Raw genomic sequence first — 44,445 nt, forward strand, 5'->3', positions numbered from 1 at the left:
AAGTAAAGTTCCACAGCAACTGTATGCTTACAATATTTATGTTCCTCCCAATATGGACATTGGCAGTAATCTATCTCTTTTGCTGTCCCATCCAAATCAACCATATACAATTCACTGCCCAAGACTTCTGCATGCCACACGTTTTCTTCTTGGTCAGGGACAACCGATAACACTCGGCCTTCTTGCAAGTATTGACGCCCACGTGCAATGACTTTTTCCGGAATACTCCATTTCATAGTTACCAATCTCCCTTTTTATCCAAGTTGATAGCGTATTTTGCTTTGTCCGCTACCTTCTGTATCAATTCTTATTTGCTGTAATACTCGTTCTTTCAATTCTCTTACATGGCTAATGATCCCGATCATTCTTCCTTCACTTTCAATCGTTTCTAAAGCTTCCATCGCCATTTCCAAAGCTTCTTCATCTAATGACCCAAAACCTTCATCAATAAACAATGCATCGATTGCTACCCCACCAGCTTGTGTCTGAATCACATCCGCAAGGGCTAATGCTAAAGAAAGTGCTGCAATAAAACTTTCACCGCCAGACAGCGTATGCGCGCTTCGAGACATGCCTGCCTGATCATCATAGATATTGATTTCTAATCCGGTTTTCCCTCGATAACTGCCGATCGTATCCGCTAGTTCAAACTGATAACGATTTTTCGTTAAACGTTGGAGATGATCATTTGCTACTTGTAACACTTCTTGTAGATAAACTTGAAGCACATACCGTTCTAAACTAGTCTTCTTAGGATTTTCTCCGTTGAATGTTTGCGAAAGCTGCTGTAATTGCGTAAGTTCATCTAATTGCGTCTGGCTTGTGTGATAAATCGAAAGACATTCATCGTAGATTTTCTGGTTATTGATTTTTTGTTCTTGTAAACTGTATATCTTTTCTTGCTTTGTTTCGATCATCTCTCTTATCTCTTCCAATTGCTGGCTGATCTCTTCTGTATCTGGAACTATCTCCGTCAGCTGGATATTTTCTAATTGACGTAGTCGGTCAGCTGTCACTAATTGTGCTTCATGATAAGTAGTGATTATGCGCTGGTTCTCTTCGTATTGTGCTTGCTGTTGTGCGAATGCACAGACTTCCTCAGTTGTTGAAAAATACGATTGGCTTTCCAGCTTTTCAGCTATTCTTTGCTGTTCTTTTTCTATTTTTTCATCTATTTTTTCTATTTGTTCCTGTTGAAGATCAAGTTGTGTCCGAAGCATATGCAGATCTTGCAACAAATGCATTCCTGCTTTCTGCTCAGCAGCGAGTTGGTTTGAGTCTTCTTCTAACTGTTTTTCAAGTTGTCGTATCTCTTCTTCTAAACAGTTGCTATCCGTATCTTGTAATTGTTTTTCTAAACTTTTGATTTCGCCTTGCAGTTGTTGAAGCTGATTATTTTTTGCTGTCTGTTGCTGCTTGTAGTCAGCTAATTGCTGCTCAAGCTTTTCTACTTGTTGGCTTATTTCTTCCAGCTCTGCTCTTGCATTGGCTATCTTGCTTTTTCGTTTATCTAAAGATTGTTCGATTACTGTAAGAGCAATTGTTGTTTTTTGTTCTGTTATCGCAGGAAATGCCTGTTGCAAAGCCTGTTGTAAGTGTTTTTCTTGTCCAGCTAGTTGTATATTCGTTTCCATGATTTTTTGTTCTAAATCAGATAATTGCTGTTGAAGATTATTTTCATATGCTTCATTTTTGGCAATGATTTGCTGGGTTCTTTCTACAGCTGACTCAGCTTCTGCCAGTTGTTGCTCTACTTTCAAGATATCTTCTTTATTTGGCTGTTCATGTTTTGATTGTTGTACGGGATGTTCTGTCGACCCACAAACCAGACATGGTTCCCCCGGACGCAAAAAAAGCTGAAGACGAGCAATTTGCTGCTTTGCCCATTGGCTTTTCAGCTGTTCTGCTTGTTCTATCTGTTGTTTCAATCGCTGATTATTTTTTGTTGTTTCTTCGGCTGCTTTTTTGAGCTCTTCTCTTATCTGTTCGAGTGATTCGATGCTTTTTGTTTTTTGTTGTTCTATTTCCTGCTGTTTTTCATCTAGATGTTTTAACTGTCCAAAAGCAAGACGATCTTCCTGCAGTTTTTCCTGATCCAATAAGATTTCTTGAAGAATTCGAGTTCTTTCCTGATAAATAGCCTGTTTTTGATGTAGCTTTTCGGCGTTCGTTTCTTCTTTATCTAATGAATGTTTTAATTGTTCTGCTTCTTGTTTTTTACTACGCAAGGCTTCGACAATCGGTACCATCATCTGTTTGTTTTGCAATTGTTGAGCAGCTTCTTTGATTTTTTTTTGCCGATGTATGCGGTCTGTTTCATTTTTTTGCCACTCTTCATAATGCTGCGTAGTCATCGCTAGTTTCTTTGTTTGTTCACTGCTTTTTTGTGACAGTTCTATTTTTTCAGCTTTTATTTCTTTCAGGTGCTGGATTGGTTCAATTAAGCGTTGTGTAAATTCATAATACCCAATCCATCGTTTCTTTTCCTCTATTTCGTCTTTTTGAGCGGCTAATTTCTTTTGCTTATTTAGTAATGTCGCTTTTTCTTCATAGCTTTTTTTCAAGGTTTCAAAACGATAGTAGGAATTTTCTAATTGTTTCTGTTTCTCCTGATAGTCTGCTAAAACTTCTTTTTCTTCAGTGATTTGTTTTTCTAGTATGGCCTGATGGTTTGTCCATTGGGAAAGAACGGCTTCAAACCCTGCTGCTGCTTCCTCTTCTTTGACTAAAACAAATCTTTTTTGCAAAAGATGAAGTTCTTGCTCTAAATGATCTAGTTTTTGTTGCTGTTGCTTTGCTTTTTCCTTTAATCGCTCATTAAACTGTTGGAAAAGCTGAGTACCGAACAAATGACGTAAAACAGTCTCTTTCTCACTGCTTGATGAAACCAAAAAATTACGGAATTCTCCTTGGGGCAGTAAAACGATTTGGGAAAACTGTTTCGCATCGAGATTCATCAGTTCTCTGATCAACTGGTCTGCTTCTGTACGTTTTGTGATTTGTTTTATTTCTTTTCCTTTCCCATCAAAAATGGTCAACGTTACTTTAGCTGCCTGTTTTTTTGTTCCGTTTCCTTTTCGTTTCGCTAAAACTTGTTCTGGTTTTCGTTCGATTTCATAGTTCATCTGCTGATGTTCAAAAGAAAAAGTCACGCTTGTTTCTTCTTCTGGTGTAGCAAACAAGGAACGCATCTCTTTTCCAGAACGAAGTCTTCCGGAAGTTTCACCAAAAAGTGCGAAAGTGATCCCATCAAAAATCGTCGTTTTTCCTGCTCCAGTCTTCCCGCTGATCAAAAAAAGCGGTGCTTCTGTCAATCGTGAAAAATCAACGGTCTCATTGATAAAAGGACCAAAATTTTTAAGTTTTAATTTTTTCGGTTTCATTCTTGATCATTCCATTTCCATGATTTCTTGCAACGTTTCTCCGAGCCATTTTTCTTGGTTTGCCGTTAGCTGTTCTTCCGTCATTTCACTAAAAAATGCTTCTGCTAATTTTTGAGGATCTTTCATTTCTAGTACTTTTCGTTTGCGCTTTGTTTGTTCTGCTCGGCCGTTTGCCCGTTCAATCCCCAAAATACGAGGATATATTTGCCGAAGCTGGTTCATCATATTCGGGATAATCGTTCTGTCCGTGAGATAGATATGGATATAATTTTCCCGATTGACGGACTGATAGAAGGCAGGATCCAACAATTCTTTAAAACTTGCTGTTATTTCTTCAATATCATGCAGTGGTTCGATCTCCCTAAAATTCAACTCTAGGTCTGTTGCCAGATCAACGATCCATACACCTTTTTTCTGGTTGATCTCAGATAGAGAAAATTTCAACGGCGAGCCACTGTAGCGAGCATTATCTTGCCTTAAAGCAGCTTGATTATGCAAATGTCCTAGTGCTACATAATCAAACGGTGCAAGCAGTTCGCCTGGGATCGAATCCAGACCCCCTACTTCGATTTTCGTTTCCGAATCAGATTTTACACTTCCCATTACAAAAAAATGGCTAATCAATACGTGTTTTTTCCCTGAATCGAACAGCTCTTCCATTTTATCTATCACTTTTGCTACCGCTTGCTGGATCGTGCGGATACTGTCATCTTCAAAATATAATCTGGCTGCAATTGGTTCAAAGTAAGGAAGAAAGAAAAATTGTATGTTGTTAAACTCGACTGGTTCGAAAGCTTCTGCTAGCTGCGTTCGCAAAAAATAGTTTGAATAACTGAACCATGGCGTACCAGCTGAAAGTCGCGTACTGCTATCGTGATTTCCTGATATAGCAAAAATTGGGATTCTTTCCTTTAAGTTCCAATCAACCATCAATTCATTGTATAATGCTACGGCATCGACAGCCGGCACACTCCTATCATATAAGTCTCCTGCAATCACGATTGCCTCTACTTTTTCTTCTTTCGCGATATTCAGTATAGAAGATAATACATGACGTTGGTCTTCAATCAAGTCATAACCTTGTAGTTTTTTTCCGATATGCCAATCGGCTGTATGTAAAAAACGCATCCAATCACCCCAAAAAATGTCCTTCTAATCATTATAACACTTTGATCCATTACATGACACCCGTCTTCTATTTTGCACGTTGGAAAGCAAAAAGAGGGCAGACTTGACGTCTCTCCCTCGTTTTTCATCGAAAAGTCTGAACAGAACAGGAGATTCAAAAAGACCGCCCACTCCTAAACTTATCACTTTATTTTTTTTTGATTTCATATTTGAAATCTGGGTTCACTTCTTTGTCCAATTTATCAAAAGCCGCTTGTGTTCGTCGTTCGATCTCCGCCATTCCTTCTTTATCCGTTTTCTTGATATCTGATAGGTCGATTGGTTCACCGAAACGCACTGTCACTCTCTTACGCTTGAACAAATCCCCAAGTGTCAGTGGACCTTGGTATACGGCTGGCACGATTTTCGCTTTAGACATTCTGGAAATCAACGCCATCCCGCCTTTAAGTTCTGTAGCATGCCTTGTCCCACTGGGGAACATGATTAAACTCAAATTTGTCGATTTTAAAATCTTTACAGGTGTTTTAATGACACTTGGTCCTGGATTCTCTCTTTTAACTGGAAAAGCATTGGATCGAGTTAATATAAATCGCAGAACCGGATTTTTGAACAGTTCTTCTTTTGCCATAAAGCTGAATTCCTTCGGTGCTGCAGCTACCGCTAGATATAATGGGTCCCACCAAGTACGATGGGGGGCAACTAGTATGTAATTCTCATCTTGCGGTAATACTTCTTTATTCTCATAACGGGCATTTCCATTGACTAAAGCTAATAGTACTCGAACTACCCCTCGCATAAATCGATAAAACATAGTCTCTTCCTTTCCCTTCTTATGGTCATAGTATGCATAAAAAACAGAGGTTTGACAAGCCACCTTGGTTCTTTTTAATAAAAATAGTATAATACAAACGACTATTTTTTTCATTTTGGAGGGAATCCATGCTTCACGAAGATGAACGAATCGACCAATTATACGCAGAAGATATCAAAATTATCCAAAGTTCCCAAGTATTTTCTTTTTCTTTAGATGCTGTGCTACTTGCTCACTTCTCTCGTGTGCCTAAAAAAGGACAGATTGTTGACCTTTGCGCAGGTAATGGTGCAGTTGGCCTGTTTTTAAGCAAACGAACTCAAGCAGCTATTGATGCTATCGAACTTCAGCCTCGCCTAGCAGACATGGCAAGACGCAGCATCGCGCTGAACCATCTAGATGAACAGATGACAGTCCACACCATCGATCTGAAAGACAGCTTATCCGTCGTTCGGCATAATTCTTGTGACTTAGTCGTCTGCAATCCACCTTATTTCAAAGGGCTGCCAACAAATAAAACGAACCCTAATAAACACCTAGCAATCGCCCGTCATGAAATCCATACAACATTAGAAGAAGTGATCGACAATTCAAGTAAGTTACTAAAAACAAATGGGCGTTTCGCTATGGTCCATCGACCTGAACGATTCTTAGAGATCATCCAAATTATGCAAAATCATCGGATTGCACCTAAACGGATCCAATTTGTTTACCCAAAAGCTGGAAAAGAGGCAAATATTTTGTTAGTTGAAGGAATCAAAGATGGTAAATTAGATGGATTCAAAGTCGCTCCGCCATTGATCACTTACGATGCAGACGGGGAATACACAGCAGAGATTCGTGAGATGCTCTATGGCAAATAAACATTATTTTTACGTATTATTCTGTAAAGATCAGACATTTTACGGTGGGTACACAACAGACCTTTCTAGGAGACTAGGGGAACATAACAATGGTACTGGCGCTAAATATACACGTCTTCAAAAAAGAAGACCTGTTAAGATGATCCATGCAGAAGTATTTTCTTCAAGAAGCGAAGCAACAAAAGCAGAAGCTGCATTCAAAAAACTCAACCGAAAACAAAAAGAACATTATTTGAAGACACACTCAACCGTTTTGCTTCCTGAAAATAGATGACTGTTAAAAACACGATAAAAAAACTTCAGGCAAAAACAACTGTTTTTGCCTGAAGTTTTTTGTAGCTATTATTCTGATACGTTTGTCTCGCTGCTGTTCGTACTTGAACTTCCTCCTAGCAAGGCTTCGCTGACTAAGTGAATGTAATGTGTCATCCCTTCAGGATTTGGATGGACTTGATCATCATAAAACCAGTCACTGTGGTCATTACTGTAGCTATACCAATCAATCAGCGTCATATTGTCGTATTTTTTCGTCATCTGTTCAAGCATCGCATTCACGTCATTTTGCCAACGTTTCGTCGGTACTCGGACATTGACCCAGTATACTTTTCGATCACCGATTGCATCCATCACGCTATCAAACTGAGCTTCAGAGAATGAGCCGTTCGTTCCTAATCCAATTAGAACAGTGTCTTTCAATAAATCTTGTTCCTTTAATTTTTCAATATACGGTACACTGGCGTATAATTGTCGCCCCACATCGCCATCTACCACTACTTTTGGATAAAGCTCTTGTAGATCAGTTGCAGCATCTAGCATAACTGAATCACCAAATGCCGTTAGCTCTAATTTTTGTGCCTTGTTTCCTTGGGCCTTAGACAACTCGTACTTATCAAGAATCGCTTGGTCAACTGAACTAGTGGTATTTTCTGAATTGTTTCTGGTTTCTTCTGCTAATTTTTTACTTTCAGCGATCTTTGCCTGCAATTGTTTTTGATCGGCCGTTACAGCATTTTTCGGTGCCGTAACGAAACCAACGAATGCAATTGCTACAAGTAATGTGCCTGGAACGACCCATGGTTTGCTCTTACTGATGATTGGTTTGCTGAACCATCCTTTCATCACTTGGAATGTACGACCATAGTCAAAACGTGCTAGCGGACGTTCCACATATCGATAAGAAAGTTCACTGATGATTAAAATCAATGTGATTTCCACTAAAGTATGGAACAGAACATGATCAGCAATATCAGTCACTTTTGCTTCATAAAAAATCATAACTGGAAACTGATACAGATAAATCCCGTAGCTTCGTTTGCCAATCCAAGTAAATACTGGATTTGTCAGCCAACGATTCAAGCTTGCTCCAGGATGTGCTGTCACTGCAACTAGTACTACGCATAACAGACTCACTAGAAGCATCCCTCCATAATAGATGAAATTGTAATGATCATCTAAAAAGAAGAAGCAAAGAATCAGTGCCAGCAGTGAGATTCCTCCAGCGATATTCAGGATACTTTTTGCTTGTTTCGGGATGTTTTTCTTCAAACGAGTACTTGGCCAAACAAAAGCGAGCGCACTTCCCAACCATATAGAAAACAGCCGGGTGTCCGTTCCATAATAAACACGGGTTGGATCGCCCCCTGGTGTATACAAAATCATCATCAAGATTGCAGAGAGGAAAGATGTACCTAACACGGTATAAAAGATCCATTTTCTTTTACGAACAAATACCATCAACAATACAAACAAGATTGGCCAAACCAAATAGTTTTGACCTTCTACCGCTAAAGACCAGATATGTGTAAACGGTGATTCATTAGCAAATCGGTCGAAATAAGATAAACCGTTATTGATTTGCCACCAATTGTTGACATACAGTAAGCTGCTGACGACAACTCCTCGAAGATTATTCAACAATCCTCGCTGGAACAAGGTGATATAAGCCGAAGCTGTAACAAGCATAAAAACGAGTGCCGGATAGAGTCTCTTCATTCTTCTGACATAAAATTGCCAAATATTGATTTTTCCATTTTGTTCCCATTCCTGCCTTAGCAGATCCGTGATCAGATAACCAGATACGACGAAAAAAATCGGAACGCCCAAATAGCCGCCTTTCATACTAGTTGGCAGAAGGTGATAGAAGATAACACCAACCACAGCTAATGAACGGAGCCCATCAAACCCAGTGATGTAGCGGCTGTTTTTTAACCTTTTTTGTTTTTCCATTCAATATTCCAACTTTTCATAAACTTTTTTCATTCGTAATATACGGGTATTAAGTGAAAATAGCAAGTAGAATCGTGTCCTTTCTCTACTATTTTTTTCTATCATCCCATAAATTTTAAAAAATAAACATGCTTTTTTTCAACTTTAAGAAAATTTCAAATAAAAAAGTAGTTTCTATTTGCTGATCCGTCCTTTGGTAGAAAAAAACTGCAGACAAACGAATGTCTGTCTACAGTAGTATTTCATGAATTTTTGTCAAACTCGATCTAAATGCCATCCTCGTAGAAACGCCCAAGTATCTGGACATTTTCCGCGATACTTACAAAAGCTTGCGGATCAGAAGCTTTCATCGCTTCTCTGAGTAGAGGCAGTTCGTAACGTGTAACGATCGTCATCAATACTGTCTGCTTATCATGTTTATAAGCACCTTCTGCTTCATTGATGATCGTGATTCCTCTACGCATACAGTTTTGGATTTCATTCACTACTTTTTCTGGATGTTTCGTTACGATCATTACCTGCATTTTCTTTTGTTTAGTATAAACGACATCAGTTACTTTTCCACTGACGAAAATAGACAACGTACTGTAAAACATATATTGCCAGCCAAATAGAATCCCAGCAACAAAAACGATCAATGCATTGAAGTAGATCGAGATAGAACCAATCGACTTTCCTGTTTTTTTACGAATCGTGATACTCACGATATCTAGACCACCCGATGATAGGCCATTTCTCAACGCTAGCCCAATCCCTAGTCCCATCACAGCCCCACCAAACAACGCACAAATGATTGGATCGGTAGATAAGACTGTTTCCGGTAAAATATGGATACAAAGAGAGGTCAAAGTGACTGTGATAAAAGTGAAAATTGTAAACTTCTTCCCGATTTTGAACCACGCCAAGACGAACAAAGGTATATTCAGTAAATACAAAGTGGTTGATACCGGCACCTCGAACCCTATGAGTGATTTTGACAAAGTCGTCAAAATCTGAGCCAGGCCAGTAATACCACTTGAATAAATATGTCCTGGTTGATAAAAGAAATTCAATGCGACAGATGCGATCAACGCATAAACGATTGATACCGAAAGTTTGGTCGTGTAATCATGGTAAGCCCAATTTTCGAATGTTTTTTTCATGGAAAAGCCCCGCTTTATATGTTATGGCTTCATTATAAAGTGTTTTTCAATTAAATCAAGGTTGCCAAAAGAAGCAGATTCGACAAATCCTTTTTGCCTTTTTATCGGCTATTCTTCTATATTGGTTACATCAATATTCAATTCGAACAATTGTAAAGGTGAAACCATACTTGGTGCATCACTCATCACATCGGCTGCTTTTCCGTTTTTAGGAAAGGCAATGACTTCACGAATATTGTCTTCCCCTGCTAATAACATTGCAAAACGATCCAATCCTAATGCAATGCCGCCATGTGGAGGGAATCCGTAATCTAAAGCTGTTAGCAAGAAACCAAATTGTTCTTCCATTTGTTCTTTTGTAAAGCCTAAAGTTTTCAACACTTTTTCTTGAAGTTCCCGAGTATGGATCCGGATAGAACCTCCACCTAGTTCATAACCGTTCAAGACGATATCATAAGCTTCTGCATAGACTTTTGCAGGGTCTTCAGCTAGTAATGGGATATCTTCTGCTTTTGGCATCGTGAATGGATGGTGAGCAGAGACATATCGACCTTCTTCTTCTGAAAATTCAAATTGAGGCCAATCAGTTACCCATAAAAAATTGAATTTGGATTCATCGATTAGTTCTAATTCTTTTCCTAAACGTGTTCGGATAGCCCCTAATGCAGCAGCGACGATTTCACTTTTATCTGCGCCAAACATCAGCAAGTCACCTGGTTCTGCATCTGTTGCTTTGATGATTGCTTCTGTTGCTTCTCCCATGAATTTAGCAATCGGGCCTTTCAGACCGTCTTCTTCCACTTTCAGCCATGCAAGTCCCTTAGCTCCGAATTGCCCTACATATTGTCCTAACTGATCCATATCTTTTCGTGAGTAGCGATCTGCAGCGCCCTTCGCATTCAATGCTTTCACGACTCCGCCGTTTTCAAGAGCCATTTGGAAGACTTTGAATTCTACTTCTTTGACTGTTTCGCTTAGATCGATCAATTCCATTTCAAAACGTGTATCCGGTTTGTCGCTGCCGTAGCGAGCCATTGCTTCATCATAGGTCATACGGGGAAATGGCAATGCGACTTCGATGCCGCGAACTTCTTTCATTACCTTCGCAATCAATCCCTCTGTGTAGGTTTGGATTTCTTCTGCTGTTAGGAACGTTGTTTCAATATCTACTTGCGTAAATTCAGGCTGACGATCTCCACGTAAATCTTCGTCACGGAAACAACGAACGATTTGATAATAACGGTCGAACCCAGCATTCATCAGCAATTGTTTGAACAGTTGAGGAGATTGCGGCAACGCATAGAAATGTCCAGCATGGACACGTGAAGGAACTAAGTAGTCTCTTGCGCCTTCTGGTGTAGATTTTCCTAGGTAAGGTGTTTCAATATCTAGAAAGTCATTATCGTCTAAATAATGACGAATCGCTTTTGTTGTCGCATTTCTCAATTTGATGTTTTTAGTCATTTTGGGACGTCGCAGATCCAAATAACGATATTTCAAACGTATTTCGTCACTGATTGCTTGATCATCTTCAATTTGAAATGGCGGTGTTTTTGCTTGATTCAAAATCACGATTTCACTTGCAATCACTTCAAATTCACCAGTGGCCATTTTAGGATTTACTGCATTTTCACCGCGTCTTCTGACTACCCCAGTTACTTCGATCACGTATTCACTGCGGCATTTATCTGCGATTTCCCATGCTTCTTTGTTGATTTCAGGATTGAAGACGATTTGAACGATTCCTTCGCGATCACGTAGATCGATAAAGATTACTCCCCCAAGGTCTCGTCTTTTTTGTACCCATCCTTTTAATGTAACTGTTTGTTCTAATTGTTGTTCGGAAACTAATCCGCAATAAATCGTTCTTTGTGCCATTTCTTTTTTCCTCCTACTCGAATAAAGTCATTTCATCATAGACTTCATCAAAATGCTCATATATTTCTTCTAATGGAAAACTTTTTTCTTTTCGGCTTGCCATTGCTTTGACATTGATCGTTTGGCTAGCAAGCTCATCTTCACCGATCACCAATACTAATTTGGCATTCGCTTTATCTGCTGTCTTAAATTGTGCTTTTGCTTTACGGTTCATGAAGTCGCGGTCAGCTGAAAAACCGAAGTTTCGAATCGCTTGGACCACTTTCAATGCTTCGATATTTGTTTCGTCTCCGAGTGCGACCACATAAGCATCTAACTCATTAAATGCAGGGATAACTACTTCCTCTGCCTCCATAGTCAAGAGTAATCGCTCGATACCCATTGCAAATCCAAAGCCAGGTGTTGAAGGACCACCCAGTTCTTCCACTAGATTGTCATAACGTCCGCCTGCGCAAATCGTTGCTTGTGCCCCCATTTTCGGTGCGTCACTCATGATTTCAAAAATCGTATGCGTATAGTAATCTAATCCGCGAACCATGTTACTGTCGATTTCATAAGGAACAGCCAATGCATCCAGCATGGAAACAACGGTATCAAAATGTTTTTGAGCAGGTTCGCTTAAATAATCTAAGATAGATGGCGCATCTGCTACAAATTTTTGATCTCGTTTGTCCTTACTATCCAACACACGCAATGGATTTTCGTGAAGACGGCGTTTAGAGTCTTCACTCAACTCTGCTTCAAAAGGTAAAAGATAATCGATTAATGCTTGACGATAGGCTTGACGTGTGTCTTTATCACCCAATGAATTGATGACTAGACGGATTTGCGTGATTCCCAACTGTTTGAAGAAATCGAGTGCCATCACCATGCTCTCCACATCTGTTGCAGGATTCTCTGATCCAAATGCTTCTACTCCGATCTGATGGAATTGACGTAACCGTCCTTTTTGCGGACGTTCGTAGCGAAACATTGGTCCCATATAAAAAGTTTTGAACGGTTTTGCATACTCTGGACCGAATAATTTATGCTCAACAAAAGAACGAACGATTGGCGCTGTACCTTCTGGTCGAAGCGTCACATGACGTTCCCCTTTGTCATAAAAATCATACATCTCTTTTGAAACGATATCCGTCGTATCACCTACACTGCGGGATATCACTTCATAATGTTCAAAAATCGGTGTACGCATTTCATTATACTGATAATCTCTGAACAATAAACGTGCTGTTTCTTCGACAAACTGCCATTTTTCTGATTCGCCTGGCAAAATATCATTTGTTCCTTTTGGTCTTTGGAAACTCATAGTTTTCTCTCCCTTTCTTAGCTATGTAAATAAAAAAATCACCCTTGTTCATCATGAACAAGGGTGAATGAAATTCATACACGGTACCACCTAATTTTGAAAGATTTCTCTTTCCTCTTACGAATAACGCTCGTACGCGGGACGGCTTTTCACTCGTCCATCTCCAGAGTGTCTTTGGGCTAATGAAACTTTGGATCATTTTCAGCCTCGATGATCCTCTCTTGTAAAGTTTCAAAAACTTACTCGCTCTTTCATTGACATTTCGATATTACTTATAACCTACTAAAAACCAATCTCAAAGTCAAGAGTTATCTGACTATTTTCCCTCACAAAAACGTTTTAGTTCAGCTTTTTGTTCTTTTGTTTTAGACTAGAAAAAAAGGAGGAATCAGCTATGGCAGAAATAAGAATCGGACATTCACAAGTCTACGCAGAACAGCTTGGACTAGGAGCAAATGCCGTTGGGGGACACAATCTTTTTGACGGTTTGGAAGACGAAACAGGAAAACAAGTGGTTCGTACAGCTTTGAATAGCGGAATCAATTTGATCGATACCGCCTATGCTTATGGAAACGGCCGTTCTGAAGAACTGATCGGTGAGGTATTGAAGGAAAAAGAATATGATCGTTCACGTATCGTCATTGCTACAAAAGCTGCTCATGTGCCAAATAAAGGACGAACATTTGACAATTCACCCGAGTTTCTCAAACAATCGGTGGAAGACGCACTGAAACGTCTGCAAACTGATTACATCGACATTTTTTATATCCACTTTCCGGATAAAAGCACCCCAAAAAATGAAGCAGTTGCTGCATTGCATGAATTGAAAGAAGCAGGAAAAATCCGAGCAGTTGGTGTATCGAACTTCACGTTAGAACAATTGAAAGAAGCGAATACAGATGGATATGTCGATGTAGTAGAAGATAAATACAGTTTGATCCATCGGCAGGCTGAAAAAGAATTATTTCCTTATCTTGAAAAAAACAAAATCAGCTTTGTCCCCTATTTTCCTCTTGCTTCCGGTTTACTGACAGGAAAATATGAACGTGGTCAGGAAAAACAATTCAGCGAAGGAGATCCTCGAAAAAGCAATCCGGATTTTCAAGGAGAACGTTTCAAAGAAATTTTAGCCGCTGTCGACATACTTCGCCCCATTGCTAAAAGATACCAAGCTACCCCTGCGCAACTTGTTCTAGCCTGGTATATGAAGAATCCGAGAGTGTCTGTAGTCATACCCGGAGCTAAACGTCCAGAGCAAGTCTCTGACAATGTCCAAGCTTTAGATTTGCATTTATCCAGTGAGGATTATCAAACCATTGATGAAGCATTTCACGGATTTTGAGCAATTGACCTTATCCACTTATAGTAGTATGAAAAAAGGAAGATCAAACAGTGCTGATCTTCCTTTTTTCGATAAGTTTATACTAATCTAATTCTTATAAAGTAGCGCTCGGCTGTTTGGATAAGTCGGAAACTGATTGAATGGGATCGTCCAGTCTTGTTCAGGTACAGAGAATTCAAACTTGTTTACTAACTGATCGGAAAACACACGTAGGCTGTGGAGAGTGATCCATTCTCCTGCGCAGCGATGCATTTGTCGAAAATCTCCTCCACCTTGTGCAATCATCTCATATTCTTCTTTATATGAAATATCTTTTGCTTTTCCTAAATATCGTTTGATCATAAAGGAATCTGGTGCTTCAATCGTTCGTTCATCATGATCTGTTCCATACAAATCTAGAATGACCCAACTATCTTCTGGTATACGATAACCATCGACTTCTACTTCTTTCAGAGAAATCGCAGGTAACATCGGAAAGAACGGATAATAGCGTCTCATTTCTTGAATGAACGGATCTTGCAACGTAGAAAAGTCGTTTTTCAATTGTTGGTACAAATCAGGTCTGCTGAAAAGCGCGTGTCCCATCAACGCCGCCCATACAGTCAAAGCAACTGTCGGACGGATGATATTCAATAATTCAACAGCTGCTACTTCCAGAGGCAAAAGCTGTCCGTCTAGATCTGTGGCATTGGCAAATGCATACAATGCCACATTTTCTTTTCCAGCCACAGGATTTTTCCGAGCTTCCTCAATCAAACTTTGCGCCCATTTCTCTGATTTCTTGCGATTTTCGACACCTTTTATGTGATCAATCGGAGAAGTAAACGTTCCGCTGATCATGGAGATTTGATATTCTGCTAATTTTTCGACTTCATCCTTAGAAAGCAAAGATAAATTGATACCTGCCCACTCACAAATCGATGTAAAGAAAACCATCTTGCTTAAATCAAATAATTCAAATTGACCATGCTGTGTTTCAAGTGCTTGCGTCAGGTTCTTATCTAAGATACGATGATAATCTTCCATTCTTTCGGGTGTCATCAGATCCATAAAAATATTTTTCCGATGATGATGGGCAGCTCCATCCAAAGTCTGTACTCCACCTTGACCAAAAAGTGTCTTCAACACTAATTTTGGCATAGCACCTTTTCGTTTGAAATTTCTTGGGTCATAAAATATTTTTGCCGCTGACGATCCGTAGATCACAATAGCTTCTTTATTGAAAATCTTTGCTTTGACAACGGGAGCGTCTGCTTCATGACGTAACTCCTCCAACATGTTGTATCCCTTTTGATACAATCTTTTTAGATCCGTGATTTTGACATCTACTACTGGTACTTCTTTCATCTTCAGCAACCTCCTAAAAATAACTTGTATAATTTAAGCTTAACTTTTTTTCTGACTGCTGACAAAAGAAGCGCTTTTTGTAGACGAGAAAAAAGTCGCTTAAGTTAGAGTTTTTCAGTCTAACTTAAACGACTTGATTTATATTTCTTATTGATGAAAACCCACTGACTTTATTTGTTTTTAGAATCAATAATAATCGTTACAGGTCCATCATTGACGAGAGAAATCGACATATCTGCTCCGAATTGTCCGGTAGCGACTGTGATGCCGCGACTTCTGATTCCTTCATTGAACGATTCGTATAAAGGAATAGCTATTTCTGGTCGTGCGGCTTCCACAAAACTTGGTCGATTTCCTTTTTTCGTATCCGCAAATAGTGTGAATTGAGAGACACTTAAAATTTGTCCTCCTACGTCTTCTACACTAATATTCATTTTTCCTTGATCATCTTCAAAAATACGCATTTGTGCGATTTTTTTTACTAGATATTCCACATCTTTTGGCGTATCTGTTTCATGGATACCTAATAAAACGAGTAGGCCACAGCCAATTTTTCCAATCTCTTGCTGATCAACTGACACTGCCGCTTGACTCACCCGTTGAATGACTGCTCTCATATCTGGCCCTCCTATCCATTCGTCCGGCGTACACTGTAGACATCAGGTACTGCTTTGATTTTATCCACGATACTTTTTAGGTGGGACAAATTCTGGATACCAACCGTCAAATGGATTGTCGCCATTTTATCTTTATTCGTCCGAGCTTCGACGCTGTTGAGATTTTTCGTCAGCGCATTGACTGTTTGAAGTACATCATTCAATAAGCCTGAACGGTTATAGCCGTAGATTTCCAAGTCTGCATCATACTCTTTTCGTGTATTCGATGTATCTTCCCATTCGACTTCAATCAAACGTTCTGCTACATTTGGTTTATCAGGCTGAACATTCGGACAATCTCGACGATGGATGGATATCCCTCTGCCTTTAGTGATGTAGCCAACGATATCATCACCAGGAATCGGATTACAGCATCGGCTGATACGAATCAGTAAGTTTTCTACCCCTTGAATGACAACGCCACCTTCATGACGTACTTTCATTTTCTCAGGTTCTTTTTTCGGCTGATTCATGATTTCTTCTGCTTCTTGCTTTTGCTGCTCGATTTTTTGTTCTTTCCGTTCTTTTTCTGTCAGACGATTGGCCATCGTCAAAGGACTGACTTCCCCGTATCCTACAGCTGCATATAAATCATCTTCTGATTGATAGTTAAAACGATCAAGTGCTTCTTGAAGTTTGTTTTTTGTCAAAATATCTTTAGGTGTAAACCCTAAATCTGTAATACACTTGACCACAGACTCGTGACCTTTGATCACATTTTCTTCCCGATCTTGTGCTTTGAAGAAACGCTTGATCTTATTTCTTGCTTTGCTAGTTGCCACCAATTTCAACCAGTCACGACTTGGACCAAATGAATTTGGAGAAGTCATGATTTCTATGATATCCCCGTTTTTTAATTTGTAATCAAGTTGCACCATTTTGCCATTTACTTTTGCACCAGTGGTTTTATTACCGATATCTGTATGGATACTGTATGCAAAGTCCAGTGGTCCAGATCCTTTTGGCAGCTCAGTAACGTCTCCTTTGGGCGTGAAGACATAGACTTTATCACTAAAGATATCTCCTTTTACACCTTCCATAAATTCAGAGGCATCATAGCTTTCATCTTGGAGTTCAAGTATCTCATGGAACCAGCTTAATTGTTTCGTCATACCATCTGGTTCTACTTTTTCATTTTTTCCTTCTTTATACGCCCAGTGCGCAGCCACCCCAAATTCAGCAATTTCATGCATTTCCTGTGTACGGATTTGGATTTCTACTGGATTTCCTGCCGGACCAATCACTGTAGTATGCAAAGATTGGTACATATTAGCTTTTGGCATGGCAATATAGTCCTTGAATCTACCAGGCATTGGTTTCCATTTTGTGTGGATCGCACCTAATACAGCATAACAATCCTTGATTGAGTCTACGATTACTCGAATAGCTAGCAAGTCATAGATTTCGTTGAACTGCTTTTTCTGGTCTTTCATTTTACGATAGATCGAATAAATATGTTTTGGCCGTCCATAGATCTCTGCAAAAATCCCCAGCTCTTCTGTTGCTACTCGAATATCCTCAACAGTACCATTCACGTATTTTTCACGTTCTTCTCGCTTCGTCTGCATCAAATGAACGATACGGTAATACTGTTTTGGATTAAGATAACGAAGTGCTGTATCTTCTAATTCCCATTTGATTCGGCTGATACCTAAACGATGTGCAAGAGGTGCATAGATTTCTAAAGTTTCTTGAGCAATCCTTCTTTGCTTATCTTCTCGCAGATGTTTCAACGTACGCATGTTATGTAGTCTATCAGCTAATTTGACCATGATAACGCGTAAATCTTGAGCCATTGCCAGCAGCATCTTTCGATGGTTTTCTGCTAGCTGCTCTTCGTGGGATTTGTATTTTATTTTCCCTAATTTGGTTACTCCGTCTACTAACATAGCGACATCATCGCCAAATTCTTCTCTCAGATCTTCTAAGGTGACTTCTGTATCTTCAACAACATCATGCAAGAAGCCAGTAGCCACTGTATGGGGGTCCATTTTTAAATCTGCTAATATACCTGCGACTTGGATAGGATGGATAATGTAGGGTTCTCCTGATTTTCTAAACTGTCCGTCATGTGCAGCAGTCGCATATTCGCATGCTTTCTCAACAAATGCTACATGTTCGGGCCCCATATATTGACTAACGAGCTTTATGACACCGGGACCCGTTAAAATTTCTTCTTTTGGCACAGGAATCGATCCCCCTTTCTTTTTCGGTAAAACAGGAATCGGGACAAATATCTGTTTGATAGTTGCCCCAAAATCCGTGAAGTTATACATTTTTTTACGGAAATGTTCGCTTTTAAAAAGCTTTTTCAAACAATTTTTCGTATTCATTGTACAAATAATTGTTTCTATTATACAAATTGTTCCCTATTTTTTCAATTCTTTCCGTCGATACTCTTTTATTCTTGAAAAACGTTAGCTATGAGAGGGATCCATTAACTCCCATTGATAGCTAGCAGCACTTAATAAATAAAGAGGCGCTGTTTCTGTACGAAGGATTCTTGGTCCTAATCCACATAGTATCCCTTTGTGTTCTACGAAATAATCGATTTCCTCGTGGGATAAGCCGCCTTCTGGTCCAAAGACAGCTAAGATTCGACTGCCCGGTTTTGTTTCACTAAGAATTTTGGCTACATTTGATTTTTCGCCTTGCTTTGCTGATTCCTCATAAGCAACCAAGACCACGTCATAATCATCTAGCCGTTCAAATAAGTCACGTTTCGTTTCCAGTAACTCTACTGAGGGCACGATTTGCCGATGGGATTGTTCTGCTGCCTCTTGGGCAATCTTTTCAAGCCTTTGTTGTCGCTTCATGCGTTTCTTTGCATCCCATTTAACCACAGAGGCTGATGCCGGAAACCCAAGAAAAGCTTGTGCGCCTAATTCAGTGGATTTCTGAATAATCCAATCCAACTTTTCTCCTTTAGGATAGCCGCTCGCTATGGTTATCGAACTTGGCAATTCCTTTTGGTTTTCTTCTTTTTTAATTTCTTTCAGATAAACAGCATCTTCGGTGATTTTTGTGATTTCTGCAACAACGGCTATCTGATCATTGAATGCCAAAAAAACTTCATCTTTCGGTTCCATTCTCATAACCCGTACAATGTGATGATAGGTTTCCCCTTTTAAAATAAAATGGTCTTTTGGTTCATACGATTCTTTCAAAAAATATCGCTGCATCTATTCCACCTCTGGTTTTTTCAAAATAATTGCATACCAGTCTTTTTGTTGGAAAATTTGATCCACGATGAATCCTTGTTCTATCATAGCATCTAGAACCATTTGCTTCTTCTCTTCAATGATTCCTGAAACGATCAATGTCCCTGTTTGTTTTAGTAAACGCCAAGCATCCGGGATCATCAATAAGATGATATCTGCTAAAATGTTCGCAACGATTACATCACTTTCAATCTCGATTCCTTTCAAAAGATCATTAGCTGATACGTGGACATCTTTGGCTACTTCATTCATATCCATATTTTCTTTCGCTGAACGAACGGCTACTTCGTCTAAATCAAAGGCATAGACATCTTTCGCACCAAGATATTTTGCTGCAATACTTAGTACACCCGAACCAGTTCCAACATCTAGCAATGTTTCGCCACCACGCAATACTGTTTCTAGTGCTGTCAATGTCAAAGAAGTCGTCGGATGGGTGCCTGTTCCAAACGCCATACCTGGATCTAATGTGATGATTTTTTCTAGAGGATCTTCTGTCTGATAGTTTTCCCAGCTTGGCGCAACCGTCAGCATTCGCGTAATACGCACCGGATGATAATATTTCTTCCATGCTGTTGCCCAATTGCTTTCCTCTACTTCGCTAACAGTTACTTTGTTTTTTCCAATCGCTAGACCAAACTCAGGCAATTGCGTGATACGATCTTTGATAAAAGGCAAGATTTCCGGTAAAAAAGTCGTTTCTGGAAAATAAGCCATGACTAGCGCGCCTTCTTTCAACGATGTAAAATCATTTTTATCTAAAATTTCACCATATTGATCCGATTTAAAATGTTCAACATCTAAAGAGTCTTCAATCGCAACACCACTCGCTCCTGCCTCCATCAAAATATTAGCGACCGCTTCGACTGCTTCACTTTCGGTTTCTACTTTTACTTCATTCCATTTCATGTCTGTCACTCCTTAATAACTTGGGTACGGTAAATAAGTCTCTGTTTCATTTTGCTGTTTTGCTTCTACTAACTCTGCTAGTTTCTGATTATCCCAATGGAGTTCGAATACAGCTTCGTCATCATCTTCATCTAAAAAATCAAGCAAATCACTTTGCCCTTGTGCTAATACTTCATTCAAATATTCCACTAAAGAATCAGCTACTGATTTTGCCAACCCTTTTTTTCCTTCATAGGGGATTGCTGCTAGATAATTTTGTTCATCAAAAACAGATTTCTGAGGATTAAAAAGGAGTACGCCATCTTCAAATTCGATAATTGGTTCTTGCGAAACAATCCCTTCTGCATCATCAATCTCAAATTGTGCTTTATTTTCCGCAAACAAACGAACAACGATTTCGATCGTATGATTTTTTGTATCCCAATCTAAAGCCACATCATAGTCCGTCACTTGTTTTTCGATTATTTCATCTAAGTATGTTAATAGATCCTTCTTTTTCATTTTCTTTCCTCCAACCCCAATCTTCCTCGATTTGGTTTTTTCTTTGTAAAGAGATATATGGATTGCCAGACACAACAAAACGCAACGGCTTTTCTGTCCATTCCCCTTTGTTCGGGATACCGATCCTAGGCAAAGCATCGATTTTTTTTGGTATCTTCTTTTTCTCAAAAACTAAACGTAATGAACTATCTGCTATAGACTGACCGTAGAGTTCTTGAGGAATTGCTAATGCTTCCACTAATTTTCCAGGACCGTTGCTGATATCTGGACCAGTTTTTCCACCACGATTTTTACTCATTTGTTCAATCATTGCAGCTGGTTCGATTGCACGTATCATTACTCCTTGAGGAATCCCTTCTGGCTGAGTGATGATGTTCAAAATCCGATGAGTATGCATCGTGTAAAGGTAGATCGTACCTGGTTTTTCATACATTGCCCGCACACGTGGTGTTCTTCTTAAACCATAGCTATGGGCGGCCTCGTCTTCTGGACCTAGGTATGCTTCCGCGTCTACAATATATCCAGCTAATCTTCCTTCTGGTGTGTCATGCTCCAAATACATCCCCAATAAATCCCGCGCTACTTCCGGCGTCGTTTTATTCCAAAAAAATTCATCTATCTTTTGTTTATCCGTCATTTTTCTCACCTACTTTATCATACACAATATTAGTTGGATAAGCTATGAAAACAAAACAACAGAAGGCTGTTCTTTCTGGCTATATTACTAAATATGTTATAATTAAGGAACGTAAAAACAAGAAGGAGGAAAATCCTATGCAACAGCCATTGGCTTATCGCATGCGACCTCGAACGATCGATGAAGTCGTTGGTCAGCAGCATCTAGTCGGTGAAGGAAAAATCATACGCCGCATGGTCGATGCTCGCATGCTCTCTTCCATGATTTTATATGGGCCTCCTGGTACTGGAAAAACGAGTATCGCAAGTGCGATTGCCGGTTCTACTAATTATGCATTTCGCATGCTGAACGCTGCTACAGATTCAAAAAAAGATCTGCAGGTTGTAGCGGAAGAAGCTAAAATGAGTGGTACTGTGATTCTCTTATTGGATGAAGTACACCGATTAGATAAAACAAAACAGGATTTTCTGCTTCCTCATTTAGAAAGTGGCCGAATCATCTTGATCGGAGCGACTACTGAAAATCCTTATATTACTATCAATCCAGCGATCCGCAGCCGCACACAGATTTTTGAAGTCAAGCCATTAACAGAGCAAGACATCCAGTTGGCAGTGGAACATGCCTTAAAGGATAGGGAACGCGGTCTTGGTCAACAAGCAATTCAGTTAGATGAAGAGGCTCTTCTTCACCTTTCGCGTGCAACGAATGGCGATTTGCGTAGTGCATTGAATGGATTGGAACTGGCTGCACGATCGACTCCTCCAGATAAAGAAGGAAAGATTCATCTTACTCTGTCGATTATCGAAGAATGTGTCCAAAGAAAAGCTCTTACCCATGACAAAAATGGAGATGCTCATTATGACGTTATTTCAGCGTTTCAAAAATCGATTCGCGGAAGTGATGTGGATGCTGCCCTTCATTATCTCGCCCGTCTAGTTGAAGCAGGTGATCTGGCAAGTATTTGTCGTCGCCTGATGGTTATCGGTTATGAAGATATAGGTTTAGGCAATCCTGCTGCTGCTGCGCGTACAGTAAACGCTGTATTAGCTGCTGAACGATTAGGGTTACCTGAGGCACGTATCCCGCTAGCAGATGTCGTCGTTGATCTTTGCTTGTCGCCCAAATCCAATTCTGCCTATATGGCATTAGATGCAGCACTTGCTGATATTCGAGAGGGTAAAGCTGGAGATGTTCCCGACCACTTGAGAGATAGCCATTACAAAGGTGCGAAATCCCTCAACCGCGGTGTGGGTTATCAGTATCCTCATCATTTCGATCATGCTTGGGTCGATCAGCAATATTTACCAGATAGGCTAAAAAATGCTCAATATTACCAACCAAAGGATACAGGAAAATATGAACAGGCGCTAGGTCAACAGTATTACCGCATAAAAGAGTGGAAAAAACATCCCCCAAAAAATTAAACAAGAAAACGGTTCTATTTCTGCGAGCTCTCTCATTGCTCTTTTTAAATTCATATGCTACTATAGAGATGGGAAATCTGTGATGTTCGAATTGTCCTCTTTGTGTGTTGACCGAACATTTTTATTGATATCTTGGGACCCGTCTTGTGTCACTGCTGGTAACATGCCTTATCATTTGGTAGTTCGAAGCTACGACCATGGGACCCACCTGCTTGAATTCGCGGGATCAATACTACAGGACAAATAACGGCATTAACGGAGATTACCATCTTTTAAAGAATAAAGCAATTTGCTCTTGGCAAATTGCTTTTTCTATTTGTTGCTTATTTTGGAGGATTTGTTCATGATTAGGATTTTGATGATTATCGCCACTTTACTATTATTATTCGTTAGCTATTATTTATTTAATAAACAGGATATCTTTTTTGTATTGATCAAGAAAAATGACAAAAATCAAGGATTCCTACAATTTTATGGAGCTGCGTATGCTGTTTTAGGCGTTATGGGTATTTTAGCCGCTTTTTTCAATCAACGCTTCATCGCTTTGATCTTTTTATTGATCGTGATTCTCGTTTCTGCCACCTTCAGTATCCGCTTTGCAAAAAAAATTGCTGAACCAAAGCAGTAAATAATTCTCTTTTTCCACAAAGTGTTCTACAATAAAAGAGTACAACACGATTGACTTGAGGAGTGAATGCTTATGTTACAACAATACAAAAAAATCATGGTTGCCGTGGATGGTTCTGATGAAGCTGAATTAGCTTTTAAAAAGGCGGTCAATGTAGCTATCCGAAATAACGGAGAACTTCTATTAGCACATGTCATTGACACACGTTCTTTCCAAACCGTTTCATCATTTGATGGAATGTTGGCAGAACAAGCTACTGAAATGGCAAAGCAAACATTGGCAGATTATGAAAGCAACGCAAAGAAAGCTGGCTTGAATAATGTAACCTCTGTCGTAGAATATGGCTCACCAAAACAACTGATTGCGAAAGAAATCCCAGAAGATAATCAAGTAGACTTGATTATGTTAGGAGCTACAGGATTGAATGCTGTAGAACGTTTATTTATTGGTTCTGTTTCTGAATATGTTATTAGAAACGCGGCTTGCGATGTGCTTGTTGTTCGAACTGATTTAGAAAACCAATTGCCTCCTAAAAAAGACTAATTGATGAAAAGCTGTGTTTCAGAGGGGATCTCAAAAGTAAAACTTTTGAAGATCACTTGTCTGGACACAGCTTTTTTTGTTCTTCAAAAAATAAATTCGCTTATTGAGCGTCTTTCCTCTCACGATTCAAAGAATACTTGGATTCACTCACTTCTTTATATTCAGATCCTTCTGTGTAAAAAATAAAAAAGCATGTCCTCTTAGAAAACGGATATAAAATTATCCATTTTCTAAAGAGAACACGCGTGTATTTTTAGCCGCGCAAACGCTCCACGTCACGGGCAATCATTAGTTCTTCATCTGTTGGAATCACTAATACTCTTACTTTTGATTCTTTTGTAGAGATATCTACTTCTTCACCATGCAATTCATTCAACGCTGGATCGATTTCACAGCCAAACCAAGACATACCTTTAATGATTTCATTGCGTACATGTCCGTCATTTTCGCCGATACCAGCAGTAAAGACGATTGCATCGACACCATTCATCGTTGTCACGTATCCGCCGATATATTTTCGGATGCGATCCACGAAGATATCATAAGCTAAACGAATGTGTTCTTTTTCATAGTTTTTTTCAAGATCACGCATATCGCTAGACAATCCTGTTAGGCCTAGCAAACCAGATTTTTTATTCAAAACATTGATCATTTCATCAATATCAATCTCTAATTTTTCCATTAAGTATGGAAGAACAGCTGGATCGATATCGCCTGAACGCGTACCCATTGTCACACCAGCTAATGGCGTGAATCCCATAGAAGTATCCATGGATTTACCACCATTTACAGCTGTGATTGATACTCCGTTTCCTAAGTGGCAAGTAATGATTTTTAGCTCTTCAATCGGTTTGTTCAATAATTTTGCTGCACGTTCCGATACATAACGATGGCTTGTGCCATGGAAGCCATATTTTCTTACTTTGAAATCTTCGTAATAAGACACTGGCAAGCTGTATAAATAATTTTGCTTTGGCATTGTTGAGTGAAAAGATGTATCGAATACAGCTACGCTCAAAATGTCAGGTAAAATCTTTTTAAAGGCTTTGATTCCCATCAGGTTAGCAGGGTTATGCAAAGGAGCAAATTCTGCTAATTCAGCAATGCGTTCCATTACTCCCTCATCGATCACTACTGAATCCCCATAAGTTTCTCCTCCGTGAACAACACGGTGCCCTACACCGGTGATTTCATCATAAGAACTTAAAATTTGCAGTTCAATCAACTGATCTAACAGCATTTTTACTGCTACTTCGTGGTTTTCGATATCCATGATTTGTTCGAATTTTTGACTATCGCCGTACTTGATCGTAAAAATAGAATCTTGTAAACCGATACGTTCGACGATCCCTTTCGCAACTACGGTTTCTTCTGGCATTTGATATAATTGCCACTTCAAACTTGAACTCCCAGCATTGATTGCAATTGTTTTAGACATATGACTCTCCTTCTCGTTGAATGATTACAGAGCAGATGATTTCCAGTTTTTAAACTCGTTGAAAAATTCCGTCACCTTCTCTGGTTCTTTTAGTGAAGCAAGTTTCACAAGCAGTACTTCTTTTACTTGTTTTGCTTGTGGTCCTTTTTTCTGTAAGATCAAAATACTTTTTTGTGATTGTTTGTTGCGGAACAACTCATCTGGCAATTGAATCATTCCTTGAAGATAGCCTTCTTCTTTAAACCATTTTTTGATTTCTTCGCTTTGATCCGTTTCTAAAAAACCGCTTGGCATCAAAAACAAACCAAAACCATCCGGCTTCACGTATTTCATTGATTGCTCCAGCAATAAATGATGTGCATAACTGTGGCCTTCTTCGGTACTTGTTAAAAATTCTTTTGCTTTTTCGTCATTCGGATAATAACCGATCGGCAAATCGCTGATTGCAAAATCGACAGGATCGATTAATAAATCCTGCAACCCGTCTTGATGGAAGTATTGAACATTTGCTTGTGTCAAATCACTTGTAGAAGCTGCCACAGCCAACAATGTATCATCAATATCCACACCAAATCCTTCTGTTTGATACCCCGCATTCGATAGGTTTAAAAGAACTGTTAATAACAAGTTGCCCATTCCTGCCGCAATATCCAGAATCTTAACTGGTTCTTTTTTATTTGTGTATAGTTGTTCAATAAGAAAAACAAATAAAAAACCGATACTATCAGGAGTGAGTTGATGGTTCGCCTGCAGATGTTCTGTCTGGTTGCCCTTCAATAAAAGCAATTGAGACAATCTGCGCCATTCTTCTGGCTCGAAAGAAAGTTTTTTCAACTCTTCATAAAGAGCTGTGATCCGTTGGGTTGTCTCTTTTGTCGGCACTCCATCCACCACACGTACTTGATAATCATCTATTAGATTTTCTGCATTTTCGACATAGGCTTCTAAAAAGGAAGTTCCCAATGCATTCTGTAAAAGCTGAATAGCTTCCAGGTTCTGATTGAACCCTTGTTCCATTTTTTCTGGTAACATGGTGCACCTCATTTCTAGATATATTATAACAATTTTTTCACCTGTTTAATTCTATCGAACAATTGACAAAATTTCAATCGTTTTCACTGTTTTTTATTTGTGAAACGGCAAACATTTTTTTATTAAAAACAGTGTTATAACAGAAAAGAGGGCGTTTTCACGAACAATTCCTCATTCTGTACCAGTATCTGTATCATTTTTTACTTCTTCTATGAATCGAAAGATAAACGGCGAGACTTCTACCTCCAAGAATAGAGACTGTTGTACCCATTGATATGTTACAGATCCAGTTGTGTAGTAAAAAATCCCTTCCGACTTCTCAGCAAGTATAGACTGTTCCGATAGAGCCATCTGTTTCATTATTTTTGCTATATAATAATTTTTTATTCGTATATTCAGATCCATTGACAAACGATAGCTTTCTAATGCTGCCGTTAATAAAAACGTACATAAAAGAAATAAAAGCAACACAGAAAATAAAATAGAGCCCTTACAACATTTTCTATTGATCGTTTTTTGTCCATATGGCATATCCATCTTCTCCATTTTCAAAGTGTACATAAAAAGAAATTGTGTGTTCTTTTTCCAATAATTGAAGCTCAGTGATGCTTGTTAACATAGGTTGATGCCCGCCGGAAGTTCTTCTTTTACGTATCATCGTCTGATATCTTTCGATGATGTACTGTTTATCCTCTACAGTGTAATGCAATTGCTGATTTTTCACGGAAACATTGTGACTGCTGTTAAGTTCCTCTTCTAATTGTGCTAAAAATATCAGCCACTCTTTTTGATCTTTACGCTGCAGAAAGTCACTTACTTGGATGGTTTGCTGGATCAAAAGATTGAATGACAGCAATATACTGCTTACTATCATTAGTCCGATTAGACATTCAATCAGCGTAAATGCCGGGATTTCTTGTTTTTTCAATATTGATCGCTTCTTTCTCCATATTGACAAGCACTTTTTCGATTATTCCATTATTTTCGATAATTTGGATATCGTACATAATCATTTCTTCACTTCGCTCTGGTCTTTTGTGATATATCCGCTGTGTCTTGGTATCTTCGTAAACCATTCGAATAAGTAGCATTTCCTCCCCGCTGTTCTTTTCTGCCTGAAGTAAAAAAAGCTGACCAAAACTCACTAAGTACACACAGACGGAAGCAATCATCAGCGCTGTAAGGGACTCTAATAAAATAAACCCTTTTCTATTCAATTCTTTTTGTATAGCGTCCACTCCCCATCTGGAATTGATACGTAATCGTTTGCCCTTTTTCTTCCCAATAAAATTGATACGCTTTTAGTGAACTTTCATTTCCAGTTCCAGCCGCAAAAGTGATGGAAGCATGGCGTTTCAAGGTAATCTCATCAGGAATATCTAATACTTTCCAGCTCGCTTCATCGGGTTGCGACATACGAAAAATGATCTGATTTTCGTCATTGTTCCAATAAAAACCTGTTTGGATTTGGTTCACAATAGCGATTTTTTGAGTGGTATAGATTCGTTTTTCAAACTGGCTGAAAAATTGATAGACCGTCAATTCTTTCTTCCATGCAGAAAATGCGAGAACTGGGAAAGAAAGGATTGTGGTAAGCAATAAAATCAGTAAAAGTGACTCAAACAACGTATATCCTGATGCTAATGTTTTACCTTCAAGGTCGTTGGTAGATGTCTGCATGTTCTCGTTTGATATAGCCTTCATTCAATAATTCCTCCACAGTAGGGATTCTTCCATTATTTTGAAGCGCGTAGAGCTCTTTTTGTGTGTCTACCAACTGAATGATTGCTTCACGACTTTCTTGGTCTACATGATTCCTATAACGTGACAAATTAGGAACGAACAACAATACTAGTACACTGATGATCAGTAAAACGATCAGCATTTCGATTAATGTAAAACCGCTATAATAAGGTGTTCTTTTCTTTTTCATGGCAAGACCTCCTCGATACTTCCATAAACAGGTAATAAAACAGCAGCATAAACCAGTAAAATCAAAACCGCTACGCCCAAAAAAATAATTGGCTGAATAAAATGCAGCCAGTGCTGAAGTCGTTTGAAAAGCTGTTTTCTTGTCCATTCGCTGTAAAATATCAGCTCTTTCCCTAAATTTCCTTTTGCCTCTCCCTGCAAAATAATCTTGCTGAATTCTTCAGATAGAAAACGGTAATTCTGGAACTGATCAGCTAATGGTATACCGGCCTCCAATCCTTGTATCATCTTGGAAGCAAGGTGTTGAAGGAGACTTTCTTGTTTCGTCTCCTTCAAGCAAACGATGATTTGCCTTAATTCGAAACCTTCATGAAAAAGTTTGCCAATCTCTAACGACAAATAAGCAGATTGATACAAGGAATATATCGGCCCAATCACCAATTGTCTGCTGATCCATTCACTCCGATCAATAGGAGACAATTTCATCAGCCGATACCTTACTAGAAAAGTCAATAAAGCAACCACGAGGATAAATAGTAGAACGTACCAGTGAAAGACTTGTATCAGCTGAATCCCCCAATGCTCTTCCATAACCATCCCTGAACCAATAAGCTGAGGTAAAACGAGCAAACGCATACTAAATAAGATACCTAGCAAAAAGGTGAGCAATAGCATCGGATAGGCAAGCAGCTTTTTCAAATCATTGCGAAATCCTTCGACCAGACGAAGCTGCTTGGCAATTTCCAACAAAGTTGCCGGCAGATTCCCGTGAAGTTCAGCTAATTCGATCTGTACCAGTTGTTCTGCTCCATACCCTGTTTGCGAAAGTACTTCACTAAACGGTTGTCCTTCCTTTAGCTGATGTTGGATATTTGTCAAAATAGCAGGCTGGAACGAACGGATCGTGAGCAATAAATAAAGGGATTCTTGCAAACTAAAACCAGTTAAAAGCAGTTCTCCCATGGTTTGTGCAAACTGGTTTTGCTGGCTTCTTGTCAGTCCTTTAGAATAGTTCTGACTGCCAAGTTTTTTTCTGAGCTTCTTCATAGCTTTCCTCCCATGATTTTTTTACTGGTTCTTCCTCCATAAATTGATAACTCCACAAGACAGAAGGATGGTGATCGGCATCTTCCAAAAGTTCTTGATAAATGACTCCAGCTAAGCATTCAGATAGCTCTTCTTTTTTCTTTGTTAGTTCATGGATTCTGATCAATGTACCTTCAAGATTGCGTGCATGTACGGTTGCGAATACCCGATGTCCCGTTAGTGCAGCTCTTACCGCAGCATGTGCAGTTGATTCATCTCTTATCTCGCCAATGATCAACAAATCAGGGCGATGCCGTAATGCGAGCTTCAAAAGTGTGTCATAAGTCTGTGCTATTTTGGGATTGATCTGCAATTGCAGAAAGAATGGTTCTTCGATCTCTACAGGATCTTCGATCGTGATTACTTGCCGTTTTTCTTTCAAAGCCAACCGATACATCAATGACGTCTTGCCTGACCCGACTGGTCCGCTGAATAGATATAATCCACGTCTAGCGGTTTTCTGCAAAATAGTTGCAAAATCTCGAGAACTAAAGCAACGATGAGGTGTTTCAGAAATACCGTATAATAGCCGAATCACTAAGCTTTCTCGTTGAAGGTAATCTCCTACAGAAGACAGTCGTAACCGAACCTTCTGTTTTTCTAAAGAATAGGTCAATGCACCTAATTGAGCTTTTCTTTTTTCTCCGATATCCATTTGTCCCAAATACTTAAATCTTGAAATCAATTGCTGGCCATCTGCCGAAGATACTTCCTTCCAGAATGTTCGTTTTTTTCCATAGCGAAAATAGATGTAAAATACTTCTGAAGCTGGCAAGACATATACGTCTTGGGCATGTTTGGCGAAACTTTCACTTATCATTTGATCGGATAATCGTTTTATTTCCATTATTCTCCCCTCCACAAAAAACATACGTCTTTTTGAACTTTTTGTTTCAAATAAAATGAATTTATTAAAAAACATTGGCAAAAAACGAATTTATGTTATACTTATAAAAATTTATCTTGGGAGGCATTCCATTGGAATCAACATTAAAGAAATACATCGAAGTAGCAAGTAAAAAAAAGCCCGCTGATCTAGTGATCAAACAGGCTAAGATCGTCAATGTCTTTACGAAAGAGATCATGGAAAAAGATGTAGCGATTTACGAAGGAATGATCGTAGGGATTGGTGAATACGAAGGAAAAAGCGTACATAATGCTGAGGGGCAATATCTAGTACCAGGATTCATTGATGGCCATGTGCATATTGAAAGTTCACTTTTATCACCAAGTGAATTTTCAAAAGTATCCTTGCTTCATGGAGTCACTACTGTAGTAACAGACCCCCACGAAATAGGAAACATCGCTGGGAGTACTGGTCTTCAATTTATGATAGAAGACGCAAGACAAACGCTTATGAATATTTTCTTTATGCTCCCTTCTTGTGTACCTGTCACCCCATTTGAGACAAATGGTGCAAATCTAAATGCCAAAAATCTGGCACCTTTTTTACAAAATCCCGAAGTTTTAGGTTTAGCTGAAGTCATGAACTATCAAGCAGTAGCAAATAATGAAGCAGATATCCTAGAAAAGATCCAGTTGATGCACCAGCATAAGAAAAAGATTGACGGACATGCAGCTGGTATCGGCATGGAAGAATTAAATGTTTATCCCGCAGCAGGTATTCGGACGGATCATGAAGCTACAACTGCAAAAGAGGCTAAAGAACGTTTGGATCTTGGTATGTATTTAATGGTTCGAGAAGGGACCGTTGCAAAAGATCTGGCCTCGCTACTACCGGCGATCACGCCTGATAATTCAAGAAGATGCTTCTTTGTCACCGATGATAAACTCATCAATGATTTAGTTAAAGAAGGATCAATTGACCATATCGTCCGTCAAGCTATTTCAATGGGAATTGATCCGTTACAGGCAATCCAGATGGCAACATTGAATGCAGCAGAATGTTTTGATTTGAAAACACTAGGTGCGATTGCTCCTGGGTATCAAGCTGATTTCTTCTTAACAGACGATCTTACCAAGCTGCCAATTCATGAAGTTTTCTATAAGGGAACATTGGTCGTCCAATCTGGTCAACTCGAAGACCATTTATTTGCTGATCATTCAAATCCATATACATGCTGTCTACCAAACCTAAATGCTCAACCATTGCATCCTCGTTCGTTAGAGCTGCTTCTCCCTTCTTCACAAGCCCATGTGATCGAAATTATCCCGAATAGTCTCGTCACGAACGATTTGGTAGAAAAAGTGGACCGACAAGGCGAACGATTCATTCCTTCAATCGAAAAAGACCAATTAAAGATTGCGGTGATCGAGCGTCACCATCAAACCGGAAATATTGGGTTAGGCATCGTAAAAGGATTTCAGCTGAAACAAGGGGCGATAGCGACAACGATTGCTCATGACTCTCATAATCTAGTTGTCGTGGGGACAAATGATGAGGATATGCTGTATGCTGCTAATCTTTTGATTCAAAAAGGTGGCGGGATGACTGTTGTCAACAAACAGAAGGAAATAGCTTGTCTTCCTCTACCGATAGGCGGCATCATGACACAGGAACCTTTTTTGGTCGTCAATGAACAGCTGAATGAATTAATAGCTGAAACACATCAACTAGGGGCAGCTAAAACCTTTGATCCTTTTTTGACACTTTCTTTCTTAACCTTATCTGTCATACCCGAATTGAAGATCACCGACAAAGGATTATTTTCATTCTCTCGATTCCAATTGATTCCACCTTGTTGAAAACCGAGGAAATAGGTATATCTTAAATCAAAAAAGTCCCAGAAAATGCACATGACAGATGTAATGTGTTTTCTGGGATTTGATTTATATTTTTATGAAAGTAAAAAGTTCATTCACAGACTTTTCTTTTTGGTCTTATCTTGAAATCGAGCTTCTACTCGATAAATACGTTGACCTTTCGAAGAAAATTTTTCTTCATACTCCGTCATAATATTGCCTTCAAATTGACTTTGATGCAAATCCAACCATACCTGTTTGAGGATCATGCCATATTGAGAAAAACTTGCCAGCGAATACTCAAACAATCCTTGATTATCTGTTTTGAAGTGGATTTCTCCATTTGGGCGGAGGATCTGTTCATCTACAGCAAGAAAAGTTTTGTATGTCAAGCGCCGTTTTTCATGTCGTTTTTTCGGCCATGGATCAGAAAAATTCAGATAGATCTGATCTACTTCGCTGTCAGCGAAATATTCTGTCAATGCTGATCCATCCACATGCAGAAGCTTCAGGTTAGGAAGCGGTTGTTCGATCAACTTGTCTAATGCTATAGAAACAACACTTACTTGCATTTCTACTCCAATATAATTGATTTCAGGATGGGCTTTTGCCATTCCAGTAATGAACTGGCCTTTCCCCATTCCAATCTCAATGTGGATTGGATGATCGTTTCCAAACAATTCATTCCATTTTCCCTTCCACAATGTTGGATCACTAATTACAAAATTCGGGTGAGCCGCTAACATTTCCGCTGCTCCCGGACGATTTCGGACACGCATTATTTATCTCCATTCCTTTCTCTAATTAAAAAGGTCTGGCCAAATCTCCGCAGAGTTTGGGCCAAACCTCAGCCACTGAAAATTCGTTTTAATTGTAAAATTTCTTCGTTCATTCGTCGATGATCTTCACGTTTGCAGTATCTAGTGATTTCTTGGAGCAAATTCATGGCCGCATACCAGTGAAACTTTTCAAGCATTTCGTCAGTCGGACGTATGCCATAACTGATCAGCCATTGATTCCAACTGGATAGAGGCACATAATTTCCTAAAATCGTTGCAATATCTACCGCAGGGTCTGCAAACATGATTGAATCCCAATCCACGAGATATAAATAATTTTTACATACTAACCAATTTCGATGATTTACATCTCCATGCACTACTGATAGATTTTCCTTATCTATCGGCGGGATCTGCTCACGAAGAAATCGATGGACGATTTGCAGAAATTGATTTTTCTGGAGTTCTTCTGGTAATTCTTTTTCATATTTTTGCAACATCTTCTCCGGCGTCATAACACGTCCGCCGATACGGGTCAGCATGGTTTTAAGAGAATTTGAATGATGTAAATGGTACAAAACATCAATTACGTCATTTCTTTGACCAATCTCATTAGGAGTTAGCAAGCGGCCTTCTAGCCATTCTTGTGCTGTCAAGGTATCGCCATTCCCCGTTCGTTTTGTCCAAACAAGTTTTGGTGTAATTCCTTCCCTTGAAAGAGCAGCCAACATCGGAGTCGTGTTTCGTTTAATAAAGACTTTGTCTTCATCACGCATGCCTATGTATGTTTTTCCTGTATCGCCTTTGATGGGACGTAACCGCCACTCTTGGTCTAACTGAAACTCCATCATGCATTCTCCCGTCCTCTTACTCTTTGTTTTGCAGTACTTATTATTCTAGTCGCCTGATCACTACACGTCAAGCACATATACGTTCTTTTTCATTTATTTGCCATTCAAAAAACCGACTTTTCTCAAAAAAAAAATAGAACGAACAGCATTCTTACTGTCAACGCTCTATTTTTCAGTTCATTTTTATCCTACACAGCTTTGTTTTCAGTCTGACATCTTCTTCAAACGAGTTGGTACATATAGTTTAACAAAGAGACCCGTAACAATCAAATAAGCCGCTAGCGGAACCCATCGCTGCTGACCATCCAATACGACTGCAGCAATCAACCCAAAGATAACCGATGCGATAACTAATACCCATGTGAGCAGATACTGGATCGCCTGCTTCTTCTGATTCTCATGGATCGGATAAAGCTGAACGAGCACCATATAGCGGAACTGGCTCGCTAAAGGCAACAATTGGAACCCGATCAAATATAAAAATAAAGAACCGATTATCAGACTAAAATAAAAGTCGATCACTCCGAAAATCAATAGCCCACCTATAATTACTAACCGGAAATAAAGACCACTAAAATCAGAACCTCTTGCCAATCTTCTTGCAAACAAGTAAAGATAAGTGTTTTTTGATTCTCTCTTAATATGAGTCAATAGAGGATCCAAGTAGCGTCTTCTTTTTACCTTTGCCGTAATTTCAGGAACATCGGTGAATAAATTAATAAATTGATAGATTTGATGCAACCTTTGTTCTTCTGCGTGCACCATTTTCTCCCAATCCAATCCTTTTTCCTGTTGCTTCCACAAAAACCAGTAATATAGACTTGCCTGTACCAATGCACCTGCTACCCCTGCCCAGACCAGCCAATAAAATGAAAGAAGCAAAATGAGCATAGAAGAAAGTAACCAACCTGTTTTCCAATAACGAATGACCTGTTGATCTAGCCGAAACAATTCTGCTCGCTTAATTTGCAGATGACTGAATTTCAAACTCCATAATATGATCAGATAGACGAAAAACATCGAAAAGACTTGCTGAGTACTAACCACCACTAATGGCATAGCAAATCCGCATGCCAATATCAAAAGGATCATCGGAAAAATGCAAGAATAGCGAAAAGCTCGTTCCAAATAGGTCTGCATTTCTTTTTCTTTCGGAAGTAAAAAAACAATATCTGCTGCCTCCGCAAAAGTAGCCATCTTGCCTACAAATAAACAGAGCATCCAAAATACAGAGATTATCATTCCCCCAAGTGCAAAAGGCGGATGCAAGGTTTTCAACCAGCTAGAATAGTACAATCCCACGCCACCAATTAAGAAAAGACAAACTAAAACAAAATGATCGTTCAACACATAGCGCATATATTTCATCATTTTATTTTGATGCCTTGCTAAACGTTTTTGAAAAAAACTACTCATGTGCCTGCTCCTTTGTTAAAGCGATATAGATTTCGTCCAAAGAAGAATCCGGCAGATGAAATTCTTTTCTCAACATCTCAAGGGTCCCATCTGCTCGTATCTCTCCGTTATGTAAGACCACAAAACGATCACAGTATTTTTCTGCAGTAGCTAAAATATGCGTAGACATCAAAATACCGGCTCCTTCTTTTTTCATCTCTACCATCAATTCAAGCAGCGCATTGATAGCTAGTGGGTCCAATCCTAAGAATGGTTCATCAATGATATATAAAGAAGGCTCGATCAAAAAGGCGCATAAGATCATCACTTTCTGCTTCATCCCTTTTGAAAAATTAGCCGGAAACCAGTCAAGGCGATTAGACAAACGGAAAGTCTCCAGTAGCTTTTCAGCTCTTTTCATTGCTGTGTCCATAGGTATATCATAGGCCATCGCAGTGACTTCGATATGTTCCCTCAAAGTCAATTCTTCATATAAAGAAGGCGTCTCTGGAATATACCCAATTTGTTTACGATATTCTTCCGTATTTTTCTTTAAAGATAGATGATTGATTTCTATCGTTCCCTTTGTAGCTTCCAACAGACCGATAATGTGCTTGATGGTTGTACTTTTCCCTGCTCCGTTCAGCCCGATCAATCCTACTATCTCTCCAGGCTGTACGTTGAAACTGATGTCTTTTAACACAGGGAGATGGCCATACCCTCCTGTGACATGATCGATAATTAAACTCATTCTTTTTCCTCCGCCATTTATTTTTATTTATTATACCATGAAGAAAATGACGGTATTTTGTTTTTTTCCTTACAATGGCTTTAACTTATGGTAAAGTTAAGCTGAAGTATTTATTCTTTATGGAAAGGATGTTTTTTATGGAAAACTGTATTTTTTGCAAAATCATCAATCAAGAAATCCCAAGCTATAAAATTTATGAAGACGACAAAGTCTATGCTTTTTTAGACATTTCTCAAGCAACGAAAGGACACACGTTAGTTGTCCCTAAACGTCATGTAGCAGATATTTTTGAATATGATCCTGAACTTGCAGGAGAAGTTTTTTCACGTGTGCCTAAGATTGCTCAAGCATTAGAAAAAGCTTTTCCAGAAATGAAAGGTCTTAATATCTTGAATAACAACCGTGAATTAGCTTATCAATCTGTTTTTCATTCACATATCCATTTAGTTCCTCGCTATAGCAAAGAGGACGATTTTTCTATCCACTTTGGCAACCATCAAGACAGTTATGGACCAGAAGAACTAAAAGCTATTCAAGAAACAATCGTAAAGCAGGTGCACAGCGATGATTAAAAACTTTTTCAAAGGACTGTTATTCGGAGCTGCTGCTGGAACTGTCGGAGGTCTGTTATTTGCACCTAGGAGTGGGAACGAAACAAGAAAAAAACTGATTGAAGAACTGGAAGAAGCAACCACTCTGACAAACGATTTAAATAACAGCTTGGATCATTTTAAAAGCGCATTGATCGAGACAAAAGAAACAGCTGAATCTGTGATTCCCGCTTTCCAAGAAGCCATCAACAAAGATATCGAAGATTTTAAATTCCAGGCCGAACCACGTATCGCCCAAATCAATGAACAAGTAGAAAAACTAACAGCTGATCTGCCTGAGTATCCTGATCAAATGCAATAATGATCATTTTCTCAACAGATACGACTGTCTAATAGAGGAATAATTGCACATTTCCAAGGAATGTGATGAAATTTTGAATTTTGTTTGAAACTATCACGAGAACGCTTTTAAAGGGCATGGGATATGGTATAGTTAATATATAAAAAATAATAACTAATTACAGGAGTGCAAACATTAATGAAAAAAAAATCAATTATTTTGGCAGCTACTAGTGCGTTGGCTGTTTTAACTCTAGCGGCTTGTTCAGGCGATACCAATAAAGATATCGCAACGATGAAAGGCGGAACGATCACTGTATCTGATTTCTACGATGAAGCAAAGCTCGAATCATCGAACCAATCATTAGTACAACGGATGATCATCTATAAAGTATTCAATAACAAATACGGCGATAAAGTAACAGATAAACAAGTGGATGCAGAATACGACAAACAAGCGAAATCTTTAGGTGATACTTTTGAATCACAATTAGAAACTGCTGGGTATACGAAAGATTCTTATAAAGAATATATCCGTAATAATCTAGCTTTTGAAGCTGGTTTGAAGGCTCATGTAGATATTACAGATGATGATTTGAAAACTGCTTGGGAATCTTTCCATCCAGAAGTAGAAGCACAAATCATCAAATTATCAAGTGAAGATGAAGCCAAAGATGTAAAAAAATCAGCGGACGATGGGGATGATTTCTCTAAATTAGCCAAAGACAAATCGACTGATTCAGAGACAAAAGAAGATGGCGGTAAAGTCAAATTCGACTCGACGACAACAACCATTCCTGCAGAAGTAAAAGAAGCAGCTTTCAAATTGAAAGACGGCGAAGTCTCTGACGTTATTACTGCAACAAATACTACTTCTTATGCAACAGAATACTATGTTGTCAAAATGGTGAAAAACCAAAATAAAGGTAACGACATGGATAAATACAAAGATCAATTAAAAGAAATCGCTACTGAAACAAAATTAAGTGATAATACATTCACGACTAAAGTAATCGGTGAAGAATTAAAAGATGCAAATGTAAAAATCAAAGATGATGCCTTTGAAAATGTGTTGAGTGCATTCACAACAACTTCATCAAGTACGAAAGACTCAAGTGAAGCCACATCTTCAACAAAGAGCTCTGACACAAAATCAACTGATTCAACAAAAGAATCTTCAACTGAAGAAACAACTGATTCATCAAAATAAAAGAAAACAAAAAAAGCGAAGACTTATGTCTCGCTTTTTTGTTTTGAATGAAAAAAATAAATTTTTGCTATAAATCTTTTGGTACATAGAAACTTCGGTTGTCCATACCGAAAATCCGATCTGTGTATTTTCCTGGTTCTGTTTGACGAATCGAAGTCAACATCATCTGCATGGAAGCATCAATATTGTCGATTTGATGTAATATTTCTGCTTCCATTATTCTTGGACGTACAGGTGAACCATATTCTAATAGGCCGTGATGTGCTAAAACCATATGTCGTAATACGAGAACGTCTTCGTCAGCTTCGCTGATTTTCAGCGCAAGACAGGCTTTAGTTATTTCTTCGTCAATCAATACCAAATGACCGATTAAATTCCCTGCAAGCGTATATTCTGTCGAAATAGGACCGGAAAGTTCGATCACCTTTCCTAAATCATGCAAAATGATACCCGCATATAATAATGGGCGATTCAACTCAGGATATTCATCCGCAATTGATTTTCCTAAGTGAAGCATTGTCAAAGTATGATAAGCTAATCCACTGGCAAATGCATGATGGTTTCTTTTGGCTGCCGGAAACTCAAAAAATTGTTTTTGGTATTTATTGAGTAGATAGCGAACGATCCGATTCCAATGTGCATTTGTGATTTCAAATAATAATTGATTGATTTCTTCTTCCATTTCTTCTTTCTTCAAAGGGGCTCTTTCCATGTATAAACTAGGTTCCCCTGGCTCATCCATCCTTGTTAAACGCATGTGAAGAATCTTTACTTGCGGGTTCCCTTGATAAACCTCTCTTTTACCGTTTAGAAAAACGACTGTGCCGGCTGTAAATTTATTGATTTCCTCTTCCGAAGCATCCCAGTACTTGCCATCGATGGTACCTGAAGTATCTTGGAAAGTAAAAGCAATAAATTTTTTTCCGTTTTTAGCGATTCTTACATCTGCACTTTTGATCAGGACAAATTGCTCAAACTGCTCATCGATTACTAAATCACGAATTTTTTTCATTATTTGCTCCTTCTAATTGTTTTACGGTTTGGTTCATCTCATGGTAATAGCTTACCATTTCTTTATCAGAAGAAAAACAAATTATTTGATACTTTTCTCCAAATTTAGCTAAAAGTTCAGCTAATTGATACTTTCGCTGATGATCATAATGAAGCCAGCCATCATCTATGATGATCGGGCATATCGAACGATTGGCTTCTAACGAGAGGTAAGCAAACCTCATCGCCATAATCAGCTGATCTTTCGTACCTGTAGACAACTCATAGATTGGAAAGTCTGTATATCCGTCTGTTAAAGTCAGTGTATCGTTTTTCAGTAATATCTTCTGATAATTTCCTTTTGTTAAAATACCTAAATAATCACCCGCTGCTTTTAACAACTGAGGTAATTGTCTCTCACTCATCTCTGTTGAAAGATCGCCTAAGAATGTCCCTGCGATTTCAAATGCGCCCCATTCCTCCAGCAATTCCTGCAATTTTGCTTTTTGTCGGCTAGCTTGTTGATAGAGTTCGTCCAATGTGCCGTCTCTTTGCAGCTCTTCTACTTGAAGTTGGAGTCGTTGCCGATTTTCACTTGCTTCTTTTTCTTCTTGCTGTAGTTGGCCTTGTTTTTCTTTCAATTGCCGCAGTCTTACAGATAATTTTTCTTTCGTCAGTTCTTCAGGAAACAGTGGACGAAGCATTTCTGACAGTTCATTGTACCTTTTCATCTGCTGTTCGGCTTGTTTGGCTTTTTGTAAAAAGACAGGTACTTCCGAAGGATAAGATAATCCAGCTTGGCTCAATTGTTCGCTGTATTCTTGTATCCATACTTTTTGTTTCTTTTTCAATTGATTGATTTCTTGCTTCAATAAAGTATTTTGCTGATAGCTTCTGGCAAATTTCATCTGTTCCATTTCTTGGATAAAACGGGAAAGCATAGCCATTTTTTCTGAGATCGTCTTATCTTGTATGGGTAGCCATTCTTTAACAAACTCAAATTTCTGATCGATCTGTTGTAGTTTTTCTTGGATTTCCTGCTCTCTTTTATGTTTCCGCACAAATACGCCATACAATTTCTGATAATCTATGACTTCTTGCCCATATTCTTTCATGAGTTTGAGTGTATCCATCTTTCCTAAGTGCCGATGATCAGCAAAACGATATACTTCTTGCTGAAGAATCTGTTTTTCTTCTTCGATTCTCTTTTGTTTTTCTTCTGCTTCTGCTAATTGGGCTAAAGCTAAATCAAGCTGACCTAGTTTTTCTTGCCACATTCCTTTTATTTCTGAGAAATCATTTTTAGGTTTGACCTTTGGTTGCTGTTTGTAAAAGAAATAGCCCACCATGCCTGCACCAATCAATAAAAAGATCACTTTTAAGGGCATTGGTACAAGTATGCCTGCAATGATTATTGCTCCGCCAGCAATTAGCATATAGGGTTTAGATGAAGGAGTTGGTGCTATCTCTGACTGATTTTGTAATAATGCTGGATAAGTCTCTTCCAACTCATTCACTTCTGCTTCGATCATTTTTTGCTGTTCTTTAGCTATCTGGAGACGCACAGAAATCTGGCTTTCTAGATCAGCAATCCTTCTTTCTTCAGCCAGAAGATTCTTCCACTCTTCTTCATATAAAAATTCTTCCGGTAACGGATTTTTCTGCCACTGCCATCTTTGTTCCAAAATCTTCAATTCTGAATTTGTTTCTCTAGTCTCTATTTGAAGTCTTTGCCATTCTTCGCTTAATTGTTCCGTTGTAAATTGGAGTTGTTGGAGGTCTTTTAGTTCTTGCTCCTGCTCTAAATAAAAATAATATCTAGCTGACTGCTGATCCATCCCGCTATGCTTTTCCAGAGTTGCTTCTAATTCTTCTAAACGCTCATTTGTTTGCTGATACCGTTTGGAAAAAGACTCCAGATCAAGAAGAAGTTGTTCATCAGGAAGACCTGTGGCGATGTTTTTTTTGAGGGATTGCCATTCTTCATATAAAGAAAAATTGAGTTCTTGCTGTCTGGCTAGTGCAAATTGTTTATTCGCCTCATGTAGTTGTTCCAGTAACTGTTGCTGTTGCGACTCGTATTCCTGTTCTTGTTGGATCAACTTGCCAAAATAAGCTTCCTGTTCTTGTTTTAGATGGATTTTTTCTTGAAGCTCTTTCCATTCATTTAATTTTTGATTGATCAGCAGTTTTTGGCCTTTTTTCTTGAATAACTGTTGTGCTTTCTGATAATATTCTTGTCTTTTTTGGAATACTTGAGAACTGCCCGTAATCCCTAAAGAAATCAGTGCATCATGTAGCTCTTTTTCTCTCAAGTGATCTAGTTCCATCAACTGTTCTTGCTGGAAAGTAAATACCTGCTGGAATAACTCTTTCGTCAAAGGTGCAATCAGTTTTTCTAGTAATTCATCACTTCCAACTTGGTTCCCCAGCCATACCTTCGATTTTCCACGATTTTGCTGTTTATAGCGCTCGACAGCAAACTCACCGTATACAGGATGTATAAGCCATATTTTGCCGCCATAGGCTGAGCCGTCTTTTGGTGTATAATCCTTTTTTTTACGGCCTTTTGAAGGGAATCCAAATAAGATGGCTTGGATAAATTGATAAATCGTTGATTTTCCTGCTTCGTTTCCCCCATAGATCAGCTGATTGCCTGAATAAAAATCAAAACTTTTTTGACGCCATTTTCCAAAAGCAGCAATCTCGATCCTTAAAATCTTCATTCCTGATCCTCCTCAAATAAAAAATCTTGATTAAGTAGCTGCTTGGCTTTTTCAAGTGTTTCTTCTTGATATTCCGGCAGTTCGCTCAATATTTTAGCCGCTTCTTGGTGACTATATACTTCATTTAAAATTTGTTGGAAATCTTGAGGTGTCTGATAGTATTGAAATAGCTGTTCCATCAATTTAGCAGAAGCAGCAAGTGGAATCTTCGCATAAAAAGTATCCTCCATGAGAGAAATACGCCACATAAATAAATCCCTTATCCTATCTGAAAATTCCTCTAACAGATAATCTAATAACTCTCCTGATTGTATTCTCTCTAGAACATCTGTATTGAGATGGTCATAATCTTTTAATTTTATCTCAATTAAACTAAACCCATCTTCTACTTTTGAAAGTTGCTGACGAATATGGACAATGACCTCTTTTGTCGTTTTCGCTTGCCTCAATGATATTTCCTTTGTCTTCCAATAGACCTCTGCTACTTTAATCGGATGTATTTGACAACTTCCTTTACTTAATTCAACAAGTAGAATGGACGTAGAAGTTTGTTCTTTTTTAGTGTGTCCTTGAGGCGCACCTGGATAAACGATGGTTTGCTTTTCATTTAAAACTGTTGGCACATGGATATGCCCCAAAGCCCAATAATCGTATCCTTTTTCTTGCATTTTTGAAGGTTGGAAAGGGGCATAGTTCCCTTTTTGCGAGGTACCAGGTTCCCCATGATACAAACCAATATGGTAATCTGTGAGTTCTCTAGAAGGAAATTCCATCACTTTGTCTTTTTGAATCCATGGTTGTCGATAACTGAATCCACTGAGAGAGACAGTTTCGCCACTTTTTATCGTTATTTTTTTTGTCTCTACCGTTTCGGATGTAAATAAATGGACATTTTTAGGAAAGGAGAACCAATACCGCTCTTTTTGATAGAAATCATGATTTCCGAATATTATAAATACAGGTATATGGTTTTTTTCTAACCGTTTCATCTGTTCTGAAAAATGTTTCTGTATTTTTAATGAAGGACGATTTTGATGAAAATTATCTCCTGCAAGTAAAACAAAATCAACGTTATTTATTATTGCCTGTTCAATGATATTTGATAAAACGGTCAGATTCGTCTTCAATAGTTTTTCCTGTACAGTTTTATCTAGAGTTGTCAGTCCTTCAAATGACCGATCCATATGTAAATCTGCCGCATGGATAAATTTCACCATTAAAAATTCCCTCCTCTTTTTCTTTTATCATACCATTTTCAATGTTTTTTTTCATCAATAACCGAAAATTTGTTCGTATTATGCAAAGAAATTACGATAAATGGCTGGCTTCAAAAAATGAGTTTATTCGAAAAAAGATTGTGACATGATTTTTGTCACAATCCTAAATATTTATATTCTATACTCCCTAAATTAGTTTATATGGTAAGAATTCTTTCAAAAGCTTGAGATACTCCGCCTTTATCGTTTGAAACGGTAATATAATCAGCTTTTTTCATGATCTCTTGATGACTATTTCCCATTGCAAAACTAATATCTGCACTCTCAAACATAGATAAGTCATTTAAACTATCCCCGATCGCGATTCTCAAAGGTTTTTTTAAATTGTAGATTGATTCCAAACGATCAAACACCGTGCCTTTCGATACATTTTGAGGCACGATTTCAATGTTTACAGGTGCTGATTCAGTAACAGTCACATTTAGCATCTTTTTCAAACGGTTAAATATATTCGCTTTCAATTGACGATTGGGAATAAAAATAAAAAATTTGTAAATGCTGATATCATCCTTTTCTATAATTTCCTCAATATTATTATAAGGAATAGAACAAATAGATTTTTCATACTCAAGCTCATAGTTCAACTCCTTGACAGAAAATTCACTACCTACCTCGTGAAAGATTTTTTTCATTTTATTTTTATAGTTCTGCGATTCATAACTTCCGAGATTCGTATATATTTTAGTTGGAAATTTCGATATGACAGAATCAATTTTTTTTACATCCTTTTTATCGAAAAAAGACTCAAATATCTTTTTTTCTCCATCAAATCCAACAGAACCATTTAATCCTACTGCTGGAACCATTAAACCAGATTTTTTGAGAATATTATTAATGTCTTCTACTTCTCTTCCAGAACAAATGAATGGAAAACAGTCTTTAGGTAAATGTTGCATTGTTCTTGCATTTTTTTGACTAATGCTCTGGTCAGAATTCAAAAGAGTACCGTCTAAATCTATACCAATTAGTTTCATTTCATCCATGTCTCCTATACGTTAATTATACATTCACTGCTGATTATAAGTCTAAATTTCTCACAAAACATATACTAATTATACCTAATTTAAGTAAGTATAAGAATCATTTTAAGAATAGGAACGGACATTTGTATACTGTTCTCTATATTTTTGATTTATAAATAAACGTGTATTGTATCAAAATCAATTATATCGTTATTTTATAATAACCAACTATAAAAAAACGAAGTAGGTGAAAACTAACTTCGATATTCATAGAAGACTCTATTAGTTCAATTTAGTAAAAGATTTAAACAAAAAAAAGATGAACTATTTCTAGTTCATCTTTTTACCTTTGCGTGGCGACGTCCTACTCTCACAAGGGGCAACCCCTCACTACAATCGGCGCTAAGAAGCTTAACTTCTGTGTTCGGCATGGTTACAGGTGTATCCTTCTCGCTATCGCCACCACACTGTGGTGTTA

General features: G+C 38.5%; 42 protein-coding genes, 1 rRNA gene and 1 other RNA gene (1 of these 44 only partly in view). 11 read left to right on the forward strand and 33 right to left on the reverse strand.

Annotation, left to right across the window (positions count from 1 at the left end):
• The 4 genes from RWU19_RS05140 to RWU19_RS05155 form a co-directional block, all read right to left on the reverse strand.
• A protein-coding gene (locus tag RWU19_RS05140; RefSeq protein ID WP_123838213.1) for a DEAD/DEAH box helicase crosses the window boundary here: on the reverse strand, positions 1-236 show its beginning. Its footprint begins 2,959 nt before the window's first position; 236 of the gene's 3,195 nt are visible here — the first part of the coding sequence; its start codon is at positions 234-236; the stop codon falls past the left edge of the window.
• Between the two features lie 18 nt (positions 237-254).
• Complete coding sequence (locus RWU19_RS05145) at positions 255-3,383, reverse strand: AAA family ATPase (RefSeq protein WP_123838214.1); 3,129 nt, start codon at positions 3,381-3,383, stop codon at positions 255-257.
• Between the two features lie 6 nt (positions 3,384-3,389).
• Entirely contained in the window at positions 3,390-4,511 is a 1,122-nt protein-coding gene (locus tag RWU19_RS05150; RefSeq protein WP_002315649.1) for an exonuclease SbcCD subunit D, read from the reverse strand.
• Positions 4,512-4,698: 187 nt separating this feature from the next.
• A complete protein-coding gene (locus RWU19_RS05155) occupies positions 4,699-5,322 on the reverse strand; it encodes a lysophospholipid acyltransferase family protein (protein ID WP_002309961.1) in 624 nt (207 codons plus the stop codon).
• Positions 5,323-5,450: 128 nt separating this feature from the next.
• On the opposite strand from RWU19_RS05155, the gene RWU19_RS05160 reads away from it, so the two are divergent.
• Both RWU19_RS05160 and RWU19_RS05165 read left to right on the forward strand, forming a co-directional pair.
• Positions 5,451-6,185 (forward strand): tRNA1(Val) (adenine(37)-N6)-methyltransferase, encoded by a 735-nt coding sequence (locus RWU19_RS05160; RefSeq protein WP_002328908.1) that lies wholly within the window; start codon positions 5,451-5,453, stop codon positions 6,183-6,185.
• Positions 6,175-6,459, forward strand: coding sequence for a GIY-YIG nuclease family protein (locus tag RWU19_RS05165; protein WP_123838215.1), 285 nt, complete (start codon positions 6,175-6,177; stop codon positions 6,457-6,459). The genes RWU19_RS05160 and RWU19_RS05165 overlap by 11 nt, the downstream gene beginning before the upstream one ends.
• A 68-nt stretch (positions 6,460-6,527) precedes the next feature.
• On the opposite strand, the gene RWU19_RS05170 is transcribed toward RWU19_RS05165, so the two are convergent.
• The 4 genes from RWU19_RS05170 to hisS form a co-directional block, all read right to left on the reverse strand.
• A complete protein-coding gene (locus RWU19_RS05170; protein ID WP_002314148.1) occupies positions 6,528-8,411 on the reverse strand; it encodes an acyltransferase family protein in 1,884 nt (627 codons plus the stop codon).
• A 266-nt stretch (positions 8,412-8,677) separates the two neighbouring features.
• Entirely contained in the window at positions 8,678-9,553 is an 876-nt protein-coding gene (locus tag RWU19_RS05175) for a YitT family protein (RefSeq protein ID WP_002291388.1), read from the reverse strand.
• 108 nt (positions 9,554-9,661) lie between these two features.
• Complete coding sequence (gene aspS / locus RWU19_RS05180; RefSeq protein WP_123838216.1) at positions 9,662-11,431, reverse strand: aspartate--tRNA ligase; 1,770 nt, start codon at positions 11,429-11,431, stop codon at positions 9,662-9,664.
• Positions 11,432-11,444: 13 nt separating this feature from the next.
• A complete protein-coding gene (gene hisS, locus RWU19_RS05185; RefSeq protein ID WP_002291383.1) occupies positions 11,445-12,737 on the reverse strand; it encodes a histidine--tRNA ligase in 1,293 nt (430 codons plus the stop codon).
• A 394-nt stretch (positions 12,738-13,131) separates the two neighbouring features.
• Between hisS and RWU19_RS05190 the strand changes: the two genes are divergently transcribed.
• Positions 13,132-14,079, forward strand: coding sequence for an aldo/keto reductase (locus RWU19_RS05190; protein ID WP_024635141.1), 948 nt, complete (start codon positions 13,132-13,134; stop codon positions 14,077-14,079).
• An 87-nt stretch (positions 14,080-14,166) separates the two neighbouring features.
• Here the strand turns inward: RWU19_RS05190 and RWU19_RS05195 are convergent, their stop codons facing one another.
• The 7 genes from RWU19_RS05195 to RWU19_RS05225 all read right to left on the reverse strand — a co-directional run bounded on the left by RWU19_RS05195 (position 14,167) and on the right by RWU19_RS05225 (position 21,350).
• Positions 14,167-15,426, reverse strand: coding sequence for a cytochrome P450 (locus RWU19_RS05195; protein WP_002291378.1), 1,260 nt, complete (start codon positions 15,424-15,426; stop codon positions 14,167-14,169).
• Between the two features lie 170 nt (positions 15,427-15,596).
• Entirely contained in the window at positions 15,597-16,043 is a 447-nt protein-coding gene (dtd, locus tag RWU19_RS05200; RefSeq protein WP_002291377.1) for a D-aminoacyl-tRNA deacylase, read from the reverse strand.
• Between the two features lie 11 nt (positions 16,044-16,054).
• Positions 16,055-18,268: a RelA/SpoT family protein gene (locus tag RWU19_RS05205; protein ID WP_002315645.1), complete on the reverse strand. Its 2,214-nt coding sequence runs from the start codon at positions 18,266-18,268 to the stop codon at positions 16,055-16,057.
• A gap of 231 nt (positions 18,269-18,499) precedes the next feature.
• Positions 18,500-19,264 carry a 16S rRNA (uracil(1498)-N(3))-methyltransferase gene (locus RWU19_RS05210; protein ID WP_002373058.1) on the reverse strand — a complete coding sequence of 255 codons (765 nt, stop codon included), beginning with the start codon at positions 19,262-19,264 and terminating at the stop codon, positions 18,500-18,502.
• Positions 19,265-20,212, reverse strand: a complete 948-nt coding sequence (prmA, locus tag RWU19_RS05215) for a 50S ribosomal protein L11 methyltransferase (RefSeq protein WP_123838217.1) — start codon at positions 20,210-20,212, stop codon at positions 19,265-19,267.
• Between the two features lie 12 nt (positions 20,213-20,224).
• Positions 20,225-20,713, reverse strand: coding sequence for a DUF3013 family protein (locus RWU19_RS05220; protein WP_002291366.1), 489 nt, complete (start codon positions 20,711-20,713; stop codon positions 20,225-20,227).
• Positions 20,679-21,350, reverse strand: a complete 672-nt coding sequence (locus tag RWU19_RS05225) for a DNA-3-methyladenine glycosylase (RefSeq protein ID WP_024634688.1) — start codon at positions 21,348-21,350, stop codon at positions 20,679-20,681. Before RWU19_RS05225 ends, RWU19_RS05220 begins: the two co-directional genes overlap by 35 nt.
• Positions 21,351-21,487: 137 nt before the next feature.
• Here RWU19_RS05225 and RWU19_RS05230 point away from each other — a divergent pair, with 137 nt between their 5' ends.
• The 4 genes from RWU19_RS05230 (at position 21,488) to RWU19_RS05245 (ending at position 23,945) form a co-directional block, all read left to right on the forward strand.
• On the forward strand, positions 21,488-22,774 hold the full coding sequence (locus RWU19_RS05230; RefSeq protein ID WP_123838218.1) for a replication-associated recombination protein A: 1,287 nt from the start codon (positions 21,488-21,490) through the stop codon (positions 22,772-22,774).
• A 71-nt stretch (positions 22,775-22,845) separates the two neighbouring features.
• Positions 22,846-23,040, forward strand: a non-coding RNA gene (ssrS, locus tag RWU19_RS05235) — 6S RNA.
• Between the two features lie 77 nt (positions 23,041-23,117).
• On the forward strand, positions 23,118-23,402 hold the full coding sequence (locus RWU19_RS05240; protein WP_002291361.1) for a hypothetical protein: 285 nt from the start codon (positions 23,118-23,120) through the stop codon (positions 23,400-23,402).
• A 72-nt stretch (positions 23,403-23,474) separates the two neighbouring features.
• The gene (locus tag RWU19_RS05245; protein WP_002291356.1) at positions 23,475-23,945 is read left to right on the forward strand and encodes a universal stress protein; all 471 of its coding nucleotides are present in this window, start codon (positions 23,475-23,477) and stop codon (positions 23,943-23,945) included.
• A gap of 253 nt (positions 23,946-24,198) precedes the next feature.
• Here the strand turns inward: RWU19_RS05245 and RWU19_RS05250 are convergent, their stop codons facing one another.
• The 9 genes from RWU19_RS05250 to comGA form a co-directional block, all read right to left on the reverse strand.
• A complete protein-coding gene (locus RWU19_RS05250; RefSeq protein WP_123838219.1) occupies positions 24,199-25,383 on the reverse strand; it encodes an acetate/propionate family kinase in 1,185 nt (394 codons plus the stop codon).
• Between the two features lie 24 nt (positions 25,384-25,407).
• On the reverse strand, positions 25,408-26,415 hold the full coding sequence (locus tag RWU19_RS05255) for a class I SAM-dependent methyltransferase (protein WP_002316844.1): 1,008 nt from the start codon (positions 26,413-26,415) through the stop codon (positions 25,408-25,410).
• Positions 26,416-26,586: 171 nt separating this feature from the next.
• The gene (gene comGG / locus RWU19_RS05260; protein ID WP_086328504.1) at positions 26,587-26,946 is read right to left on the reverse strand and encodes a competence type IV pilus minor pilin ComGG; all 360 of its coding nucleotides are present in this window, start codon (positions 26,944-26,946) and stop codon (positions 26,587-26,589) included.
• Entirely contained in the window at positions 26,918-27,343 is a 426-nt protein-coding gene (gene comGF, locus RWU19_RS05265; RefSeq protein ID WP_002328904.1) for a competence type IV pilus minor pilin ComGF, read from the reverse strand. Before comGF ends, comGG begins: the two co-directional genes overlap by 29 nt.
• Positions 27,306-27,653 carry a hypothetical protein gene (locus RWU19_RS05270; RefSeq protein ID WP_257243304.1) on the reverse strand — a complete coding sequence of 116 codons (348 nt, stop codon included), beginning with the start codon at positions 27,651-27,653 and terminating at the stop codon, positions 27,306-27,308. Before RWU19_RS05270 ends, comGF begins: the two co-directional genes overlap by 38 nt.
• Entirely contained in the window at positions 27,625-28,095 is a 471-nt protein-coding gene (gene comGD / locus RWU19_RS05275; RefSeq protein ID WP_024634691.1) for a competence type IV pilus minor pilin ComGD, read from the reverse strand. The genes RWU19_RS05270 and comGD overlap by 29 nt, the downstream gene beginning before the upstream one ends.
• A complete protein-coding gene (gene comGC, locus RWU19_RS05280; protein ID WP_002309938.1) occupies positions 28,070-28,348 on the reverse strand; it encodes a competence type IV pilus major pilin ComGC in 279 nt (92 codons plus the stop codon). Before comGC ends, comGD begins: the two co-directional genes overlap by 26 nt.
• Positions 28,345-29,394 carry a competence type IV pilus assembly protein ComGB gene (gene comGB / locus RWU19_RS05285; protein WP_123838220.1) on the reverse strand — a complete coding sequence of 350 codons (1,050 nt, stop codon included), beginning with the start codon at positions 29,392-29,394 and terminating at the stop codon, positions 28,345-28,347. Before comGB ends, comGC begins: the two co-directional genes overlap by 4 nt.
• Complete coding sequence (comGA, locus tag RWU19_RS05290; RefSeq protein WP_070770152.1) at positions 29,351-30,280, reverse strand: competence type IV pilus ATPase ComGA; 930 nt, start codon at positions 30,278-30,280, stop codon at positions 29,351-29,353. The genes comGB and comGA overlap by 44 nt, the downstream gene beginning before the upstream one ends.
• A gap of 131 nt (positions 30,281-30,411) precedes the next feature.
• Between comGA and ade the strand changes: the two genes are divergently transcribed.
• A complete protein-coding gene (gene ade, locus RWU19_RS05295) occupies positions 30,412-32,139 on the forward strand; it encodes an adenine deaminase (RefSeq protein WP_123838221.1) in 1,728 nt (575 codons plus the stop codon).
• 113 nt (positions 32,140-32,252) lie between these two features.
• Here ade and trmB read toward each other — a convergent pair whose 3' ends face one another.
• From trmB to RWU19_RS05315, 4 genes are all read right to left on the reverse strand, one after another.
• The gene (trmB, locus tag RWU19_RS05300; protein WP_002315629.1) at positions 32,253-32,915 is read right to left on the reverse strand and encodes a tRNA (guanosine(46)-N7)-methyltransferase TrmB; all 663 of its coding nucleotides are present in this window, start codon (positions 32,913-32,915) and stop codon (positions 32,253-32,255) included.
• 68 nt (positions 32,916-32,983) lie between these two features.
• The gene (locus tag RWU19_RS05305) at positions 32,984-33,766 is read right to left on the reverse strand and encodes a phosphotransferase family protein (RefSeq protein WP_002291341.1); all 783 of its coding nucleotides are present in this window, start codon (positions 33,764-33,766) and stop codon (positions 32,984-32,986) included.
• Positions 33,767-33,970: 204 nt separating this feature from the next.
• Positions 33,971-35,182: an ABC transporter permease gene (locus RWU19_RS05310; protein ID WP_123838222.1), complete on the reverse strand. Its 1,212-nt coding sequence runs from the start codon at positions 35,180-35,182 to the stop codon at positions 33,971-33,973.
• Positions 35,175-35,912: an ABC transporter ATP-binding protein gene (locus RWU19_RS05315; protein ID WP_002309930.1), complete on the reverse strand. Its 738-nt coding sequence runs from the start codon at positions 35,910-35,912 to the stop codon at positions 35,175-35,177. Before RWU19_RS05315 ends, RWU19_RS05310 begins: the two co-directional genes overlap by 8 nt.
• 137 nt (positions 35,913-36,049) lie before the next feature.
• Between RWU19_RS05315 and RWU19_RS05320 the strand changes: the two genes are divergently transcribed.
• The 3 genes from RWU19_RS05320 to RWU19_RS05330 all read left to right on the forward strand — a co-directional run bounded on the left by RWU19_RS05320 (position 36,050) and on the right by RWU19_RS05330 (position 38,012).
• Positions 36,050-36,484, forward strand: coding sequence for an HIT family protein (locus RWU19_RS05320; protein ID WP_002291337.1), 435 nt, complete (start codon positions 36,050-36,052; stop codon positions 36,482-36,484).
• Entirely contained in the window at positions 36,477-36,824 is a 348-nt protein-coding gene (locus RWU19_RS05325; protein WP_123838223.1) for a YtxH domain-containing protein, read from the forward strand. The genes RWU19_RS05320 and RWU19_RS05325 overlap by 8 nt, the downstream gene beginning before the upstream one ends.
• A 177-nt stretch (positions 36,825-37,001) precedes the next feature.
• Positions 37,002-38,012, forward strand: coding sequence for a peptidylprolyl isomerase (locus tag RWU19_RS05330; RefSeq protein WP_002291335.1), 1,011 nt, complete (start codon positions 37,002-37,004; stop codon positions 38,010-38,012).
• A 67-nt stretch (positions 38,013-38,079) separates the two neighbouring features.
• Here RWU19_RS05330 and RWU19_RS05335 read toward each other — a convergent pair whose 3' ends face one another.
• From RWU19_RS05335 to rrf, 5 genes are all read right to left on the reverse strand, one after another.
• Positions 38,080-39,024 carry a 3'-5' exoribonuclease YhaM family protein gene (locus tag RWU19_RS05335; protein WP_123838224.1) on the reverse strand — a complete coding sequence of 315 codons (945 nt, stop codon included), beginning with the start codon at positions 39,022-39,024 and terminating at the stop codon, positions 38,080-38,082.
• Positions 39,008-41,728 (reverse strand): ATP-binding protein, encoded by a 2,721-nt coding sequence (locus RWU19_RS05340; RefSeq protein ID WP_123838225.1) that lies wholly within the window; start codon positions 41,726-41,728, stop codon positions 39,008-39,010. Before RWU19_RS05340 ends, RWU19_RS05335 begins: the two co-directional genes overlap by 17 nt.
• Complete coding sequence (locus tag RWU19_RS05345; RefSeq protein ID WP_123838226.1) at positions 41,725-42,945, reverse strand: exonuclease SbcCD subunit D; 1,221 nt, start codon at positions 42,943-42,945, stop codon at positions 41,725-41,727. Before RWU19_RS05345 ends, RWU19_RS05340 begins: the two co-directional genes overlap by 4 nt.
• 197 nt (positions 42,946-43,142) lie before the next feature.
• On the reverse strand, positions 43,143-43,988 hold the full coding sequence (locus tag RWU19_RS05350) for a Cof-type HAD-IIB family hydrolase (protein WP_316002711.1): 846 nt from the start codon (positions 43,986-43,988) through the stop codon (positions 43,143-43,145).
• 330 nt (positions 43,989-44,318) lie between these two features.
• Positions 44,319-44,434, reverse strand: a 5S ribosomal RNA gene (gene rrf / locus RWU19_RS05355).
• Positions 44,435-44,445: the final 11 nt, after the last annotated feature.

This window comes from Enterococcus sp. 2STP (assembly GCF_032465635.1).
Classification (GTDB): domain Bacteria; phylum Bacillota; class Bacilli; order Lactobacillales; family Enterococcaceae; genus Enterococcus_B; species Enterococcus_B lactis.

Bases quoted from the DNA above. Each gene is read 5' to 3' on its own strand.
- RWU19_RS05245 (WP_002291356.1), top strand. From the start codon at position 23,475: ATGTTACAACAATACAAAAAAATCATGGTTGCCGTGGATGGTTCTGAT.
- RWU19_RS05350 (WP_316002711.1), bottom strand. From the start codon at position 43,988: ATGGATGAAATGAAACTAATTGGTATAGATTTAGACGGTACTCTTTTG.
- RWU19_RS05145 (WP_123838214.1), bottom strand. From the start codon at position 3,383: ATGAAACCGAAAAAATTAAAACTTAAAAATTTTGGTCCTTTTATCAAT.
- RWU19_RS05320 (WP_002291337.1), top strand. From the start codon at position 36,050: ATGGAAAACTGTATTTTTTGCAAAATCATCAATCAAGAAATCCCAAGC.
- RWU19_RS05230 (WP_123838218.1), top strand. From the start codon at position 21,488: ATGCAACAGCCATTGGCTTATCGCATGCGACCTCGAACGATCGATGAA.
- RWU19_RS05150 (WP_002315649.1), bottom strand. From the start codon at position 4,511: ATGCGTTTTTTACATACAGCCGATTGGCATATCGGAAAAAAACTACAA.
- RWU19_RS05155 (WP_002309961.1), bottom strand. From the start codon at position 5,322: ATGTTTTATCGATTTATGCGAGGGGTAGTTCGAGTACTATTAGCTTTA.
- comGC (WP_002309938.1), bottom strand. From the start codon at position 28,348: ATGAAAAAGAAAAGAACACCTTATTATAGCGGTTTTACATTAATCGAA.
- RWU19_RS05330 (WP_002291335.1), top strand. From the start codon at position 37,002: ATGAAAAAAAAATCAATTATTTTGGCAGCTACTAGTGCGTTGGCTGTT.
- comGG (WP_086328504.1), bottom strand. From the start codon at position 26,946: ATGCCATATGGACAAAAAACGATCAATAGAAAATGTTGTAAGGGCTCT.
- prmA (WP_123838217.1), bottom strand. From the start codon at position 20,212: ATGAAATGGAATGAAGTAAAAGTAGAAACCGAAAGTGAAGCAGTCGAA.
- comGA (WP_070770152.1), bottom strand. From the start codon at position 30,280: ATGGAAATAAAACGATTATCCGATCAAATGATAAGTGAAAGTTTCGCC.
- RWU19_RS05170 (WP_002314148.1), bottom strand. From the start codon at position 8,411: ATGGAAAAACAAAAAAGGTTAAAAAACAGCCGCTACATCACTGGGTTT.
- aspS (WP_123838216.1), bottom strand. From the start codon at position 11,431: ATGGCACAAAGAACGATTTATTGCGGATTAGTTTCCGAACAACAATTA.
- RWU19_RS05345 (WP_123838226.1), bottom strand. From the start codon at position 42,945: ATGGTGAAATTTATCCATGCGGCAGATTTACATATGGATCGGTCATTT.
- RWU19_RS05340 (WP_123838225.1), bottom strand. From the start codon at position 41,728: ATGAAGATTTTAAGGATCGAGATTGCTGCTTTTGGAAAATGGCGTCAA.
- RWU19_RS05335 (WP_123838224.1), bottom strand. From the start codon at position 39,024: ATGAAAAAAATTCGTGATTTAGTAATCGATGAGCAGTTTGAGCAATTT.
- RWU19_RS05220 (WP_002291366.1), bottom strand. From the start codon at position 20,713: ATGAAAAAGAAGGATCTATTAACATACTTAGATGAAATAATCGAAAAA.
- RWU19_RS05240 (WP_002291361.1), top strand. From the start codon at position 23,118: ATGATTAGGATTTTGATGATTATCGCCACTTTACTATTATTATTCGTT.
- RWU19_RS05160 (WP_002328908.1), top strand. From the start codon at position 5,451: ATGCTTCACGAAGATGAACGAATCGACCAATTATACGCAGAAGATATC.
- RWU19_RS05325 (WP_123838223.1), top strand. From the start codon at position 36,477: ATGATTAAAAACTTTTTCAAAGGACTGTTATTCGGAGCTGCTGCTGGA.
- comGB (WP_123838220.1), bottom strand. From the start codon at position 29,394: ATGAAGAAGCTCAGAAAAAAACTTGGCAGTCAGAACTATTCTAAAGGA.
- hisS (WP_002291383.1), bottom strand. From the start codon at position 12,737: ATGAGTTTCCAAAGACCAAAAGGAACAAATGATATTTTGCCAGGCGAA.
- RWU19_RS05165 (WP_123838215.1), top strand. From the start codon at position 6,175: ATGGCAAATAAACATTATTTTTACGTATTATTCTGTAAAGATCAGACA.
- dtd (WP_002291377.1), bottom strand. From the start codon at position 16,043: ATGAGAGCAGTCATTCAACGGGTGAGTCAAGCGGCAGTGTCAGTTGAT.
- RWU19_RS05175 (WP_002291388.1), bottom strand. From the start codon at position 9,553: ATGAAAAAAACATTCGAAAATTGGGCTTACCATGATTACACGACCAAA.
- RWU19_RS05225 (WP_024634688.1), bottom strand. From the start codon at position 21,350: ATGACGGATAAACAAAAGATAGATGAATTTTTTTGGAATAAAACGACG.
- RWU19_RS05190 (WP_024635141.1), top strand. From the start codon at position 13,132: ATGGCAGAAATAAGAATCGGACATTCACAAGTCTACGCAGAACAGCTT.
- RWU19_RS05310 (WP_123838222.1), bottom strand. From the start codon at position 35,182: ATGAGTAGTTTTTTTCAAAAACGTTTAGCAAGGCATCAAAATAAAATG.
- RWU19_RS05210 (WP_002373058.1), bottom strand. From the start codon at position 19,264: ATGCAGCGATATTTTTTGAAAGAATCGTATGAACCAAAAGACCATTTT.
- trmB (WP_002315629.1), bottom strand. From the start codon at position 32,915: ATGCGTGTCCGAAATCGTCCGGGAGCAGCGGAAATGTTAGCGGCTCAC.
- RWU19_RS05315 (WP_002309930.1), bottom strand. From the start codon at position 35,912: ATGAGTTTAATTATCGATCATGTCACAGGAGGGTATGGCCATCTCCCT.
- comGD (WP_024634691.1), bottom strand. From the start codon at position 28,095: ATGCAGACATCTACCAACGACCTTGAAGGTAAAACATTAGCATCAGGA.
- RWU19_RS05255 (WP_002316844.1), bottom strand. From the start codon at position 26,415: ATGTTACCAGAAAAAATGGAACAAGGGTTCAATCAGAACCTGGAAGCT.
- RWU19_RS05305 (WP_002291341.1), bottom strand. From the start codon at position 33,766: ATGATGGAGTTTCAGTTAGACCAAGAGTGGCGGTTACGTCCCATCAAA.
- RWU19_RS05195 (WP_002291378.1), bottom strand. From the start codon at position 15,426: ATGAAAGAAGTACCAGTAGTAGATGTCAAAATCACGGATCTAAAAAGA.
- RWU19_RS05250 (WP_123838219.1), bottom strand. From the start codon at position 25,383: ATGTCTAAAACAATTGCAATCAATGCTGGGAGTTCAAGTTTGAAGTGG.